Here is a 57,671-nt window from a genome sequence, read left to right as displayed (position 1 = left end):
GTGACTAAGATCATGGAGAGCCTTGGCCAGCAGTTCCTTGCCGGTTCCTGTTTCTCCGGTTATCAGTGTTGTCACATCTGTTGGGGCAACCTTTTCGAGGGTGCGGCAAATAGTCAGCATTTGTGGGCTGGCAGCAACAATTCCCTTGATGTTGGTTCCGTTGCCCTGCCGGGCCAGGTCTCGGTTCTCTTTTTCAAGCTCAGCGAGACGGAAGGCACGATTGACAACAAAGGTAAGTATGTCGGCGTCCAACGGCTTCTGGTAGAAATCTGAGGCGCCCATACCAATTGCTTTTACAGCGTTCTCTTTGTCCTCACGGCCGGTCACGACGATCACTTTGGTCATGGGGGCAAGGCGCAGGATTTCTTCAAGCAGGCTGAAGCCTTCGGTCGCTCCTCCCGGATCCGGCGGAAGTCCAAGGTCCAAGGTAACGACGTCAGGCTCATCTCGCCTCAACGCTGTCAGCGCTGAATCCCGGTCAGAGGCGACTGCTACTTCGAGGTCTTCGCTGAAACACCAGCGCATCTGGCTTTGTAGGCCTGGATCATCCTCTACGATCAAGAGTCGTCTAGTCACAACAGCACTAAGTCCTTTTTTAAAGTGTTTCCATATTCGTGATTCTTAACTGATCATTGACACTTTGCAATGTCGGTTTGCATTGATCAACAGGTGCGCCGGTTAATTGGCGCTCTCCTTCCGGTCAGTGGTGTCAGAAATTGACCGTACAGCCTGTTGTTTTGCCTCCATGGCAGAGGCGTCAGCAAGAGGAATTCTCACCGAAAAACATGAGCCGATGCCAGGCTCGCTGGTTACATCAATATTGCCGCCAAGTTTCTGAATATATTCCCGTGCCTGGTATGCTCCAATGCCCATTCCCGTAAGCCCTTTAGTGCTTTCGAAGGGCTTGAACAACTGGTCGCTAATAAAGTCTTCGGTCATACCGCTCCCGCTGTCCTGGATGAAAAGCACCACGTTGCCTTTAGCAGGCTTCAGAGTCAGGGTGATCTCTCCGTCTGGGGGGGTGGCGTCCTGGGCGTTCTGGATCAGGTGACTCAAAACACTGCGAAGCTGTTCGGTATCGGCCTTTACGACTACGTCAGGGAAGGCGCCGTCCAGACGGGGGGCGGGTGCACGATGCTGATGGTTCGCAACAAGCTTATGAATCAGCTCAGTTAGATTTATCGGTTTCATCAGGCCGACATTGTCTGTATCTGGCTTGCGAATATGGTCGACAAGGTTGGACATCTTCCGGACTGCATGATCGGTTGTGTTGATCATGTCATCAATGAAGGCCGGATTATTGCGATGTTTGGGGGCATTCTTCACCAGCAATGAAAGTTGCGCAATGACGGTTTTGAGGTCGTGAACCATGAATGCTGAGGCTTTGCTTACGGCCTCGAACTGCATGGCTCGCGACAGACGGTTCTGGGCATCGGCCTGCGCCAGCAGGTTACAGGTCTGCCGGGCGACTACCTTGATGAGGTCAAAGTTCTCCCAGTTCAGTTCCACTCGGGCATAGGGATTGCCGACCAGGGCTATTCCATACAGTTCATTACCCAGGTAAAGCGGAATAATGAGCCATCCGTCGGGTGTCTTGGCAATGGCATCCGGAATTTCAAGCAGATTGTAGCTCACGGGATCTGATTTATATTCGTGAAGGTCTACAATCCACTCGCGATCCCGAAAAAATCGAACAATCTCTGAATCGCTGTCTATCATGGTGTACTTCGGCATCGAGAGATTGACGGCCGCCTTCAACACATAGGCATCCTGCTCGCCAATGAGCCAAATTGCTCCAGCATTGCTCTCCACCAGTCCTGCCAGCATCCGGATAACCCGGTGGGGCAGAGGAGGGTCGTCACTCAGATCTGCCAGTTCCCGTGTCATTTTTAGCCATTCTTCCCGGTAGTCGTATTTATAATCGAAGAAGTTCTGGCTGATGAGCACCATGAGTTTGGAGCGAATGCGCCGGGACAACAGGAGTGTTGTCAGGAAAACCAGGGAGATGGTGAAGAACAGAACCTGAAGGGCGTCTCCCCAGTCGCCACCGAGTACACGTACGTAATATCCCCCAAGCGCCAGGAACAGCAGGTAGCCACCAGCAAACAAAAGTGTACCCGCGTGGAAAACGGCGGACCTGGACAGCTGAAAGTCCACGGGCTGTTTCCGTGTATTAATTACGTTGACGGCGAAAAGCGGCGTAAGCAGGGCATTGACAAAGCCGCGCGCGTTCCAGAAAGGGTCAGCAACGTGACCGAACAGCAGCGCGTCTGCATACATAAAGAAATCAAAAGCAAAAATGGTGGCTACACCAATACAGATATACTTTATGCTTGAGCGCCCAAAGCTTGGTGAATTGCGCCAGATCTGTTCTACCAGAGATAAGCCGAGGAGAGAGAGTCCTATCTGGCCAAGCAGCTTGACTTTGCCAGTAGCGACGTTAATTCCGGCGAAATTCTCGGCAAGTCCGATCCCCAGCAAAATCACCAGCAGCGTTGCCGCACCGGCGCCAAGAACCTGCTTCACCCTGCCCGTAAGCCTGTTTTCCCTGAGACCGTCTTTGAGTAACGCAAACAGCAGGTAGATCCAGGCTGCGTCCCGGATCAATTCGATAAGATACCGGATATTGAAGCCAGGGTATCCCCAGAGGCTTTGGCTGACGAGTGATGATGCCCAGATTGCGGTTACAGCAGCTGCAAGTGCCAGCGCCCGATCGACGCCGCGCCGAAGATATCGTGTTGCAACCAGTACCGCCAGGAGCCCGAACGTAATCGCTGCCAACGAGTAGCTGAGTACGTCCATGTTGCTGAACATGCTTCAATGCCCCAAAAAAATGAAAGTTCCCTGCCAAGAATAGCTTTGTTTGAAAGTCAGGGTAACTCATTTGTAAAAAAGCCAGCGGGTTTTAAGCGCTGGCTTATATTGCTTTATGGTCAGTGTCAGCTCTTGCGTCTGCGCGCGATCCCAAGCCCAGCCAAGCCAAGCCCCAGAAGCGCGAGGGTTCCGGGCTCGGGCACCTTGGCAACAACGGAAACGTTATCGAGGAAATTTCCGAGGGTTTCAGTATCCGGGTTGATTGAGGTGAACATCAGTCTGGTAGATTCGCTAGATGCGGTGAACATGCCCGAAAACAGGGTCCAGACGCCGGTGTCGAAGTTGATTATATCCATATCGAGATCGGCAACCGTAACGTTGAACGACTCCTGACCAACCCTCGCCCTGTAGGCAAAAGTCAGGTGGTAATTCTCGTTCGCGACTGTGTCAAAATCCTGAAACAGCGTAAATGCGTTTCCGGTCGTATTCGGGTGAGCGTTCAGCTCTGCAAAGCGGGTACCGTCCTGAGCATCAACGTCATTGTAGCCGGAGTTCCAGATCTCGATGTCGTTGGTGTCGCTTGACCATCCGTCGACATCGCTTGGGTCAAAATAGCCCCATCCTCCGCCGTCCTGATTCAGAGTCAGGGCCTGCTCAAAACTGCCGTTTTCAAGCAAGTTCGCTGAGGCGATGGGAGAAACCACCAACGCTGCCAGCCCGAGAGCGGTTCCAATACGTCTTATCTTGGACATGATCCATACCTGCCTTTCTGGTTTGTCAAATGAACACATAGGGCTAAGCACGTACCATTCCAGATTCCCTAACCTCCTGTTTAGAAATAGAACAATTCCGACCGCATTGATGATGTGTAAAGAAAGGTGACGCTCATCATTGTGTGATGTATCGAAAATTGAACAGTTTGATCAAACCGGCCTCTTATTCTCCCGATAAAACCGGAAAATCTCCTTCAGCGGCCGCTTGGGCTCAAAACCGAACTCATTAACAAACGCCCGCCCGTCAATCACCACCGGGTACTTGAAGAACGCCATCAGATAGGACGGAAAACTCTTCAACTTCAAGGTGCCAAGTATCATCTTCGGAATCATCGGTGGGATGGAGGGCACCTGAATTCTTTTGCAGCCGCAAAGCTTGAGCGCGTGTTGGTACGCCACCCAGTCCTGCGGCGCCACGTTGTACACGCCACGTGTCGGTTTTTTATACGCCAGTACAATGGCATCGGCCATATCGTCGATATGGATAAACTGCATCATCGGCGAAAAGCCCGCCAGCACCGGCGCGCGTTCGCTGGCCAGCAGGGTACTGATGGTGTTGCGCACGCCCGGGCCCACGATATTGCAGGGGCGCAGAATGGTGATGTTCAGCTCCGGGTAGCGCCACAGGTAAATGTTGGCCAGGTTTTCCAGCTCCACGGAATCAATGAGGTCGGCACTAAGTCCGGCGCTCTTGAGCGGCGCCGCTTCATCAATGAGCGCGGGGTTGTAGGCTACGGCACCGTATACGTGAAACGTTGAGAGCACCACCACACGCTTGATGCCGTACTTGTGGCTCAGGTCCAGCAGTTTCTGGGTGCCCAGCACATTGGCGTTGTAGCGCCGCATACGGGTGAGCTGGCTGGACATGATCCGGCCCATGTGGATTACGCCATCAAACTGGTAGCGCCGGAACAGGTCCTCGAATACCCGCTTGTTGAAATCGATGCAGTAGCTTGGGATGTCGTCGCCCAGGTAGACCTGTTCCCGGAAATCCACGGCGACCAGGTCGCAGGTATCCCTGAGCTGTTCGATGACCTGTTGGGCGAGGGCGCCAGCGGCGCCGGTAATCAGAATGTGCGGTCTGCGTTGTTCGGTCATCAGAAAAGCCTTTTCCTTTCGCTCAGTCCCTTGTCGATCAGCCGGCTGATCTCGGCCTTTACCTTCTCCACTCGATCGGTGACCTGTTCTTCGGGGATTTCCAGATCGTCAAAGTACATCGGGGCTCCGAAGTTCAGGTGTACCTTTGCCGGCAGCACCACGGGCATGGCAACCGGAGCGTAGGGGATGCCCAGGGCCTTTGCCAGGGGCTTGATGTTGGCGATGGCCGGGATGGTTTCTTCGCAGCCCACCACACCCACGGGCACGATTGGCGCCTTGTACTTCATGGCCAGGTGCATGAAGCCGTTACCAAACCGCTTTAGCTGGTAACGGTCCTGGTAGAGTTTGCCGGATCCTCGCACGCCCTCTGGGAACACAATGACGGCTTCGTTGTTGGCGAGCATCTTGGCGCAGTTGACCGGGTCGCCCAGCACAGCGCCCACTTCATTCAACAGGTTGCCCAGCCAGGGCACGGTCGGAAAAAAGCGTTCAATCATCGCCCTTGGAATACGGGCATCCTTTTCCCGGGAGGCCAGGGCATAGCCAATCAGCAGACCGTCGATCGGTAGCTGCCCACTGTGATTGGCTATAATCAGCACTGGCCCATCCGCGGGGATGTTCTCGACGCCGTGCGCCTGTACCCGGAAATACTTCTCGTAAATCTGTTTGGTGAGCGAAAGCCCGTATTTCATGGCTTCGTTGTTGTAGCCCCACGGATCGTAGCCCAGGCTCCCGATGGGTTTGCGGATGCGGTTGATGTGCTGGTCCAGTTCGGCGGGAACCAGTCGGGTTTTGAGAAACGATGCCAGGCTCATGATTTCCTTCCGATGAATACGCCCAATGTGTGGCTTTGCCCATTATTTAGCACCCGGTAATCGCTGGCGGCATTGGCGGTTTCGACGCACAGCATGGACTGCCAGGCCGTATCGGGAAAATCCGACAGTTTTGCCGCTTTCGCAGGGCCCGGGTTCCAGACGACGGTTGAGTCGCTGCCCACCGCGGAAAGTTTGCGGCCAGTTCGGGGTGTCACGATGGTCAGGGTCTCGCCGCTCTCGTAGATCCGGTCAGTTTCGCCCTCGAAGTACACCGGCCCCTCCTGGTTGCGGTATTCCCAGTTATCCAGGGTGTCGATGTACTGGCTGTTGCCCAGGCCCAGTACTCGAGTGCGGGTTATGTCGCTGGTGGGTAAATAGGTATGGAGCGCCTGGGTAAAGGCCAGGGGATCGTTGCCCAGATTTGTGGTGGTCAGCGCCAGCTGGCAGCCCCGGATGGAAAAGCTGAAGGTGAGCAGGGCGAGTGCGTGGCCGGCCCAGACATCACTGAAATCCTCATTGGCATCCAGGGACAGGCTGATTTCTACCTCGTGGGCGTTCTCCCGGACATCTTCCAGTTTCCAGAGCGCGGTGCGGGCAAACCCGTGGGCTTTGTCGGTATGGATGCGCTTGCGAACTTCCGGCGCATTGCGGGCCGGATCACCGAACCAGGGCCAGCAGACCGGAATGCCTCCACGAATGGCACGGCCAGGCTCGTAGCGGGCGGTTGGGCTCATCCACAGCCAGTCAGATTCGTCCTGGGGCTTGAAGCTTGCCAGGTGGGCGCCCTGTAAAAACAGGGTGGCCTGGAACAAAGGGTGGTGTACCTCAAGGGCTTCCAGTTGCCCGATCGTTTTCCAGCGCGTGAAGGACCATTGGCCCGGAGAGAGTGAGAGCGGTGGCCTGTTACTGCTTTCTGACATGGTTATCTGCTAAGTGAAACCGGTTAAGTGTATTTCCCTACACAGAGAGTAAATTAAAACTGCCGCTCCGGCGAGAATTGCGCCTAAAATACGCTCAAATTTTGCGCGAGACCCGCCGATGGAAACGCCGGTAATCATTCCGATCCATGATCCCCTTATCACCCCTTTGCAGAGCGCCGAGGATGCGGTGGCAGGTAGTGATGTCCAGCTGATGGACCCTGCGCCGGATCAACGTGCGGCCTTGCCTGATGACTGGCTGGATGAGCTGGCTTCGGGGCTGAGTGAGCAGGGTTGGATGTCGCTGGATGTGCGATCACAGCTGGGGGCCAACCTGCTGGCGGCACTGAAACAGGAAGTGCAGATTCTGGATCGTACCGATGCCATGAAAAAAGCCGGCATTGGCCGCGGCAATGATCTGGTGCGTGACCGTTCGGTACGCCGCGACAAGATCGCCTGGCTGCAGGGTGTTACTGCGCCTCAGGCAGCATTGTTCGAATTCTTTGAGATGATTCGTCAGGGTCTGAACCAGAGGCTGTTTCTGGGCCTGAAGCGGTTCGAAACGCATTACGCTACCTACCACTGCGGTGACTTTTACAAGCAGCACCTGGACAGCTTTAAGGGCAGGGCGTCTCGAGTGGTGAGCCTGGTGCTTTACCTCAACGAAGACTGGCAGGCAGCCGACGGCGGCGCCCTTCAGGTGTTCAATCGCGATAACGACCTTGAGGTGTGCGGAACCGTGTTGCCCGAGGCAGGGCGCATGGCGTTGTTCATGAGCGAAGAAATCCCACACGAGGTGTTGCCGGCAAACCGAACCCGTTACAGTCTGGCCTGCTGGTTCCGCCAGGATGAGGTGCCACTGCCTTTGTAAGGCGGATACTGGCGGGCGTGCTGATTTGTCATTGTAGTGTGCAAACCCTTTTGCTAATATGCGCGCCGCTTTCAGGGAATTGTCCTGAAACGCCGTTATGGTGGCTCCATTGGTGCCTCCGCAACATGAAACCGTGAACCCGGTCAGGCCCGGAAGGGAGCAGCCGCAGCGGTGGAATTGTGTGCCGGGGTGTCGCTGATGGAGTCACCCCCAGTTTTCTCCCCTCGCTTGTTTTTACTTCTGATTATCCTTGATAGCCATGAACTTATGTGCGGCACTTGTGCGTGCGTTTCCGGGATCAAGTCTGCTTCTTATAGATCTTTGTCCGTGCTAAGGTTAGAGCCGTTTTTAACTGCAGTTGGCGGAACATGAGCTACCAGGTACTTGCCCGTAAATGGCGCCCACGCACCTTCGAGGATATGGTGGGCCAGGAACACGTGCTCCAGGCGTTGATTCACGCCCTGGAAAGCCAGCGTCTTCATCACGCCTATCTGTTCACGGGGACCCGTGGGGTAGGCAAGACCACCATTGGCCGGCTTCTCGCCCGCTGCCTGAACTGCGAAACCGGCGTTACGCCCAATCCCTGCGGCGAATGCTCCAGCTGCCAGGAGATCCAGGAAGGCCGGTTCGTGGATCTGATCGAGATTGACGCCGCGTCCCGCACCGGCGTGGATGATATGCGTGAACTGACCGATAACGTCCAGTACGCGCCAACCCGTGGCCGCTACAAGGTGTACCTCATTGACGAGGTGCACATGCTGACCAATCAGTCGTTCAATGCCTTCCTGAAGACTCTTGAAGAGCCGCCGGAACACGTCAAGTTCCTGCTGGCCACCACCGACCCCCAGAAGTTGCCGGTCACCGTGCTGTCACGGTGTCTGCAGTTCAATCTCAAACGCATGACTCCGGAACACATCGCTGGCCACCTCCGCCATGTGCTGGGTGCCGAGGAGATTCCGTTCGAGGAACCGGCCCTGTGGCTCCTGGCCCGGGCTGCTGATGGGAGTATGCGAGATGCGTTGAGCCTGACCGATCAGGCGATCGCCTTTGGCAACCAGAAGCTGTCGGCTAGTGATGTCAGCAATATGCTGGGCACCATTGACCAGCGGGATATTGAGCGCATCGTGAATGCACTCGTTGAAGGCGACGGCCCCGGCTTGCTGGCGGAGATCAGCCGGATTTCGGACTTTGCGCCGGATTACAGTGTCATCCTTGCCGATCTGCTGTCGCTCTTTCACCGGGTCACCATGGAGCAGGTGGTTCCGGGCAGTGCCGATAACGCCCTGGGCGATGCCGAGCAGGTCCAGGCCCTGGCCCGTAAGCTCAGTGCCGAAGACGCCCAGCTTTTCTATCAGTCTGCGCTGATCGGCCGGAAAGACCTCACCATTACGCCCGATGCCCGGATGGGTTTCGAAATGACGTTGCTCCGGATGCTGGCCTTTCGCCCCGGGGCTGACCGGCGGGAGCCGCCCGCCATAAGCTCCGGCGGTCAGTCTGCGGCCTCTGAGCCACGGGATGAGCCCGACCCGGCGCCGACTCCGCAAATAGAGCAAAAGCAGCCGGAACCTCAGTCGCCACGTTCTGAGCCGGCGACGGAAGTGGCCGCGAAGCCGGCCCAAGAGGCCAGCGAAGTTCCTGCACAGCCAGCGCCCGAACCCGAGCCCACACCTGAGCCGGAGCCCGAGATGCCGGCTGCCCCGCCTGTTGCGGAGGAGGATGCATCCTGGCTTGCCAGTCTGGATGCCCAGGCCGAGGCGGCTGGAGATTATGAAGAGAGCTATCCTTTGAGTGATGAGGCTTCTGTTACAGAAGAACCAGCACCTGAAGTTGCCGCCGAGCCAGCTGCTCAGCCTGCCCCGGCTCCGGAACCCGCTTTTGCAGAGCCTCAACCAGAGCCTGAGCCAGCGGCCGAAGCTGCCCCTGAAGCTGAGGGGGAGTTCGTTTGGCACCGGGATTTCCGGAGTCTTGGCATTGTTGGTATGCCCGGTAACCTCGCCAGTCACGGCGCCATGTCGCGGGATGGCGATGTGATTACCCTGACCATTGATGAGGGCCACGCCAGGCTGTTGAACAGCCGGCACGAGGAAAAGATTCTCGCTGCCTTGAGAAACCGTTTTGGCGACTCCATTCAGTTACGTACAGAACAGGGCAATCCGGGGCCTCATACCCCGGCGGCTTATGAGGAACGCCAGCGAAAGGCGCGTCAGGAAGCCGCAGAGGCGTCCATTCACCAGGATCCGGTCGTAAAGTCTATCGTTGAACGATTCGAGGCGCGGGTAGTCGAAGAGAGTATCCGGCCGGCCGAGACGAGGCCAGAGACAAGCAGGAGATAAGATATGATGAACAATATGGGCGACATGATGAAAAAAGCCCAGAAAATGCAGGAAGAGATGCAGAAGGCCCAGGAAGAGATCGCCAAGGCAGAAGTGACTGGCGAAGCCGGTGCCGGGCTGGTCAAAGTCACCATGAATGGCCGCCACGACGTTCGTAAAGTGGACATCGACTCATCTCTGATGTCTGAGGAAAAGGACATCCTGGAAGACCTTCTGGCCGCTGCGGTAAACGATGCCGTTCGGCGTGTTGAGGAAAATCAGAAGGAGAAGATGTCCGGTATGATGTCGGGCATGGGTCTGCCGCCCGGTTTCAAGATGCCGTTCTGAATTTCATCCTGCAGTCGTTTGAGGACCTTTCATGGCGTTCAGCCCGCTGGTTGATGAGCTTGTAGAATCCCTTCGTTGCCTGCCTGGAGTTGGCCAGAAAACTGCCCAGCGCATGGCTTTCCATTTGCTGGAGCGTGGCCGTTCCGGCGGCACCCGGCTTTCCGACGCATTAAGCCAGGCCATGAACGGTGTCAGGCGCTGCGAAAGCTGCCAGAACTTTGCCGACACCGAAATCTGCGGCATCTGTGACAATCCCCAGCGGCGCACCGGTACCCTGTGTGTGGTGGAAAGTCCCTCGGATCTTCTGGCGATTGAGCAGGCTGGTGATTACCGGGGTGGCTATTTCGTCTTGATGGGGCACCTGTCACCCATTGATGGCGTGGGGCCGGAAGAAATCGGCATCGAACGCCTGCTGAAGCGGATCCGCGACGAAGGCGTTACGGAACTGATCCTGGCGACCAACCCGACCGTGGAAGGCGAGGCTACCGCCCACTACATAGCTGACCGTCTTGATGGCCATGGGATCCTGATTACCCGGCTGGCCCATGGCATTCCGGTTGGTGGCGAGCTGGGCTATGTTGACGGCTTTACCCTGACTCACGCATTCCGCGGCCGCAAGCCGCTCTCCGATTGAACCAGACCGAATAACCCTACCAGGCACGTTTATGGATATTTCTGCCCAGGCCGCTGCGGCTGTTGACGTTCCCCCGGCTCCGGCCAGCATTCATTGGGTCCGGGAGCCGGAGGCGCTGGACCAATGGCTGGATCGCGCGCCGGGCAGGCCTCTGGCTCTGGACACCGAATTCGAGCGGGTAAACACCTTTTACCCGATACCGGGCCTGGTTCAGCTGGGTCTCGACGGCGAGTTCTGCCTGGTGGACCCTTCCGTCGCCGAACAATCCCGGCGTTTCCGGGAGATCCTGGCGGATCCCAATACCCCAAAGCTCCTGTACGCCATGAGCGAAGACCTGGAACTGTTTCGCAAGTGGCTCAACATTGAGCCTGCCGGTGTGATTGATCTTCAAATCGGTGCCGCGATGGCTGGCGCCGGGTTTTCCCTGGGTTACGCGAGGCTGGTGGAAACCCTGTTCGGCGAGACGCTGGACAAGTCCGCCACACGTTCTGACTGGCTGGCGAGACCGCTAAGCGATGCCCAGCAACGCTACGCCATTGAAGATATCCGTTTTCTGGAGCCGATGTACCAGTGGGTCAGCACATTGCTGCGCGATCGCGGACTGAAGGCGGCCCTGGTTGAGGAATCCGCTCGCTTTGCCGATGAGCTGGCGGGGCAGGAGGATCCGGATAACCACTACCTGAAACTGCGAGGTGGCTGGACGCTCTCGGCTCAGCAGCAGGGGGTGCTCAGGGAACTGGTTCGTTGGCGTGAACTGGAATGTCAGCGGCGTGACCGGCCCAGGAACCGGGTGCTGGCGGATGCGCTATTGATTGCCATTGCGGAACGGCTACCAGGCTCCCTCAAGGAGCTTTCCAACGTTCAGGGTGTACCCTCGGGCGCAGTTCGTCGGTACGGCGATACTCTCATTGAACTTGTTAGCCGGGGATCGACCGCGGATAATTCGTCCCTTGAGAGGATCGCGCCACCCTTGTCCCGGGATCAGCAGGGATTCTTCAAGCAGTTAAAGCGCCTTTTCAGAAAAGCGGCGGAAGATGCTGATATTCCGATGGAATTGCTGGCGCCAAGAAAGCGTCTTGAGAAGGTGGTGCAGCACCCCGATCTGGCGCAACACGAATTTTTCCAGGGTTGGCGGGCGCAGATTCTCGCGCCGGTTCGCGCTGATATCGAGGAATTACTGAAGTCATGAAAGAGCGTGAATTTGTCTCTGTTTTCCGGAGCAGCAAGAAGAACGACACCTACCTTTTTGTTCGCCGCGGGCAGAAATGGGAGGAGCTTCCCGAGAGCCTCCGGGGTATCTTCGGGCAGCCGGTCCATTCCATGGATCTGGTGCTGACACCGGACCGCAAGCTGGCAAGAACCACCGGCAAGCAGGTTCTGGAAGCGATCGGCGAGAAGGACTTCTTTCTCCAGATGCCGGAAGAGCAGGAGGGCTACGTGGTGGACTTCAAACGTAAGCTGGACCAGCGCAATCCATGATTGCCCAGGTGCCGTTCTGGCAGCGTAAACGCCTGCATGAGATGACGCCTGAGGAATGGGAGTCCCTCTGCGACGGTTGCGGTAAATGTTGCCTGAACAAACTGGAAGACGAAGACACTGGTGAGGTTTACCACACCGACCTGGTTTGTCGTTATATGGACGAGGAAACCTGCCAATGCACCGTCTATGAAGAACGGCTGCAGAAAGTGCCGGGCTGCACAGTGCTGACACCGGATACCGTCAGCGACTACCATTGGTTGCCGTATACCTGCGCCTACCGGACGTTGGCTGAAGACCGGCCACTGGCCGACTGGCATCCTCTTCGAAGTGGGGATCCGGATTCGGTGCACGAAGCCGGCGTTTCGATCCGTCACAAGGTGATGTCAGAGGACCGCGTGCCGGAAGAAGACTGGGAAGAACACATCATTCACTGGATCCTGTAATGATTGATACTGATGCACAACTGGCCTACGGGATTTTCTGGGCCGCCTACGCCATTGCCTTTGTCGTGTTCTTTTACATGATGAAGAGCCTGGTCCGTTTCCTTCCATTTTACGGGGTGCGGACGCTGATTCTTGCAGCCCTGGTGGCTTTGCTGCTTACCCCGGTTGAATCGCCGGACCTGGCCGGTTGGTGGATTCCGGCCTGGCTGTTTGGCGGTTACGAAATGATTCTCGGCGACGCCGATGCTTCAGGCCGGGCCCTGTTCAATCTTGGTCTGGCCGGATTGGTGATGCTGCTGGTCTGGGTCCTGGATCTGGTTCGCTACCGTCTTGTTCGCAAGTAACGCAGAAAAACAAAAGAAGAAAAGGGTGGATGCCTTGAGAGAGATGACATCGAGATGGCTTGGTCTGTTTGCGGTTTTCCTCGCGCTCAGCCTGCCTGTCGGGCTTTACGCCCAGGAAAGTGATGACGTTCAGCTGCCAGCGCAGTCGGACGTGCGGATCATTGTCGATATCTCGGGTTCCATGAAAGACACCGACCCGGAAAACCTCCGTCAGCCTGCCGTTCGGCTGCTTGCCCGGCTATTGCCAGAGGGTGCCACCGCCGGTGTCTGGACCTTTGGGCAGTACGTCAACATGCTGGTGCCGCATCGGGAAGTGACCGACGCGTGGCGCGACATGGCCGTTCAGCGCTCGGCGCAGATCAATTCGGTCGCCCTCAGGACTAACCTTGGAGCGGCGATCGAGACGGCAAGCGATGACTATTTCACTGACGGCGATCTGAGCAGTACCCACTTTATCCTGCTGACTGACGGCAAGGTCGATATCTCCGACGATCCGGCGGCCAATACAGCAGAGGAAAACCGGATACTGGACACCATTGTTGCGGACCTCATAGAGCGGGGCGCCACGTTCCACCCGGTAGCCCTGTCAGAGGCTGCCGATACTGACTTTCTGAAAGCCCTGGCGACGGAATCCGGCGGCCGGTTCCAGGTGGCCGATACGGCGGATGCACTGAATTTGGCGTTCCTGCAGGCCCTGAACACGGCGGTGCCCCAGGAGCAGATTCCGATTGAGGGCAACGGTTTCACCGTAGATAAAGGCGTTCGTGAATTTACCGCCCTGATTTTCTGGGGAGAGTCGGAGACCTCGGTAACACGGGAGCTTGCACTGGTTCGCCCGGACGAACAGACCGTGAATCTCTCCGAATTCCCCGATAATGTACGGTGGGCAAGGGAAGCCGGCTACGACCTGATCACGGTCAATGAGCCGTTGGCCGGACAGTGGCGTATCAATGGCGAACTGGGCGAGGGCAGCCGGGTAACGGTGGTCAGCGATCTCAGGATGGTGGTTAATCCACTTCCACCGTCGTTTACCGCGGACGACCCACTCAACATCCGGGTTGGCTTTTTCGAAGAAGGGGAGAAACTCACCAATTCTGATTTTCTGAGTGTGATTGAAGTCAGCCTCAGTATCACTTCGGAAGATGGCAGAAGCGGAACCAAAGTATTGAGTGGTGAGCAGCCGCCGGAAGATGGCACCTATCGGGATACTGTGAGTCAGTTGCCAGCCGCGGGCCTCTACACCGTTGATGTGGTTGCCGACGGCCAGACCTTCAGCCGCAAGTTCAGCGCTACCGTCGGGTTCACGGTTCCTGAAGGTGAAGGGGCAGAGCCTGCCGATCAGCCGGCCGAACTGCTGAAGCCTGAGGTAACGGAACCAGCGCCTGCAACCGAGCAGCCTGAGCCGGAGCCGCCAGTATCCGAGCCGGAACAGTCCGAGCCCGAACCGGCGATTGCATCGCCCATCGACGTGAGCCAGGCCGAGGAACCAGAGCCGACTGCCGAAGAGCCCGCACCGGCACCGGAGGAACAGGAAAAAGCTGAAACTGCCTTTGCCGTACCTTTGTGGATGATCGGTGCAGCAGGCGGTGGTCTGGTGGTGATTGGTGGCCTCGTGTGGTTTGCCCTTCGCCAGCGCAAGCAACGCCAGCAGGAGCAAGAGAAGGCCGCCGCTGAGCGCGAAACGCTCGAGGATCTGCAGGAGGAGCCGGAACCAGAGCCGGCCCCGGCGCCTGTCGTCGAGCCGGAGGAAACCGCGGAGCCCGAACCGGATGAGATTCCGGAGGTCACCGAGGAAGCACCAGAGGACGATATGTCCGAACTGGAATCCGTGATCGATGAGCATGAGGCCACTTTGAAGGCGGAAGATGAAGCGCTTTCGGAACCCGAGGTGGAATCGGCCGAAGAGCCGGAAGAGGACATCCCGGTAGCGGATACGCCGGTGGAGGAAGAGCCTGCGGATATGGACGAGGATATCCCGGAGCTGGAAGATGTCGCCGATGCCTCCGACGCCGACACGCCGGAAGATGATGACGAGGAAGAGTTCGGGCTGGAAGATTTCGATCTGTCCGAATTTGACGATTTACCCGATTATGATCAGGACGAGTCCGGATTACCCGAAGATGATTCGAAAAAGAAGCCTGATCAAAAAGACCAGAAAAAGTAACCAACAGGAACCAGAGCATGAAGTTTACCGGTACCGAGAAGTACGTAGCCACCGATGACCTGCAAATGGCCGTCAACGCAGCAATTGCGCTTCAGCGCCCGCTGTTGATCAAGGGCGAGCCGGGCACCGGGAAAACCCTGCTGGCGGAGGAAATGGCCGCCGGTCTGGGTATGAGGCTGATTCCGTGGCACATCAAGTCCACCACCAAGGCCCAGCAGGGGCTTTATGAATACGATGCGGTGTCCCGTCTGAGGGACTCCCAGTTGGGTGATGAAAAGGTCAAGGACATCGGCAACTACATCGTAAAGGGCAAGCTCTGGGAGGCCTTCGAGGCGGACGAGCAGGTGGTTCTGCTGATCGATGAGATCGACAAGGCGGATATCGAATTCCCCAACGACCTTTTGCTGGAACTCGACCGGATGGAGTTCTTTGTCTACGAGACCCAGAAGTTGGTTAAGGCAAAGAAACGCCCGATAGTGGTGATCACCAGTAACAACGAGAAGGAACTGCCGGATGCGTTCCTGCGTCGCTGTTTCTTCCACTACATCAGCTTCCCGGATCATGACACCATGCAGAATATCGTAGATGTGCATTTCCCGGGCTTACAGCAGCAAATCGTTCGCGATGCCCTGGAAGTCTTCTTCGATGTGCGCAAGGTCCCGGGCCTGAAGAAGAAGCCGTCCACCTCGGAGCTGATTGACTGGCTGAAACTGCTGATGGCCGACGAGCTGTCGGCGAAAATGTTGCAGGAGAAAGATACCAGCTCGGCGTTGCCGCCTTTGTACGGTGCCCTGGTAAAGAACGAGCAGGACGTGCACCTGTTGCAAAAGCTCGCCTTCATGGCCCGTCGCCGCAGCTGATTCTCGGCAAGATCATTGGCAAGAGTCACGTTTTATGTTGATTGATTTTTTTCTTGAAGTCCGGCGCGCACGGGTGCCTGCCAGTCTGAGGGAGTTTCTGGATCTTCTGGAAGCCCTGCAGAAGCGGCTCGCCTTTGCGGATATGGAGGAATTCTATTACCTGTCCCGTCTTTGCCTGGTGAAGGACGAGCGCCACTTCGATAAGTTTGACCGTGCCTTCCAGGCCTATTTTGAAGGAATCGAGAATCTCGACGACCTGCTGGAAGCCCTGATTCCGGACGACTGGTTGCGGGCGGAATTCGAGAAGCACCTGTCGGAGGAAGAGAAGGCGAAGATCGATTCTCTGGGCGGCCTGGAGGAGCTGATCGAAACCTTCAAGAAACGGATGGAAGAGCAGGAGGAGCGCCACGCCGGCGGCAACAAGTGGATCGGCACTGGCGGCACCTCGCCATTCGGGGCCAACGGCTACAACCCGGAAGGCTTCCGGATTGGCCAGAAAAAAGGCCGCCACGGCAGGGCCGTGAAAGTCTGGGAAAAGCGCGAGTTCAAGGATCTGGACGACAGCGTGACCCTCGGCATCCGCAACATCAAGGTGGCGCTGCGCCGCCTGCGGAAGTTTGCCCGCCAGGGCGCGGCGGACCAACTGGACATGGACGACACGATCCGTTCCACGGCTCGCAATGCCGGATACCTGGACCTGAAGATGGTGCCCGAACGGCATAACGCGGTAAAAGTGCTGATCTTCTTCGATGTGGGCGGGTCCATGGACCCTCACGTTCGTGTCTGCGAGGAGCTGTTCTCGGCCGCCCGGCTTGAGTTCAAGCACATGGAATATTTTTACTTCCACAATTTCATTTATGAGAGTGTCTGGAAGAACAATATCCGGCGGATGAACGAAACCACCAGCACCTGGGATATTCTTCACAAGTACACGCCCGACTACAAAGTGATCTTTGTCGGCGACGCGACCATGGCGCCCTATGAGATCTCCCATCCCGGTGGCTCGATTGAGCACTGGAACGAGGAAGCAGGCGCCACCTGGTTCCAGCGCATCACCGAGCACTTCCGTAAGGTTGTATGGATCAATCCACTTCCCGAGAGTTACTGGGGTAATGGCGGTTCGTTGGGCATGACCAAGCAACTCGTTAACGATCACATGTACCCTTTGACCGTTGAAGGCCTCGAGTCGGCCATGAAGCAACTGAGTAAATAAAAAAAAGCCGATGCGGTTGAGAGCATCGGCAAAGCTCGGCATATCAAGCGGGTTTGCCTGAAGGCACTCCCGCCGCTTTCCAGTGAGCAAATACAGGGCCACTTGACTTAAAAGCTGCTAAAACAGTCGTTTAAAATTCAACTTATCCGCTGAGCCTCCCTGACGCCCCGATATCCCTCCTGACTCTGTCAAATAACTCGACACTCTTCCCATTCTTCCGACCGCTTAAGCTTTCGCTGTGCGTTTTCCATTTGGTGATCTGTATACCGTTCTTGGCGGTTACCAAGTGTTACGCTTTCTGCCGATCTGTTACAGAAGTTTGCATGAGTTACAGAGGCTACAAAGGCAGGAGGCTTATGTTCGGCTCACAACAATCACAAAGGCGCCGGATAGAACACCAAAGGTTGGTGCGCATCGGGGCACTGGTTCTGGCATTGCTGGCCGCCTCGGCTGCAGCCGCCGATGGCCTTGATAAGGAGCTTGAACGCCTGAATGCTGAAATCGCCAGTCATTCCGAGCGCGTATTCGCCCTTGAGCAGAAGGTCCTGCATCCAGCCAATACCCGACTGGCAGTTTTTCTGACACTTCAGAGCCGGGATGCCCTCGATCTTGATTCCGTCGAACTGTTCGTCAATGGCCAGCCTGTGGCTTCCCACCTGTATTCCGATAGAGAGCGGGCCTCGCTTGAGCGCGGCGGCATCCAGCAGTTGTTCACCGGGAACCTGGAAAACGGCGAGCATGAGTTGAAAGCGGTGATTACTGCCCGCTCTGCCGATGATGATTTCGTACGGCGGGAATCCACCCATCGGTTCAGAAAACGCCCCGGTGTGCTCCGTTTAGAGATGAGCCTTGAGGCCCGGGCGCCCGATTACGAACCCAGGATTTCTTTCATGGAGTGGGAGTAGGGCGCCATGATATTCCGGGTCCTGCTGTTTGTGTTGCTTCTGACTGTTTCCGGTTTTTCCGTGGCGGCCACTCCGGCAATGCCAGACGACGTCCTTTCTGGTCTCAAGCAATTCCGGCAAGCCGGAGAAGTCGGCGTGGATCTTGGGGATGGACGACAGCAAGCACTCTATGAAGATGCTGAGAAGGCACGAACCGCGGGCCGTACTGATGAGGCCGGGCGAATCCTGGGCGGCATGAAAGAAGGTTACTGGGCGGCTCTGGGTTACCTCAATCTTGCCAGCGATTACGCGAAAACCGATCTCAACCCGGCCAGGGCGCTGGTTGCGCTGCGGGTGGCGTTAGCCATGTCGGACGGTGATGCCAATTCCGAGCGCAGCCAGCACCTGAAAAATAATCTGCTGGTCCGCGCGGGCTACCTTGCTTACCAGCACGGCGAGTTCGATAAAGCGATCAGCTTTCTGGAGAAGGTCGATCTCGATAGTTTCAGCACGCCAAGGGCCCTTTACCTCCATGGACTGGCCCTGGCAGAAAAGGGTAATCACCGGGCCGCCATGCAGAGCTGGCATCGGGCCAGGAAATATCCCCTGGCATACCCCGGGGTTGCCGATGCCTGGATTGGCATGGGGCGCGGTTACGATCTTTCCGGCTATCTCGGGCAGGCCGGAGAAGCCTACCTTGCCGCCAACGCCGCGTTCGAGAGTGAACGGGTGACCCTTCGCAAACTGGCCGGAAAGATTCGGGAACAGGGGGCCTATAAAACCCTGGTGGACGATGCCCGGGAAACCGGGGTCGACTGGTTTCTGGCCGACAGCCGTACACTGACCCAGCCGCGCATGGCCTATCTTCTTGCGTTCATGGAGGACCCTGACGTCCAGAGGGCCGCAGGGCGAGTGGCAGCCCTTCGTTCGATGGCGGTAAAACTTGAACGCCATGGTCACGATCTTGAGGTGTTTCAGGGCGCTCTGAGAGAACAGCTGGTCGGCATCCATCAGCAGGAATCCAGGCAAAGCACCGCTGATCTTAATGCTCGGGGGGAAGAGCTCGGTGCACGGCTGCAGCGCCTCGCGGATAGCGCCGGGCCCGGCCAGCAACCTCGCATCCAGGCTCTTCGGAAAACCCTGTCGGATGCCCAGACCCGATTGAGTCAGGTCCGGAGCAAGGCATCGGGGCAACCGGAAATCCTGGAACAGTTACGTCGCTCAGCCGCAGCACTGACAGAGCGCAACGAAGCGCTGTTACTGTCTGTTCGTCAGTTGCTTGAAGCATCTGAAACGGCGTTGAACGACCTGGCGCTCGACTTCGTCGAAGCCAGGGACCAGCAGATGGCCTTCGCACTGGACAAAACCGAACAGCAGATAGCTCACCTGTATGAATACCTCGCCCTTCAGAACCTGGAGGAGACCCAACTATGATCCGGCCGTTTCAGAGCCTCTGCCTTTCCTTACTGCTGGCAGCGCCGGCTGTAGCCCAGGAATCTTTTCGTGTGGAGCTGGGCCGGGACGGCGAGACCATCGGGGATATGCGTCCGGTGTTCCTGACCTTTGAAAGCCGGCCGATGCCGGCGATCTCGCCTTCGGAAGTTGCTCGCCGTTACCATCGCCTTTTCCAGACTTCGGACGAACCAGAGGTCCGGATTGATGCCCTTAACCGCCTGAGCAATATCCGGGACCGTTCAGGTGAAGATATAGGGTTCTCTCCGGCTGAAGAGGAAAGGGTCTACAGCGAAGCGATCAGCAGTTACGAGTCCATTCTGGCGCGCGGCTCCTACGGTGGGCGACTGGACGAACTGCTTTACCAGATGGCCAAGGCCCATGCCCTGACAGGACAGCAGGATGCGTCGATCCAGAGGCTGAAACAGCTGGTCGGGCTCTATCCGGATTCCTCTCTGGTACCGGAGGCCCGGTTCCGGTTGGCGGAATCCGCCTTTGCAGCTGGCCATTATGCTGAGGCAGAAACCGGCTACCGGCAATTGATTGAATCCGGCGACAGCAAAGAGTTCAGCACCAAGGCCAGATACATGCTTGGCTGGAGCCAGTTCAAACAGGGCCCGTCTGCATGGAACAGGGCCGCAGCCACCTTTGTCGAGGTTCTGGACGAGTTTCTGCCGCAGGAACAGAGTCTTGAGTCGGTCAGTGAATCCGTTGTGGACACCATCGATGATACCTTCAGGGTGCTGGCACTGATGGCAGCCCGAAAAGGTGGGCCGGACACCCTCATTGCGTGGCTGGACAAGGACCAGCCGCGCCCCTGGGAACACCTGTTGTTCGACCGGCTCGCGGACTACTACGCCATCCAGGGAGAGACCAGCGCCAGTGTTGCCGCTAACCGGGCGTTCATCGAGTATTCCCCCAATCACCGTTCCGTTCCCGCCTTTCGGTTGCAGGTGGTGGATGTCTGGCAAGCGGCGGGTGACGCGGACCGGGTTCGTACGGCCCGGGCCCGATTCGTCGACAGCTATAGCGTGAATTCCGCCTACGCCGAGCTGAAAGGGGGCCAGCAGGACAAGTGGCGGAGCTACAGCAGACGGCTGGCGGACTATCACTATGATTTGGGCGCCCGCTCGGCGGAACAGTGGCAGGTCGCAAACTCTGAGTCTGCCTTTGCACAGGCCGCCACTTACTATGAAGGACTGGCGCCCCGGGTGGGCCAGAGCGGCGAGGTCTTGCGACTTGCCGGGGATGCCCGACTGCAGGCGGGGCATTTTCCGAGAGCGCTGGATAACTTTCGCAAGGCTGCCTACGAAGCACCCGGTTACAGTGAGGCGGCTGATGCTGCCTGGGCCGCCGTCACCCTGTTGAGAGACGGCGTCGACCAGCAGTACGAGGCTGCCGCATTCAGACCCGGTCTGGAGGATCTTTCAGACGAAGCCAATCGTTTTAACGAGCGATTCGCGGGTGATAACCGGGGTTCCGGCCTGATGGCGGATCTGGCTGCCCGCTGGCTTGCTGCCGGCAACCATGAGCGGGGATTACACTATGCTTCGCTGGTTCTTACCGCCCTAGGGGCATCGCCGGCAGAGCGATACGCGACCTGGCAGGTGACGGCCCGGATCCGCCAGAAAGAAGGTGATTTCGGACTGGCGGAACGGGCCTGGAATCAGGCGCTGGATCTTGCCGAGAGCGATCAGCTCAAGGATGTGACCGGCGACCAGTTGGCGGCCATTCGCAGGCAACTGGCGACGGCTGTTTATCGCCAGGGGGAAGTGGCTGCTTCCCAGGGCCGGCTCGGAGAGGCTGTGGGTCATTTCCGGCGGGTTGATTCAGTGTTGCCCGGCTCGGAAATCGCCATCCGGGCCCGTTACGACGCCGCCAATACCTTGCTCAAGGCATCAGACTGGACAGCCGCTGTTGTCGACCTGCAGAAGTTCCGTAACGACCACCCGCAACATGAGCTGGCTGCGGGTATCAGTGAAAAGCTGGTACACGCCTGGATTCAGTCCGATAAACCCACCCAGGCAGCATCCGAATTGCTGCAGGCCGCTGAAAATCATGCCAACCCCTGGCAATTGCGGCTGCGGGCCGCGGAATTGCTGAATGAAGCCGGCAATGTAGCGGAGCGGAATGCCCTGTACAGGGACTATCTTGCGACCGGCCCGAAGGCTGGCGACGGATCTGAACATGAGCGGCTCCAGACCTTCCGTTATCGCCTGGTAGAAACCGGTGACGATCCGGATGACTGGCGGGAAGCACTGGTCCGGTCAGAGCTGGACAGCGCCTGGCACAGTGCCGACACCCTTGAGTGGGCATCCCGGTCTTCTCTGGTGCTTGGCGCCCGTGCGGCTGCCGCGTTTACCAGCATCAGCCTGAGTCAGCCTCTGGAGCACTCTCTCGCGCGCAAGCAGAAGGCATTGGAAACTGCTCGACAGCGATTCCTGGATGCCGAAGCTCTCGGCGGGGAGCGCGTTCTGTCTGAGTCGTTGTTCCGCCGCGCGGAGCTCTACCGGGGCCTGGCCAAAGACCTGATGACATCCGCAGTACCTTCGGATCTGAATGAGCTTGAGGCCATGCAGTACCAGATGCTGCTTGAAGAAGAGGCGTATCCCTTCGAAGAGAAGGCCATTCAACTGCACACTGAAAACCACCGCCGGATTACATCAGAGGGCTATGACGCCTGGATAGGTCGCAGCCTTGGCGTTCTTGCGGAACTGCACCCGGGACGTTACGAGCGGAGTGTCAAGTGGCTCAGCTGGAACATGGAGTCTAACGATGGGGTGTAATCCGTTGCGTAAGGCAGGGCTGCGTTGGGCATTCCTGCTGCTGGTGTTTCTCGCCGGTTGTGCCGGTCAGGAAGTCCGGCAGCCAGAGGAGCCGGTCAAAGCCGATCCGGAATTGGCGGCAAGCTTTGAAAAGGAAGGGCGCAAGGCCTTCGAGGAAGGTCGCAAAGGTGCGGCCGTGGACGCCTGGCAGAAAGCCGTGGAATTGGACCCCACCAATGCGGTGACCGTGAACAATCTGGCGCTGGTCCTGAAGGATCAGTACCGGTTCGCCGAAGCCGTCAAATTGCTGGAAACAGGCATTGCCCATTCGCCGGATGTGGCGGAGCTGCATTTCAATCTGGCGGTGATTGCCGAACTCTATCTGCTCGATCTGAAAACAGCCCTCACGCACTACAACCGGTACCGGGAACTGACGAAAGCAGACGACCAGGAGGTGGCCGGGTGGATTGCGGACCTGGAAAGGAGGCTGGAATAAATGGTTGGTAGCCGGAAAACCTCTAAAAACCTTTTTACTGCGCTGCTGTTGTCCGGCCTTCAGGTGCTGTTCCTCAACCAGGCGCAGGCGGATCAGGATGACACTGTCAGGCTCAGTGTTGAGGGCCTGTCTGCAAGTCTTGGCGAAGACGAGCCCCGGGTACTTTACATATTGCCCTGGCAGGCGCCGAGCCTGCCAAGACGGCCAAGGGCAGATCTCAATGACGAGGCGCCGGAACTGGTCCGTCCGGCTGATCCGGTCGCCCTGGAGCGGCACCGTCTGTTTCGCGAAAACCTCAACCCTCTGATCCTGAGTCCCCTCGGAGACTCAGCAGTGACTGCGCAGTAATAACGGGAGAACAAGAATGCTGGACACCATCGTACGTTTTTTCCAGGAAGGCGGGCCCTTCATGTACCCCATTGCCATCGTACTGGCGTTGGGGCTGGCCATCACTCTTGAGCGGTTCTTTTATCTGTCGGCGGTGCGGCGGCGTAACCGGGTTGCCTTTGAGCGCGGCATCCTGCCGCTGCTGAGAAAACGGGATTATCAGCGGGCCATGAAAGCTGCCACCAACTCCGACAGTGCCATTGCCTCGATCATGGGGGCCGGTATTGGCCGGTTGCTCAGCAACAGCCGGCGAGAGGATATCGAGTACGCCATGGAAGAGGGCCTGATGGAAGTGCTGCCGCGCCTGGAAAAGCGCACCCAGTACCTGGCGACCCTGGCCAATATCGCCACGCTTCTCGGCCTTTTGGGAACCATTATCGGTCTTATTGCGGCGTTTACCGCCGTGGCGGCGGCAGATCCTTCCCAGAAGGCCAGCCTGCTGTCGGAAAGTATTTCCGTAGCCATGAACACCACGGCCTTTGGCCTGATGTCGGCGATCCCGTTGCTTATGTTCCATGCGGTGCTCCAAACCCGCACCAACGAGATTGTCGACAGTTTCGAAATGGCCGGGGTGAAGTTGCTGAACATTGTGTCTGAACCATGAGACGCCGTCACCGCAGGTTAAGTAGTTCGCCGGAGCTGGATATCACCGCGTTTCTCAATCTCATGATTGTGCTGGTACCCGTCCTGTTGCTTGGCATGGTGTTCAGTCAGGTCCGGATGATCGAGCTGAACTTTCCGGGTATGGAAGCCGGGCAGGCGCCGGAGCCTGAGGAATTGCGGCTCGTGGTTACTTTGATTCCGCAAGGTATCGAGATCGCCGACAGTGACCGCGGCCTGATCCGGGTGCTGCCCGTGGGCCAGGAGGGGCAGGATTTTGCGAACCTTCGTAAGGTACTTCGGCAGATAAAAACCCGTGTGCCGGATAAAACCGACGTGGTGTTGGAAGTCGGACCGGACGTCGATTACCAGACGCTAGTCACGGCCATGGATACCGTCCGCTCTTATCCGGCCGTGGTTGCTGCCAGCGTGGTTGAGGGGGAGCTGTTTCCTGATGTCTCTCTGATGGATGCGCCTGAGGACAGACAGCTTGCCGTAAACGCCAGTGCCGAATCAGGGGAGGGCGCATGAGAACGTCCCGAAAGGCGAAAAGAATTCGTCGGCATTACGGCCGGATGCACAAGCCCGGGGGCCTGAACCTGGTGTCGCTGATGGACATCTTCACCATCCTGGTCTTTTTCTTGATGGTGAATTCCTCGGATGTGAAGGTGATGCAGAACACTGCAGACGTGCCTTTGCCAAAGTCCACGGCTCAACAGGAGGCGGTTGAGAGCCTGACAGTTCAGGTAACGGGCAATGCCATTCTGGTCCAGGGCAGCGAAGTGGCAAGACTGGATGGCATTGAGACCAGTGACACCTTTATCGCCGGTCTGTCGGAAGAACTTACCTGGCGCCGCAACCGCTGGTCTGAAATTCCCGAGGAGGGGCTCGAGGTAACCATAATGGCGGGTCGGGATACCGATTACCGATTGCTTCGCAAGGTCATGCAGACCTGTGTTGATGAACAATATCGACAGGTGCGCCTCGCTGTGGAAGGGGAGGTCCGCAATGGCTGATAACGGATATTCCCCAACAGAGCGTTCGGGGCTGCCATGGAGTCGTGATCTCAACGAGAGTCGAAGATTTACGGGTATTGTATTGTTGATGCTGGCGCTGTTTTTGCCGCCGGCGTTCCTGATCCCGATGCTGGATGTACCGGAGGTTGAGCGCAGTGAGGCCGAGAAGGTTCCTCCCCGGCTGGCGCGGCTGGTGGAGAAGCCGAAGCCGTTGGTCACACCGGAGCCCGCCCAGCCCGAGCCAGAACCTGAGCCAGAGCCGGAAGTGAAGAAAGAGAAACCAAGGCAGCCGGAACCGAAAGTGGCCAAGGTTGAACCCGACCCTGCGCCTGCCCCGAAACCAGAACCCGAACCTAAGGCCGTATCCGAGCCGAAGCAGACCACCGAGCAGGCCCGGGAAAAAGCGTCCCGTTCCGGTCTGCTGGCTATGAGAGACAAGCTGGCTTCACTCAGGGCGCCCGAACCCACACCAGCCCGTGAGTTTGCGGTCAATACCCAGCCGGCAGCGGCCGAAGCAACGAAATCGCCCAGGGATTCTCAGCAAGTCCTCAGTGGAAGCGGTGGTGTTGAAGATGCTCCGGCGCCGAAAACCACCGTCGCTGTGGCTGAGCATGAGGTCAGAACGGTTGATGTTCCCGAGGAGGAATCCCGAAAAGTGGCCGCCAAGCCGGCAAAGGCCGAATCATCGGTTGGCGAGCGGGCAATGAGTAATATCCGGCAAGTATTCGATGCCCAGAAAACGGCGCTCTATTCCATGTACCGGCGGGAGCTGCGGCAGGACCCGACCCTCGAGGGTAAGGTGTTGTTGGAGCTGGTCATAGAGCCGGATGGCTCGGTGTCCGCCTGTGAGGTGGTCAGCTCAGAGCTCCAGCACCCCACGCTGGAACAGCGGATTGCCATGCGGGTGCGGCTGTTCAATTTCGGGGCTGACAATGTTGAGGCCCGGAAGGTCAGATTTCCGATTGACTTCCTGCCCGGCTGATAAGGCAATCGGGCAGCCAGCGGGGGGACTGCCCGATACGGGGAGCTCAGTTCTCGATGGTGATTTTCGGCAACCGGGGTTTGTGCAGCGACACTTTCTCTGATGGTGCGATGACCTTCGCTTCCCCAATAACCACCTTCTGATCGTTCTGATTGCGTACGTCGCACTCGACAACGACACGGCCTTTCGGTTCCTTGCGCAGGATTTTCAACTGAACGGTGAGAGTGTCGTCCAGTTTCACCGGACGCTTGAAGGACAGGCTCTGGTCCAGGTAGATGGTACCGGGGCCGGGCATTACGGTTGCCAGCGCCGCCGAGATCAGGGAGCCGCTCCACATACCATGGGCAATTCGCTCCTTGAACATGGAGCCGGCTGCAAATTCGGAGTCCAGGTGTACCGGGTTTACATCACCGGAGACCGCTGCAAACAGCACCAGTTCGTCCTCGGTGAGGGTGCGCGTAAAGGTGGCGGTGTCGCCCTCGTTCAGCTCGTCGTAGGTGATATTTTCCAGGGTATCAAGGGTATCGCTCATCGCGTGCTCCGCACTGTTGTCATTTGAGTACAGGTGTTCGGGTAAGAGTCTCGAAAACTACCTCATCGGTTACAAAACTGCTATTCTCTCCCCACTTTTTTGAGGCTGATACTTTTGTAGGGTTGATTTTTTGAACAACCTGACATTGGTAAATCATTACAATCAAAAGCGCCAAACAGGAGATGGTGATGGATTTTGAGCAGTTCTATCAGGATAAATACCCCGCCGGCGTGCCCCGCGAGGTCGACCTGAACAAGTACAAAAGCATGGTGGATGTGTTCGAGCAGTCAGTGAAAAAATATGCTGATCGTCCCGCATTCAGTGCTGTTGGCGCAACTCTCACTTACCGTGACCTCGACACCCAGAGCCGCAACTTTGCAGCGTGGCTCCAGAACAAGACAGATCTGAAGCCTGGCGACCGTATCGCTGTGCAAATGCCTAACGTCAGTCAGTACCCGGTTGTTGTGTTTGGCGCCATGCGGGCTGGCCTGATTGTGGTGAATACCAACCCGCTTTATACCACGCGGGAGATGGAGCACCAGTTCAACGATTCAGGCGCCAAGGCCCTGGTGGTTCTTGCCAACATGGCCGAGAACGCCGAGAAGGTGCTGCCACATACCGGCATTGAGCACGTGATTGTTACCGAAATCGCGGACATGCATTCGCCGATCAAGCGCACCCTGATGAATGCCGTGGTCAAGCACGTCAAGAAGATGGTGCCGCCGTTCAATATCCCCCAGGCGCACAAGCTTCCGGCAGTCCTCAGTGCAGGCGCCCGTGAGAAATTCACCCCCGTAGAGTGCAAGCAGGACGACATTGCCGTGCTCCAGTACACCGGTGGTACCACTGGTGTGGCGAAAGGCGCAATGCTCACCCACGGTAACCTGGTAGCCAACCTGCTGCAGACCCGCCCGATGATGGAAGACATGGTGGTTGAGGGACAGGAAGTGGTGATTGCGCCCCTGCCGCTCTACCACATTTATTCCTTTACCCTGAACTGCGGCATCATGCTCGAGGCCGGCGCCCACAACGTGCTGATTCCGAACCCGCGGGATATTCCGGGCTTCGTGAAGGAACTGAAGAACCACAAGTTCACCGCCTTCCTCGGCCTGAACACCCTGTTTGTTGCGCTTTGCAACAACGAAGAATTCCAGGATTTGGACTTCAGCAGTCTGAAGCTGACATCGTCCGGCGGTATGGCGCTGACCAGCGACACCGCCAAAATGTGGGAGCGGGTCACCGGTTGTGAAATTTGCGAAGGCTTCGGGATGACCGAAACTTCACCGGTGGTCACATTTAATCCGCATAGCGCCATTCAGATTGGCACCATTGGTCTGCCGATTCCGTCCACGCAGGTCATAACCATCGATGAAGAGGGCAATGAGACGCCCCTGGGCGAGCCTGGCGAGCTGTGTGTGAAAGGCCCGCAGGTCATGCGCGGTTACTGGCAGCGCCCGGAAGATACCCAGAAATCCTTCACCGAGGACGGCTACCTGCGTACCGGTGATATCGCCCTGATCCAGGAAGATGGCTACATCCGCATCGTCGATCGGAAGAAAGACATGATCATCGTTTCGGGTTTCAACGTATTCCCGAACGAGATTGAGGATGTGGTAAGCAGCCATCCGAAGGTGGTCGAGTGTGCCGCCGTTGGCGTACCCGATAGCAAGAGTGGCGAGGCGGTCAAGGTTTACCTGGTGCCCACGGCTGAAGGCGTGACAGAAAACGAACTCAAGGAATTCTGTCGCGAGCGGCTCACCGCCTACAAGGTACCCAAGCAGTTTGAGTTCCGTGACGAACTGCCCAAGACCAACGTAGGCAAAATTCTGCGCCGTGAACTGCGGGACGAGGCGAACAACAAGTAAGCCTGTCTGGCAGTTGATCAAGGAAAACCCTGCTTCGGCGGGGTTTTTCCGTTTTTAAGAAGCCGACTTTCCCGATAGACTGTCGCCCAATCGAATCCGAGTGAGCGCTATTCCGGCAATTCAATGACAGACACCCGTTCCGAAACTCCGAGCACACCGACACCCAAACCCGATGGCGAAGCGGCCGTCAAAGCGATGATGGAGCAGCTGGATGCCTGCAATCAGCAGGAAGCCGCCCGCATCGTGAAAACCGTTGCCCGTACCAAGGGAAAGCCGGGCCAGAAGGACCTGGAGAAAATGGCGAATTGGCTGGAACGAGGGCTGGAAAAGGTTCAGCAACGTCATGCCCTGCATAAGCCAGCCAGCTTCCCGGAGGGCTTGCCGGTTTCCGAACGGGTTGACGACATCCGGGAGGCCATCGAAAACCACCAGGTGGTGATCATTGCCGGCGAAACCGGTTCCGGTAAGACCACACAGATCCCGAAAATCTGCATGAACAGTGGCCGGGGTATCCGGGGCCTGATTGGTCATACCCAGCCCCGTCGTATCGCTGCACGCAGTGTGGCGGCCCGGATTGCCGAGGAAATCGGGGAGCAGACCGGCCAGCAGATCGGGTATCAGGTCCGTTTTACCGACAACACCTCGGAGCAGTCCCGGGTGAAGGTGATGACCGACGGTATCCTGCTGGCCGAGGTTCAGCACGACCGGTTTCTCGACCGCTACGATACGATCATCATCGATGAAGCCCACGAGCGCAGTCTCAACATCGATTTCTTGCTCGGCTATCTTCGGCAGCTCTTGCCCAAACGCCCGGATCTGAAGGTTATCATTACCTCGGCAACCATCGAGGTTGAACGATTCAGCGAATTCTTCGACAAGGCGCCGGTGATTGAGGTGAGTGGCCGCACCTATCCGGTGGATGTGCGTTACCGGCCGCTGACCGGCGATGAAGACGATCGGGACCAGGGCTGGACGGACGGCGTTCTCGGCGCCCTGGATGAAATCGAGCAGCACGAACGCATCGAGAAACAGCCACCGGGGGATGTGCTGGTGTTCCTGCCCGGGGAGCGGGAGATCCGCAATCTCAGCAAGGTTCTGCGCCATGTGGACCTGCGGCACACCGAAGTGTTGCCGCTTTATTCCCGGTTGAGCAATGCCGAGCAGAACCGGGTGTTCCAGTCCCACAAGGGCCGACGGATCGTGCTTTCCACGAACGTGGCGGAAACCTCGCTAACGGTGCCGGGCATCCGCTACGTGATCGATACCGGGGTTGCCCGGATCAGCCGCTACAGTGTGCGCTCGAAGATCCAGCGCTTACCGGTGGAACCGATTTCTCAGGCGAGCGCCAACCAGCGGGCAGGACGTTGTGGCCGGGTGGCCCCGGGTATCTGTTTCCGGCTGTACGATGAGACGGATTTTATCAACCGCCCGGAATACACCGATCCGGAAATACTGCGCACCAACCTGGCGTCGGTCATTCTACAAATGGCGACGTCGGGGCTTGGTGAAATTCGGCAGTTCCCGTTCCTGGAGGCGCCGGATAAGCGTCAGGTCAACGACGGCTACAAGCTGCTGGAAGAATTGGGTGCAGTGGATGACAAGCGCCGCGTTACCCGGCTTGGTCGAACCATGTCGCGGCTGCCCCTCGATCCACGCCTGGCCAGGATGCTGGTCACCGCGGCGGAGCTTGGCAGTCTGGCGGAAACCTTGGTCATCATTGCCGGGTTGAGTATTCAGGACCCGCGGGAGCGGCCCCAGGACAAACAGCAGGCTGCGGATCAGGCCCACGCTCCGTTCAATGACAAGGAATCGGATTTCGTCACCCTGCTGAACGTGTGGAATTTCTATGAAGAACAACGCCAGGAAATGTCCCAGAATCAGCTCAAGAAGGTCTGCCAGAAGAGCTTCCTGAGCTGGATGCGAATGCGGGAATGGCGTGATATCCATCGCCAGCTGACGTTGATCTGTCGTGAACAGAAGCTGGCGGTCAACAAGGATGCCGCCAGTTACGAAGCGCTGCACAAGGCGATACTGGCCGGTCTTCTGGGCCAGGTAGCCGTGAAGGTAGAAAAGAAGGAATACCTGGCGACACGGAACCGGAAGGTGCTGATCTTTCCCGGCTCCAAGGTAGCCAAGACCGGTCCGAAATGGATCGTTGCCACCGAGATTGTGGAGACCAGTCGGGTATTTGCCCGGGTGGTGGCGTCCATTCAACCGGAATGGATTGAGCCTCTCGCCGGTCATATCGTCAAACACCATTATTTTGAGCCCCATTGGGAGCAGAAGCGGTCCCAGGTGATGGGCTACGAAAAGGTCACCCTTTACGGGCTGGATATTGTCGCCAAGCGTCGTATTCCCTACGCCAAAGTGGATCCGGCGGAATGCCGAAACCTGTTTATCCGGCGAGCGCTGGTGGAGGGGGATTATCGGTCAAAGGCGCCCTTTATAGCCCGTAACCGGGAGATGCTCGACACGGTTGAGAATCTTGAGAAGAAGACCCGGCGGCGTGATCTGCTCGTTGACGATGAAGTGCTCGTGGCCTTCTACGATGAACGTTTGCCTGCAGACATCATCAGTGGCCGGCATTTCGAGACCTGGTGGAAGGGGCTCTCAGCGGAGCAACTGAAAGAACTGGAGCTCACCGAAGCCGACATTCTCCAGCGGCCGGTGGATGCCCAGGCCGCGGACCTGTACCCCGATTATCTGGAGTGGCAGGGTGTTCGCTACCCGCTGAGCTACGAGTTCGAACCCACCAGTGAAAAAGACGGCGTCACGCTGCAGGTTCCCCTGATGGCCCTCAAACAGATTCCGTCTCGTCGTCTGGAATGGCTGGTGCCGGGATTGTTGAGAGAGAAATGCATTGCCCTGGTGAAGTCTCTGCCCAAGGCGTTGCGCCGTAACTTTGTGCCTGTGCCTGATTTTGTGGACGCAGCCCTTGAGAACCTGCAGCCGTCCAACGAACCGTTAACGCTTCAACTGGGCGAGCAGTTGCGACGAATGACCGGCGTACAGATTGATCCAGAGGCCTGGTCGGAATCGGAGTTACCAAAGCACCTCCGGATGAATCTGCGGGTCATGGGCGACGGGGGGCGCACCATCGCAGAGAGTCGCGACACGTCTGACCTGCAGCACCAACTTGAGGGGCAGGCCGAGCAGGCGCTTGAGTCGGCGACAAAAGATGATTCGGCGGCGGAGCCGAGCGGCGAGTACACCGAATGGCGGTTCGGAGCATTGCCCGAACAGGTCCAGACGGAAAAGGGCGGCATGCAGGTGACCGTCTATCCCGCGCTGGAAGATCTGGGCAAGCAAGTGCGCCAGATACGCTGTCTGGACCGGCTGACTGCTGAAGATACTACCCGGAAGGCAATCGCCCGGCTGATTCTGAACCGGTTCGGCAGGACGCTCGATGACCTGGAGCGGAAACTTCCGCGTTTCAAGCAGTCTGCGCTTATGTTTGCTCCGGTGGGCCAGTCGAAAGTCTTGCTGGATGATCTGTTGCTGGCAACGGCCATGCAGCACTTTCTCGCGGAGGGTGTTCCGAGAACAGCAGAGGACTTCGACCGTGTGTTTGACGCTCACCGGGGTGACTTCATCCCGGCTCTGGAGCAGGCAGACGAGCGGTTGTATCAGGCGATGTCCGGTTATCAGAAAGTGGCGAAGCAGTTGAAAGGCAAAATCAATCTGGCGCTCGCCAACAGCATGGCCGATCTTAAATTTCAGTTACAGAACCTGGTCTATCCCGGATTTCTGGTGGAAACACCGCCTGAGTGGCTAGCGGAGTTCGGGCGTTATTTTGAGGCGGCGCTGATTCGTCTTGAAAAGATGCCTCGGGAAATGGGCCGGGAGCGGGAGTTTCTTCACACTATCGAGCCGCTCTGGTCTCGCTACGCGGTAAAGCGGGACGAACAGCAGCGGCAGGGGATTCGGGATCCTGAATTGGTGTTGTACCGGTGGATGCTCGAGGAGTTCCGGGTGTCGTTCTTTGCCCAGCAATTGGGCACGGTGATGACCGTGTCGGTGAAACGTCTGGACCGGCAGTGGGAAAAGACCAGAGTCTGAGGAAGGCAGGCTGCACCAATCCGGTGCTACTGACTGATAGCCGACGGGCAAAACCCCGATACTGTGTTAGTATTTCTGGCAGTAGGTCAATGAACGAATCAGACGGGACGCCAGTCATCCCGTTTTCACAATCATGACGTGGGGTTAGCGTGATTAAAGCCGTTATTAGCGGGACCGGTCTCTACACACCGCCAGCAACCATTGATAATGACGAACTGGTCGAAGCCTTCAACCAGTACGTTGAACTGTTCAACGCCGAGAACGCAGATGCCATCGCCAGTGGCGATGTGACGCCGCTGCAGCCATCGTCCTCCTCGTTTATCGAGAAAGCCTCCGGCATCAAGCGCCGCCATGTTATCAACAAGGACGGCATTCTCGATCCAAAACGCATGAAGCCCTATATTCCCGATCGCAGCAACGAGGAGCCCTCGGTGCAATGCGAAATGGCTGTGACTGCTTGCCGTGAGGCCCTCGAGCAGGCGGGTAAGTCGACACAGGATGTCGATGCCGTGATCGTTGCCTGTTCCAACCTGCAACGGGCCTATCCGGCAGTTTCTATCGAAGTTCAGGAAGCGCTCGGTATCGACGGGTTTGCCTACGATATGAACGTGGCGTGCAGCTCCGCTACGTTCGGCCTTCAGGCGGCTGTCAATTCTGTCGAGAACGGCACTGCCCGTTCTGTTCTGGTCGTCAGCCCGGAAATCTGTTCCGGCCACCTGAACTTCCGGGACCGGGACAGTCACTTCATCTTTGGTGACGCCTGCACAGCCATTCTGGTAGAGCGCGAAGAAGATACCCGTGAGGGGCAGGGGTTCGAGATTCTCGGTACCAGCCTGAAAACCAAGTTTTCCAATAACATCCGGAACAATTTCGGGTTTCTGAACCGTGCCGATGATTCCGGTGTTGGTAAACCCGACAAGCTCTTCGTTCAACAGGGTCGCAAGGTGTTCAAGGAGGTGTCGCCGCTGGTTGCCGAGACCATCCAGAAACAGCTGCAAAGCCTGTCTCTGGCGCCGGATGATCTCCGTCGCATGTGGTTGCACCAGGCTAACCTGAATATGAATCAGCTGATTGCCCGCAAGGTGCTGGGTCGCGATGCCACTGAGGAAGAGGCACCGGTGATTCTGGATGAGTACGCCAACACCAGCTCCGCCGGTTCGATCATCGCCTTCCACAAGCACAAGGATGACTTTGTCAGTGGCGATCTCGGGGTAATCTGTTCGTTCGGGGCAGGTTATTCCATCGGCAGCGTGGTGGTACGCCGCCGGTAGGAGTCTTCCGGTTCAGGTCGTTGCCAGGGCCCGGAGGGTGTCTGGCAGCGGGGCCGAGGAACGTGTTTCCCGGTCGAACCACACGATTTTCGCATAGCCTTCCGCATAAACAGCGCCGGTGTCGACATCTGTCAGCAAATGATAGGTGTCGAGGCTGGTGTTACCCGCCTTGTCGGCGTATGTTTTCACCTCAACCGTTGCCGGGTGGTTCAATTCCTTTAGAAAGGTGGCACTGGTCTTTATAATAACCGGGCCGGTCGGCTCTTCGGGGCCGCCCAGCTCCAGTGAGGCCAGCCAGACAATGCGCGCTTCCTCAAAGAATCGGAAGTAGACTGTATTGTTGGCATGGCCGTATGCATCCATGTCTCCCCAGCGGAGCGGCATGGTAATCGTGCTTACAAGATTTCCCGGTACTGACATCGGTTTCTCCGGAACAACGGTTTAATAATAAAAAAGTAGCGCCGGTATTTTCGACGAATTGAAACGAATTAAACAACCCAAGAGCAGATGATGAAACACATTTTTATCCGGCGCCGGCTGTTTACGCTCACCATGTTGGTGTCCCTGGCCATATTCCTGCCAGTGGGCCAGGCCTTCGCGCAGAATATGCAGCAGCCCGCCCCCGAAGGGTCTGTTCCGGTTGACCCGAAAGATCCCTGGGAAAACTGGAACCGCAAGGTATATACCTTCAACGAGACCATCGACCGCTGGTTCCTGAAGCCGGTCGCGCAGGCCTACAGGACGTTTACCCCGCAGATTGTTGACCGTGGTATTACCAACTTTTTCAATAACCTGACTGAGCTCCGGAACTTCACCAACAGTGTGCTGCAGTTGAAAGGGGAGTCTGCGGTGGTGGCTGTCGGCCGCTTTACCTACAACACCACCTTCGGCCTGGGCGGTCTGATTGATGTGGCAACCGCCTTTGATCTCCCGGAGCGGCCCGAGGACTTTGGCCAGACCCTGGGATACTGGGGCGCGGGATCCGGGCCCTACCTTATGCTGCCGTTTCTCGGCCCGTCCACGCCAAGGCACTTTACCGGGTTTGCAACTGACGGCTTTGCGCTGCCATCAGCGTGGGATACTGTGGACAGTCCGGAAGTTTATTACGCTCGGGCCGTGCAGGTAGTTGATAAGCGCGCGGATTTGATTCCCGCGGAAAGCTTCATATCCGGCGACAGCTACGTATTTGTCCGAAACGCCTTCCTGCAGCGTCGGGAATTCCTGATCAATGATGGGAAAGTGGTCAACGATCCGTTTGCCAGCGGTGATGATGAGGATCTGATGCTCGATGATTTCTGAGCGTCATCGGGATTGATAGGAGGTCAGCGGTGCTGAAGGATCCAAGATTAGCCAAATTCCGGAAAATGCTGGCCGAGGCGCCGAACTACGAAGTCTGGAAGGCCGCAGCGTTGGAACTGGACTTTCTGGAAGGTAACGCCGAGTGGAAAGAGGATTTCGCCTCCGACCTCTATCACTATGAACTGATTTACGACCGCCTGAGCAATCTTAAGCAGTATCGCCAGCAGAATGATGTGGAACGTCTGAAACGGGCCCTCCGGGAAGGACTGCACCATGACCTGGGGAATATGGGCAACCCGGTGCTCTACACGCGGTCGCGAGTTGGCACCAAACACCTGATTGAAGAATACATCACCCAGGTTTGCGAAGCGCTGGATTATCTCTGTGATCAACCGGTGCCCGGTTTTCCCGTTGCGGACAAGCTTCAGTTTTTCCGCGATACCCTTACCAGCTACGGTCGACCAGCACTTTTGCTCAGCGGCGGTGCGACCCTTGGTGTGTTCCACTTCGGGGTAATCAAGGCCCTCTGGGAAAAGGGGCTTCTGCCTCAGGTCATTGCCGGCTCAAGTATTGGCGCCATTATCGCGGGTATTCTTGGTGTACACACCGACGCAGAAATCCCCGAAATGCTGGTGCCGGAGAACCATAATCTGAAAGCCTGGAAGTGGCGTGGCCTGCTCAGCGCGGTGCGCGGAGACGGGCTCATGGATCAGGAAGAGCTTCGAAATTGCCTGCGTGGCAATATCGGTGAATACACCTTTGAAGAGGCTTACCAGCGTACTGGCCGTTCGATCAATGTGAGTGTCTCACCGGTTCAGGCCCACCAGAAGGCTCGCTTGCTGTGCGGATACACCTCGCCTTACCTGATGGTCTGGAGTGCAGTGTTGGCCAGCGCCGCGGTTCCCGGTATTTTCCCGCCGGTTACCCTGATGAAAAAGGACATTCAGGGCACCACGCTACCCTATATGCCGCGCCTGAAGTTTGTGGATGGCTCGGTTGTGAGCGACCTGCCAATTGAACGGTTGATGCACCTGTACGATGTGAATTACACCATCGTGAGCCAGACCAATCCCCACGTGGTGCCGTTCCTGAGCCAGCGGGGGCGGGATGAAAAGTTGTCCCTTGGCAACCTGCCCATGCACTTGTTGAAATCCGAAATCCAGTTTCATGGCCAGGGGGTGTTCGACTACCTGCGCAAACGCCTCAGGCCGGAACTTCTGCGGCAGATGTCCGGTCAGCTGTACACTATCATGGCCCAGCGCTATTCGGGAGACGTTACCATTGCGCCCTCATATTCGTTCAAGGATTACAGCAGGATGCTGGCAAATCCAGATCCTGCCTACGTGCGGCAGATGATTCTGGCCGGCGAACGGGCCACCTGGCCGAAGATCTCCATGATCCGTTCCCATGCCCGTATCTCGAAAACCCTGGAGCGGTGTGTCCGGCGGCTCAAGCAACAGAACCGGCGCACCGCCGAGCTCAGACTGATCAGCAACGCGGATTCCGGTACGTCCTGATATGTATTACGACTTTTTCGGCTTTCGCGAACCGCCGTTTTCCATTGCTCCAGACCCTCGTTACCTATATCTGAGCGATCGCCACAAGGAGGCGCTGGCGCACCTGATGTATGGGGTTCAGGGGCAGGGCGGCTTCATCGTGATCACCGGTGAAGTGGGAACCGGGAAAACGACAGTTTCCCGCTGCTTCATCGAGAACGTTCCGGATAACGTAGATATCGCGCTGATCCTTAACCCAAGGCTCTCTGCGCGGGAATTGCTGTCCTCCATCTGCGATGAGCTGGAAATACCCCACGAGATCAGTGCCACCATCAAGGAACTGGTGGATCTGATTAACCAGGACTTGCTCAAGGCCCATGCGGCCGGGCGACACAAGGTTCTGATGATCGATGAGGCCCAGAATCTGTCGGCCGAGGTACTGGAACAGCTGCGGCTTCTGACCAACCTGGAAACGGCAGAGAAAAAACTGCTGCAGATTGTTTTGCTGGGCCAGCCCGAATTGCAGGAAATGCTGGCGCTTCCGGAGCTGCGCCAACTGAACCAGCGCGTAACCGCGCGGTACCATCTGGATGCCATCGGCCGGGAAGAATTGCCCGCCTACCTTCGCTACCGGCTCAGCGTCGCCGGTATGCGAGGCGATATTTTTTCGCAGCGGGCGGTGAATCGTCTTTACCGCGAAAGCCAGGGCATTCCCCGCCTTATCAACCTGATCAGTGACCGGGCCCTGTTGGGAGCTTACGCGGAAGGCGAGCATGAAATTACGGTTGATCACATCCGCCACGCGGCAAAGGAAGTGCGAGGACACTCGATTGGTCCTGCGCCTTCACGATCAGGCCGGTCGCCGGACAGGTCACAGTACCTGGTTGTTGCCGCTTCGATTCTGGTGGCCATCATTGGAACCGCCTGGCTGTTTGAGCGGTGGTCCCCCGACAGTTCAGCTTCGACGGGGCACTCGTCGGCAGAACCTCTTGAAGGCGCGGTTGAACGGTTGGAAGAGCAGGAGCGAGAACAGGAAAGAGTGGTTGAGGGGTCTGGAAATTTGCCAGAAGAGCCGTCGGGGCCAGGCGAACTGGCCGTTCCGGATCAACTTCTGGATTCGGTGTCGGCGTTTCAGGTACTTTTCGGAATCTGGGGGCGGAGCTATCAGCCGGCGGAAGCACCCGTGGCCTGCGACTGGGCCAGAGAAAATGGGCTGGGTTGCCTTAACCGTCAGGGCAGCCGCCGAAGCCTGGAGTTTCTTGATCGCCCGGCAATGCTTCAGCTCCAGGATGAGGCAGGTAACACCGGATTCGTCGTCCTCCGCCATCTGAATGGCGATACGGCAGAAGTTGCCATGCCCTCTGGCAATCAGACCGTGTCCTTTGCCAGTATCGAGCGATACTGGTTCGGAGAATATCGGGTATTGTGGCGCTTGCCGGAATACCTTACAGGGGACGGTTTTTACAGCAATGGTGGTGGCGAACAACTCTGGATTGGCGCCCGAATGATGGATCTGGCAGACCGGCACAGTAAATCCCGTGCAGAGAGCGACCGCGTTAAACGTATGAACGCGGAAGAGCAGGTTCGCTGGTATCAGGCATTACGGGGGCTCACTGTGGATGGCATTGCCGGCGCTATGACCATCATCCAGATCAATAATGATCTGGAAGCCTCCATCCCTCGCCTGAAGCCCCTGAAGCCGGAAGGTCGAGAGTAGTCATGTCTTACATTCTTGACGCATTGCGAAAATCCGAAACCGAGCGGCGGCAGGGTCGCGTTCCGGACCTCGGCCAACAGGTGCAGTTGATTCACCGGCCGAAGAAAAAGAGGGTGTCACCAGCTCTCTGGGTGTCGCTGGCACTGTTGCTGAACGCCGCAGTCCTGGCCTTTGTGTTCTGGCCGGGAACGCCGTTGCCCTGGGTTGTTGAGTCACAATCAGAGGCTCCAGCAGCCCCGGATAAAGCTACGGTCCCTGAACCTGTGCCGGTACCGACCGCGACTGAAGCAGAACCGACATCGGAAGATCCCGTCGCGGAGACGGGGGCAATCCCGGAGCCCGATCCTGTTCAGGCAACGCCGTCGCCGATCGCCTCGGAACCTCCGGTAGCTGAGAGCAGGGATCGGGCGACGGTTATTGTTCCATCATCCGCAATATCCGAAACCGCGGTGCCGATGGTGGAACAGGAGCAGGCGGGCCGAGTACCTCATCTGGTAGAGTTGCCGCTTTCATTCCAGAAGAGCGTTCCCGACTTGACCTTTAACAGCCATATCTACTCTTCCTCGCCTGCATCGCGCCGGGTGATGATCAACGACACCTACCTTCGGGTGGGCGATACCTTTGAAGGCCTGCGGGTGGACGACATCACCGAAGAGGGTGTGGTTCTGAGCCGTGACGGTCGCCGCTTCCGGGTTGGTGTGGTGCGGGACTGGGTGAGCCCCCGCTGATGGCTCTCACCGACGACATCAAGCAATCCATCCAGCAAGGCTATCGCGATGTGCTTGCCGGCAAGGACATTCGGGCGCGCTATGGTCAGCGTCTGATGATTGCCGAAATTGCCAAGTACATGGGTGATATCACAGAGAACGATGGCCAGAGAACCTCTCCGGCTGCGGCCTGTGTTGTGGAGGCGGGTACAGGTACCGGCAAGACCCTTGCTTACCTGATCGCCGCCATTCCGGTGGCTAAAGCCCTGGGCAAAACGCTGGTTATATCCACCGCGACCGTCGCCTTACAGGACCAGATCGTGCTCAAGGACCTCCCGGACCTGAAGAAGCACAGCAAGATGGACTTCAACTGGACGCTCGCTAAAGGCCGTGGCCGCTACCTGTGCATGTCCCGACTGGAAGCACGTTTGCACGATGAGGGAAACACCGACAGTGACACCATGCCTCTGTTCCTGCTGGATGGCCCCAAAAACGAAGAACCTGGTACCCGGGCGTTCTTTGAAGAGATGCTGGCAAGTTATGGTTCACGGGAATGGGACGGTGACCGGGACCATTGGCCGGAGCAGATTCCGGACGATGTCTGGCGACAGGTGACCACGGACCACCGCCAGTGCACCAACCGCCATTGCAGCTACTTTGACAGCTGCGCGTTTTTCGATGCCCGTAAAGATCTCGACGATGCTGATATCGTGGTAGCCAACCACGACCTGGTGCTGGCCGATCTGGCCTTGGGCGGCGGGGCGATTTTGCCGGAGCCGGAGAATGCCCTGTATATCTTTGATGAGGCTCATCATCTTCCGGACAAAGCGCTGAACCACTTTGCGGCGTCGCTCCCGCTTAACGCCACCCGGCAATGGCTGAAACAGCTTTCCCAGGCGCTTGTTAAAATGCAGCCTTATCTGGCAGCCGGCACCCAGGCCGCCAAGTCCCTGGATCGCGTCAGTTCTGCCTCAAGGGAAGTGGATCTCGTGCTGAACCGGGTTTACGAGGAAGCCGAGCAGAATACCGGGTGGGAGTTCAACGAGGAGCGCCGGACGGCCCAATGGCGTTATCCGGAGGGTGAACTGCCGGAAGCCATGGCAGATCTATCAGCCGAGAGCCGCATTGCGACCGCCAATATGGTCCGCCAGCTTGGCGTTCTTGCAGACGAACTGCAGGGAGCATTCGACGAGCGCAAGGAACATGAGATTGACCGGGAAACCGCAGAAGCATGGTACCCGGTGATTGGCTCTTTCCACGCAAGGGCCGAGGACCAGTTGAGACTCTGGACCGCCTGGTGCGAGCAGGGCAATGCAAAACCCGCCAGCGAGTCAGAAACGGATTCTGAAGCGGGTGAAGAGAAGGAATCCAGGCCGCCAGTGCAGAAAAGCCCGCCACCGGCCCGCTGGGCTGTGCGTCAACGCTGGGACCATGCCGAAGACATTACGCTTTACAGTTCACCGGTACTGGCGGACAACCTCCTTTACTCCCGGCTATGGTCCCGGGCCTACGGCGCCGTGCTCACCAGTGCCACCCTGACCGCCCTGGGCAGGTTTGATCGCCTGAACGCCCGGGCGGGATTACCCCAGGGCAGCCGCTTCCTGGTTGTTCCCAGCTCATTCCGCTATGGCGAGATGGCGACGGTCGAGGTGCCGGCGATGTCCGCCATGCCGACGGACGACGGTTTTGCTGATGAGCTTGTTAAACGACTGCCGGACCTGTGGGCCGGCGAGAAAGCGACGTTGGTATTGTTCACTTCCCGGCGCCAGATGCAGCAGGTTCGGGACGCTCTTGCCCCTGATTACCCGGAGCTGATCATCACCCAGGACGATATGGCCAAGGGCGAGGTGCTCAGGCAGCATTGCAGCCGGGTGGATGAGGGACGGCCCAGTGTCCTGTTTGGCGTTGCCAGCTTTGCCGAGGGCATCGATTTGCCCGGAAAGTACCTGCACCACGTTGTGATCACCCGTCTGCCGTTTTCAGTGCCCGATGACCCTATTGAGGCGAGCCTGGCAGAGTGGGTAACCCAACGAGGCGGTAATCCCTTTATGGAAATCACCGTTCCGGATGCTTCGATCAAACTGGTCCAGGCGGTGGGCCGGCTACTTAGAACCGAACAGGATACTGGCAGGGTGACCATTCTGGATCGCAGGATCATTGCCCGGCGGTATGGTCAGCTGCTGCTGGATGCCTTGCCGCCTTTCCGCCGAATTATCGAACGTTAGATCTCATCGACAAACCATTCAGCCATAAAAAAAGAGCCGCCCCCGGAGGGTTGGCTCTCATCAAATGGGTTCTTTCGAACCCGGGCGTCGAAACAACGCGGAACAAGAAATCTGAAGGCCTGAAGTTTCAGAATTCCTGGTGAGGTTTCCCTCACCGTTGGAATAATAGTAGGGGATTAGAGGGCGTAGACGGATCGTCCAAAGGGCGTAGCGGGCTTAGATAGTTGAAGCAAAATGTGATGCTCATCACATTTAGGCTCCCTTGGGTGTCAGCCTTCCAGTAGCCCCAGATCCCGGGCCCGAGCCAGTGCCTCGGTCCTGCGGCCGACGCCCAGTTTGCCGTAGAGGTTGCGAATATGAGCTTTTACGGTAGCCGGCGCGACCTTCATTTTTGAGGCAATATCCTTATTGGCATGCCCCTCGTGAATCAACTCCAGCACTTCCAGCTCTCTTTGGCTGAGTGGTTCCGGTAGTGCTTCCGGATCAATTGCCGGACGTTCAGGCACACTGGCCCCTGAGCTTATGCTGCTTTTGAGGTGTATCTGACCAGACTCTCTTTGATCAACAAGCATCTTCCTGACGTTGGCGTTCCAGCTGCCAGGTGCGTTCAGCGCGGGCAGATCCAGCAGTAGGGTACGAAGATCCGGACTCTCTTCGGCAAACAGCCGCATGAACCCGGCCTCGGAAGCCAGGGTTACAGCACGGGTCAGCATCTGTTCCGATTCGTCTTTCCGCTCCTGTTGTGCAAGGGCCTCGCCGTAGACCAACAGTATCTCCACCAGGTGACGGTTGTGGGCATTGCGTTCAGCCGGTTTCAGTAAGGCGCTGAGTATTTCCTGGGCACGCTCTGGCTGGTTAAGTGCCACCAGCACACGAGCTTCGCTGATCCGGCTTTGTTCGAGGTGAAGCGGGTTCGTGAATTCGGTGTCGGGCCTGGAATCCAGGCTGGCACGTGCCTTTTCCGGGTGACCGGCGGCAAGATAGCACCGGGCAAGAAGAGCGGTGCTGGCAGGCGGCTCGAAAACAATCTGCTCGCGGCGCTTTCGGCCTGTCTGGGAAGCATCTTCCAGGGCCTCAATTGCGTCCTCAAGTTTGCCCTCGCTGAAGGCAAGGTGACCACGAACGTATTGAATGATTACGTGCTGCCCCGGCTCCGTGCCCCGTTCAACATGCTCCAGCAGAGGCTGGAGGTGCGTGGTGGCGAGCTGGGGATGATTTCGCTCCCGGTGGATTTCACACAGGGTGCTGTTCTGCCAGCAGGAGATGAGTCTTGGTTGGCTGGGGTCTGAGTAGTGTCGGTCTACCCATTGCCGGATGTCGGTGCAGGTTTCCAGCGCCAGATCGATATCACCCCGGTTGTACTGAATCCACGCCAACAGGCCGCCGCTGGAGAGCACGGTGCTGGGCTTATGTTCCACCTGTCCATAACGAACGGCAGACTGGAGCGCGTCTTCGGCCTCGGTAAGCTCACCCTTGCCGTAGTAATCAAGGCCCAGCCCGTAATAGGTTACGGACTTCAAAGGGATACGGGTGTGGTCTATCTCCCTGAGCACCTGTCGGGTGAGGTCGGCGGCGCTTTTGTCGTCACTCCGGGTTCGGGCTAAATACGAGCGCATCAGCGAGATCTCGCTTTGCAACCCCAGGGCCCCTTCGGCATCCGGATGGGAATCAGCTACCTGCCGGTCCAGCAGATCCTCAAGTGCCGACAGTAGAGGCTCGAGCGTGTCCACCCGATTCGCAAAGAACAGTCCCCAGATCCGGAGCATCTGGAGCTGCGGATGATCGGTTACCAGTTCCTTTGGCAGGGCATCGAGCCAGTCCAGCACGGGAAGGTGATAACCACTATGGATCAGATTGTTGCCATGTTCCGCCAGTACCCGGGCCAGCCACGACCAGTCCTCCTGACGGACAATCTGGGCAATGGCCTCCTGAACATGACCGTGGGCCAATAACCATTCCACAGTGCGTTGCCAGAGGTACGTTGCCTTCTCCGGTTCTGTGTGACTGATCCTTAGCAACAGCGCATCCCGGAACAGGTCGTGGTATCGGAACCATTCGTTCCGGGTATCCAGCGGAATCAGGAACAGGTTCTGGCTCAGGAGCTTTTCGAGCATCTCCTGGCTGTCGTCCGACTCACGGATTGAGTCACAAAGAGACGCACAGAGCCTGGGGCAGCAGGCGGTTTCAAGCAGGAAATCGGCTATATCCCGGGGTTGCTGTTCCAGCACTTCGCTGAGGACATAATCGCTTATATAGCGCTCATCCAGATTGATCTGGTTTCCGGATTTGGCTGCGTCCTTCCAGGAAAACGTCGAAGAAAGCGCGGATAGCTGCATGGCGGCCACCCAGCCTTCGGTTTTGCGGACAATGGCATGGACATCCTCGTCAGTGATATCAAGCCCCATGGTATCGCGGAAAAACTGCCGGCATTCGTCTTCAGAAAAGGCCAACAGGCCAGGGTGGATGTCCTGGATCCATCGGCGGACGCGCCAGCGTGCCAACGGCAAGGGTGGCTCCGTTCGGGACGCCAGGGTAATCAGGATCTCCGGCGGTAAATAATCGATGAAATAGCCAAACTGCCTGTGGATGGCCGGGTTTCCGATAAAGTGGAAATCGTCCAGCACCAACGACCAGGCGCTGCCATCCTGAGCCAGAGTATTGATCAGGCCAGTAATGGTCTCGGTGAATGTTTCATCGGTTTGATGGGTGAGCTGTTTACGCAACTCGGCTGCACCGGCCAGTCCGGCCTGTTCGAAGGCGCCGATGACGTACTGCCAGAATCGCCGGGGTTCATCATCGTGTTCATCCAGGGAAAGCCAGGCCGTCGGTGAGGAAACCCGCGAGCACCACTGGGCCACCAGTGTGGTCTTTCCAAAGCCGGCCGGCGCAATCACCAGATTCAGCCGTTTGGGGCTTTGGGGCTCAAGCAGGGCGCTCAACCGGTCACGCTTGACCGCGCGCGAGTCTGACGTTGGCCTGAGAAACTTGGTGGTAAGCAGCATGGATTCCCTGAAAACTGGAGTGTTGAATTGCCTTGGCAGGGCATAAAGGATTGTGTCCTTTGTAATCACCAAGTCAAGGGCCATGAAGCCACTTTAATCGCGCCAGGGTTTTATCAGAGGCTGCGTAAATGCAATTTTGGTCTAAACTGTGTGAAAGTAGTTGCCTATATTAAAAAAGAATGAAAACCTGTATTTTTATGCGTATTCTTCAACAAGGTCCTTCGATCTCCAGGGAGCAGCAGATTCAATGAAACTACAACAGTTGCGCTATATCTGGGAAGTTGCGCATCACGATCTGAATGTGTCAGCAACCGCTCAAAGCCTGTTTACATCCCAGCCGGGTATCTCCAAACAGATCCGGCTGCTGGAGGACGAACTGGGGCTGGAAGTGTTTGCCCGCAGCGGCAAGCATCTCACCCGCATTACACCGGGCGGTGAAATCATTATCCGGGAAGCGGGAGAGATCCTGCGGCGGGTTGAGGGCATCAAGAAAATCGCCCAGGAATTCAGCAACCAGCGCAAGGGCGATCTGAGTATCGCCACGACTCATACTCAGGCGCGGTATGCGTTGCCACCGATTATCAGCGGTTTCATTGAAGAATACCCGGACGTATCCCTGCATATGCACCAGGGTACGCCCATGCAGATCTCCGAGATGGCGGCCAGCGGAGCGGTGGACTTTGCTATCGCGACCGAAGGCATGGAGCTGTTTAACGATCTGATCATGATGCCCTGTTACAAATGGAACCGGAGCGTCATCGTGCCTAAGGATCATCCTCTGGCCAAATTACCGGAATTGACGCTACCAGAGCTGGCAGAGTACCCACTGGTGACCTATGTGTTCGGTTTCACCGGCCGATCCAAGCTTGATGAGGCGTTCCAGTCCCAGGGGCTCACACCCAAGGTGGTATTCACCGCAGCGGATGCGGATGTCATCAAAACCTACGTAAGGCTGGGTCTTGGCGTCGGAATTGTTGCCAGTATGGCATTCGATCCCAAAACCGACACCGATTTGGTCGCGCTTGATGCCCGCAAGCTGTTCCGTCCCAGTGTCACGCGAATCGGCTTCCGGAAGGGGACTTTCCTGAGGGGCTATATGTATGACTTCATTCACCGCTTTGCGCCCCACCTTACCAAGGAAAAGGTGGACGAAGCCGTGTCCCATCAGGGTAGCCGGTCTGAAATCGAGGAACTGTTCAGGGATGTTGAGCTACCCACTCACTAGAAGGTGAGCGGGTAGTATGTGCCCGGGTTATTCCCGGGCGATAAGGTTGCCGGCGTGAAGGCCACATTCTTTCTGGGTAGCTTCTTCCCACCACCAGCGACCCTCCCGCTCGTGCTGCCCGGGCAGTACCGGACGGGTGCAGGGCTGGCAGCCGATACTTACGAAGCCTCTCTCGTGCAGCTCGTTATAGGGCGCCTCGGACATCCGGATGTAATCCCACACCTCTTTTGACGTCCAGTTTGCCAGCGGATTGAACTTGATCAGTGTCTTATCATCGGTTGAGAAGGCAGTGTCCTCCTGAACAACCGGTACATCGTTGCGTGTGCCCGGGCTCTGATCCTTGCGCTGCCCGGTAATCCAGGCGTCCACGGTTGCCAGCTTGCGGCGCAGGGGATTGACCTTGCGAATGCCGCAGCATTCACTGTGTCCATCCTCGTAGAAGCTGAACAGACCTTTCTTGTCCACCAGGTCCTGAACTTCCTGAGCATCCGGAAACAGAACCTCGATCTCGATGCCGTAGTGCTTGCGCACCCGCTCCACAAACTCGTAGGTTTCCGGGTGAAGACGGGCTGTATCCAGGGTAAAAACCTTCAGGTTGTCGGTCAGTTTGTGTGCCATTTCAATCAGCACTACATCCTCCGCGCCACTGAAGGAGATGGCTATGTTGTCGTACTGTTTGAGGGCGGCTTTGAGAATCGAGCGGGGGCTCTGGTCTTCGAGCTCTTCCCGCAGGGTCTGAATATCGGTCATGGCCCGGCATTGCCTTATCTGAGAGTGCAAGAGGATCTAACTGATCGAAAAGGCTACCATTAAATGCCTCATACCCTGAAGGAATGACAATCTATATGGTTATTCCGCGCTTAAGAGCCCGGGTTTACACTTCTACGATGCAATCCCGCCCGGTTTTTCTTATCATACGCTCCGAATAGCGGCACACGGACAAACCGACGTTGCCCTTAACCAATTGAAGCAGGAGATCGTTGTGGAACTGGCATGCCTTGACCTTGAAGGAGTATTGATCCCGGAAATCTGGATCGCGTTCGCCGAAAAGACCGGCATTGAAGAGCTCAAGGCAACCACCCGCGATATTCCGGATTACGACGTGCTGATGAAGCAGCGTCTGAAGCTGCTGGACCAGCACGGCTACGGGTTGCCCCAGATCCAGGAAGTAATCGGGGAACTGGACCCGCTGCCCGGCGCCCGGGAATTTCTGGATTGGCTGCGGGAGCGTTTTCAGGTGGTGATTCTGTCTGACACCTTCTACGAATTCGCCATGCCCCTGATGAAGAAACTGGGTTACCCGGCGTTGCTTTGTCATAAGCTGGAAGTCGCAGACGACGGCCAGATTACCAACTACCTGCTGCGCCAACGTGATCCCAAGCGCCAGTCGGTAAGGGCATTCCAGTTGCTGAATTACCGCGTGATTGCTGCCGGTGATTCCTACAACGACACCACCATGCTGGGGCAGGCCGAAGCCGGCATCCTGTTCCATGCTCCGCAGAATGTGATTGACGAGTTTCCGCATTTCCCAGCGGTACATAACTTTGACGATCTCAAGCAGGAGTTCCTTAAGGCCAGCGCGATCCACAGCGCCTGAGCAGGTTAAATCGGGGTCAGATGAAAAATTCATCTGACCCCATGTTCGCGTCACTCAATAACCAACTCTTCCAGAAACCGCATCAAAGGCCCGACTTTCGCGAGCGTCTCCTGATACTCAGCTTCGGGGTCTGAATCCGCAACAATACCGCCACCACCCCAGCAGCGAATAGTGCCTTGGCCGTCACAGAGCATGGTTCGAATCGCGATATTGCTGTCCAGCGTGCCATCCAGTCCGCGATAGAATATCGAGCCGCAGTAAGGGCCACGCCAATGGGGTTCAAGCTCGCGGATGATCTCCATCGCCCTGATCTTGGGCGCGCCAGTGATTGATCCGCCCGGGAAAGCATCAAACAGGGCTTTCATGGGCGTGACACCCTCGGCCAGCTCGGCGCGGATGTGGCTGACCAGATGATGGACGTTGCGGTAGGACTCCAGGGCAAACAGTTTGTCGACTTTCACGCTGCCCGGTTTTGCGTTCAGGCTGAGATCGTTGCGAAGTAAGTCGACGATCATCAGGTTTTCGGCCAGGTCCTTTTCAGAGCCTTCCAGTTCAGTGGCATAGGCTGAATCGCTCTCCGGAGTGCCGCCCCTCGGCCTGGTGCCCTTGATGGGGCTGGTGGTGACCGTTCGGTCGTGTATCTCAAGAAAACGCTCGGGGGAGACCGACAGGATGGATGCCTCTCCGGCGCGGATGAAACCGCTGTAGGGCGTAGGGTTGGCATCCGAAAGCTCCTGGAATGCTTGCCAGGGATCCCCCATGAAATGACCTGAGAATTCCTGTGAGAGATTCGCCTGGTAGCAATCACCGGCTTCAATGTATTGGCGAATCCTTTCCACGCTTGCCCTGAAGGCATCCGGTGTTTGCCTGGGCTGAAAATGGGAACCCATAGCCCATCCAGTGGTGGCCGCTGGTTCGTCCGAGCGCAGCCACTGCTCCAGTAGATTCCGTGTCTCGCCAGGGCACTCCGGATGAATCCAGAGCCAATATTGATCTGTCTTGCGATTGTGAGTGGCCGTCCAAAGATAGAAACCTGAAGACATAAGGGGGGTATCCACAGATGGGCACAGCGCTTTGAGACGGCTTTCCCTGACATACCCGAGCTCATAGCTCAGGAAACCAATCCACCCTCCCGACAGGCATTTCGGGTTTGGTTCCTGGTCGATCTGGAACTGACGGACAAGGCTTTCCATGCTGTGGGCAAGCTGATCGGAGCAGAAATCCGCAGGCACAGGGTGTTGGAGTACTTCGGTGGCAAAAGCTCTGGCAGTAAATCCGCTGAAAACTCCTCGGGCCGGGCCGTTACCGACACTCCCGATATAGGCGAAATCCGTTTCCCGGCAAGCATAGCTTAGCAGGCGATGGTAGGCCTCCTGGGTGAGTTTACGCATGGTTGCCGGGTTCAAGGTCCCTCCGGATTCTTCGAGAAATGATAAACAGTACACAAAACGGGCGTTGTCGCGTTTGCTGAGCCGCTGCTCTAATGAGGGGCTGTTCCAGTTGGGGCGCCAATTAGGAACGCCGGTCGGTATTCTAACTGAGTTTCGCGGCCATTCTTAATACAAAAACAAATCAGGATGTGCCGGTTAAGCCAAAGAGTGGCGCATCTGAGAAAAGGACGGAGATTGTTGATGAGAAATCCTATGTATTTCGTAAAGGAGATTCTGGCACTGTTCACGATTCTGGCTATTACTCCTTGTTTCGCAGCCGCCCAAGGCTCTGAGCAGTCAGACAAGGAGGTTAAACAAATGATTCAGACACAGTTTGAAAGAATGTACGAGAGGGGAATTGAAAATCTTTCAGATCGTATCGTACTCACGGGAGGAGTGAAGCCCTTTGCGGTGGTTTCAGACACGGGAGATAACGTAAAAGCTATTCGCATCCGGCAGGCCGAAGCAATGCCTCCCGAGATGGCGCTTGAAGTTCTCCGGCGTTCTCTCATTGCGTTAGTCAAAAAAGGGAAGATTGGAGCCACCGCGATTTTCTATACGGCTGACAACCCAAACAAGAATTCCAACGCTGACAAAGTCCTGGTAGTGGAGATGGAACATATTTTTGGCCCGACGTTGGCGCAGCTCGTCCCATTTACCATCAATGACGGCAAGGCAACCTATGGAGAGCAGGTTGTCGTTGACATGGAAAAACAGATTTTCAATATCAAGGTTGGCGAAGAAGCCGCAGAATGACCTGCTATGTGTCGGACAATCTAATTATTGTTTACTGTGAAGGTGGTCACGGAACATTCTGTTACCTCTGACGTACTCTGTAGCCGTGCAGATACAAAAGTAAACCAAATAGTCTGCACGCATGGAAATAACAACAATCTTTTTCCGTAAGGAGAACGTTATGAAAGGCCTGAAGAAACTCGCACTGGCAACTGCCGTTGCTGCAGCTCCGTTTGCAGCTCACGCTGACCTGAAGGCACTGGATGACAGTGCCATGGGCAACGTAACCGGTCAGGCTGGTGTATCCATCGAACTGGAAACTGAAGTAAGCATCGGCGAATTCCGCTACACCGATGAAGGTTATCTGTCAGTTAACGACATCTACATTGGTGGCGGAACAGTTGAGCGTGATGGAAGCGGGAACGTGACCGGCGTTTCTGGTCTGCTGGACGATCTGTTGATCGACATTGATGTACAGGCTGATGGTGATGCCTACATCGATGTTCACAGCATTTCTGGTGCTCCGATTGACTTCGCTGTCGGTGTTGGTTCTGCGTCACTGAACGCTACCGACGGCAGTGGCGACTCCACTCTGCTCGCCAGCAACATTGGTATTGAAGGTGGCCTGGCGCAACTCAATATTCGCGTTGATACTGCGACTGACGACCTGATCATGAACGTAGGTTTCAACGTGACTGATATGGATATGGATGTTGACTTCCTGGGCGTGAATATCCGTGACATGCGCGTTATGGGTGCAAATTTCCTCGAAACCGGCGGTGCTGGTGTCGATCCTTCCGACCCATCGACTCTTGCCAACGCCTACGCCTTCGCCACTATCACTGTGGGTAAAGGTACCTCCGCTGCGACTGGTGGTGATGCGCTGGAAATCGCTATTCCCGACTTCCAGGCAGACATTATCGTAGGTGCTGTTGAAATCGGTGGTGCATCCATCGGTTCATTCCAGATGGACAACCTTGCGGTAACCAACACCAACATGAAGGTATATGGTCACTAATCTGACCTAACACCAAAGTTGGTGAGACGCCCCGCTCTGCGGGGCGTTTTTATTGGTCATAGGAAAACTCAGGCCAATAAAAAAACGGCAGCCAATCCTGGCTGCCGTTTTCAAATTGAATAAACGAATTCTGCGTTACTGATCCGGCACCGCAATAGAAAGATCAAACCCACCACCAGGCCGCGGCGTCAACGTAATCGGCCCTTCATTGATAGCCTGTGGAACCTGGATCTGGTCAATCCCCGGCGGGTTACCAATACTGAAGTTCAGATTCTGGCCATCAAAGCCAATCCCCAGTTGATCGTTAAGAAACGTCTGTGTAAAAGGCTCTTCCGGAATCTCTGCCTGCTGCCCAAAGATTATTGGAGGAATTGTCGGGGTAAACTCTGCTGGCGGCTGTGCCCGCGCCAGTTCTTCCTGGGGCAGCAGCAGGGCGCGGCGGAGGAATTCCTCTTCTGCGTTTTCCAGGGCATCGGTCTTGCCTTCATCAACGTATCGTTGCAGGGCGTCCCGGTAGGCTTCCTCTTCCGCTTCAGTCAGCACCGGTTCGCCGGGGGAAATGGTCAGGGAGCGCAGGATGCGTTGCCGGTCTGCGTCGGATTTCTTCCGCTCTTTGGGCACAACAATAACGGCGGAATCCTTCACATAGGTTTCCACCATTTCGTCCGAGGTCATGGTCTGAACGCCACCAAAGGCAGGTAAAGCAACAACCAGACCGCTGATGGCGGTGGTGAGCAGGTGTCGGCGTTTCATAATCTGGCCCTTTTGGTTAAAAAATACGCTCCCTGAGTCGAGTATTCGGTTTGTAGGACAGGAATTCAAGCTGGAAGATCCGGGATTGTGATCAGAATCTTTGATTTTTCGGTACTGTTACTAATCAAAGCAAAATCATGATCGAATACCATGAACTTTTTGGGCATCGCAGGGCCTCAGTGACACTATGAAAAATCCGTTCAGAAACCGATTCAGTCGCTGGATTAACCGACGGATTCCGCGGTCCGATCTACAGACGTTCAATCAGAAAAATATCTTTATTCTGCCGACTGGTGCCGGCGTGGTATTCGGGCTGTTGCTGGTGATTATGCTACTAACCGGCATCAACTATCAGAACAGTCTTATCTATCTGAGCACGTTTTTGCTGGGCGCCGTATTTGTTGGAGCCATGCACCAAACCCACCGAAACCTGTCTGGCCTTGAGCTTGCACTGGTTCAACCGGGGGAGGGCTTCGCCGGCGATGATATTCCTTTCCGATTTCGTCTGAAGGCGGGACGTGATGACGGAATCGCCATCCTGCTCTCTTGCGAGGAATCCGGTCTCGCGCCGGTGCACGTTCATTCAGGGCGGTCCGAGGATGTCACTTTGCCGGTTCATTCTGCTCATCGGGGTTATTTGCGCCCCGACCGGGTTCGTATTGAGACTCGTTTTCCGTTCGGTCTTTTGAAGGCCTGGTCCTGGCTTCGGCCAGTGTCAGCCGGTGTTGTGTTTCCAAGGCCTGTTCCTGCGCCGGAGGCTTTCAGCACTGTCGAGGATGGTGAGGAGTCTGCAGAAGCACGGTCTGTTGAAGGTAACGATCATGCCGATATCCGGCCCTGGCGGGAAGGCGATCTGAGCCAGAGGGTGCTTTGGAAGCGGTTTGCCCGAACCGGGCAGATGGTGGTTGCTGACTGGGAGGGTGAGCAGGGTAGTCCCTATTGGCTGGATTTTAATGCCTATCCGGGAGCGGATCATGAATTGCGGCTGAGTTACCTGGCGTATCTGGTGAACGAACGTGGCCGGAGTGGTGTGCGTTTTGGATTGAATCTTCCCGGACAGATAATCGAGCCTGATTCCGGTCCGGCCCATGCGGCCCGGTGCCTCCGGGTATTGGCAACCTGGGGTGAGGAGCGGCCGCGGGATGCGATGGCTGAGCCCCATGGAACGAGAAAGAAACAAAGAGAGACAACATCCCAGTGGGTTGCGGAGGGGCAGGCTTGAGTTTTCTGGACCGCCTGAGAGGCAATGAGTCGCACGAAGGGACAACGACCAATCTGCCCTCCAGGGCCTTGCTCTGGCTGATTGCCAGTTTTGCCCTTTTGCTGTCGCCCCAGTGGGACCGTCTGCCCCTGTGGCTGATCGCCGCCTGTGCAGTGTTGGCCGCATGGCGATGGCTGTCGCAATACGGGCGGGTAAGGCTTCCCGGCCGCTTGTTACGCACCGGGATAATGCTGGTCCTGATTGGTGTTTATGTCGCAACGGTTCAGGGGCGGTTTACGGTGGACACGGCCGCCTCGTTCTTTGTGTTGGCGGTGGGGCTGAAATGGCTGGAGACCCGGTCAGTCCGGGACTTCTATGTCCTGTTTTTTATCCTGGTCTATCTGGCCACCGTGAATTTCCTGTTCCATCAGGAGATTCTCTGGGCACTGGTGAACTTTACCGGGATAGCTCTGCTCCTGGTTGGGTTACAGGTGCTGAATGCGCCTGAGCTGCCGGGGGGTATGACCTCGGGCTGGCGCAGGCTGGGTGGGATGTTCCTCAAGACATTACCGATTGTTGTTCTCTTATTCGTGTTTTTCCCACGGATGTCGCCTCTCTGGAGCGTACCGCTGGTTTCAGGTGAGGCTCGCACGGGCATCAGCGACACCATGCGACCCGGCGATATTTCCAATCTTGCCCAGAGCAGCGAGCGGGCTTTCCGGGTAACGTTCGGAGGCGAAATGCCTGCCTATCGCGACCGGTACTGGCGAGGCCTTATTCTCGACTACCTGGATGGCGAGACCTGGCGCCAGGGCCAGCGAGAGGGTTTTCGCCCGCTGGGCCGGGTCGCGGTTGACGGGGGCATAGGAGAGCTTGAGGCGAACCAGTATGACGTCCTTCTGGAGCCGACCGATCAGCGCTGGGCGTTTGCCCTGGAAAATTCACGTGCGATCTCGGACAACGTCTTTGAGGACAGTGCGGATCTTTTCCGGTTCCGCCGACCGGCTGACAGCCCCGTCCGGTACCGGCTAGCGCTGGAGGAAGAGGTCTCAGCAACTGAAGCACAAAGCTCCGCCGAATTGCGGCGGTACCTCCAGTTGCCCGGGGAAGGCAACCGCAGAGCCCGGGAATTGGCTCGGGAGCTTCGCCGCGCCATGGGTGACGAACAGATAATTCGGAGTCTGTTAGAGCGATTCCGCGAGCAGGAATATTTCTACACACTCAGGCCACCTGCCATGCCCGATGACGGCATTGATTCCTTGTTGTTTGACGAAAAACGCGGTTTCTGCGCCCACTACGCTGGCGCAACCACCTTCGTGTTGCGCGCTGCCGGTATTCCCTCGCGGGTTGTCGTTGGCTACCAGGGTGGAGAAAGCGGCGCTGGAGGTAACTACCTGATCGTACGCCAGTACGACGCCCATGCGTGGGTTGAAGCCTATTTGGATGGGCGAGGTTGGGTGAGGATCGATCCCACTGCAGCCATCGCACCCGACCGGATTGAATCCGGTCTCAGAGACGCCGTTGCCGAGGAAGGATCCTTTCTGGAAAACAACTGGGCCTCGCCCCAGCGTTATGCAGATGTTGCTCTGGTGCAATGGGCGAGCCTTCAGCTGGATCGCATTAACTACCAGTGGCAGCGCTGGGTCGTCGGTTACCAGGGCCAGAGCCAGATGGATCTCATGTCCAGGCTACCGGGTGGTTTCGGCATGCGCGAACTGGGGTATATGACGGCGGGTATCGTTGGCGCGGGCTTGCTGATTGCCGGACTGATCTCTGCATTGCAGATGCGCCGCGGCGAACGGCGTGACGCGTTTCGGAGGGTGGTGGATACCTGGCATCGGCTATGTGCCAGTGCGGGCGTGCCTGTCCGTCACGGTGAAACGCCGTCGGTTCTTGCATCAAGACTGGCAAAAGCCGAGCCGGCAGCGGCAGATTCGGCCAGGCTTTTTGCCCGTATGGTGAACAGCCATTACTATAGCGCGGGTAAAGACGACGAAGGCGGTGAACAGCTGAAGCGCATGCGCCGCTTGCTTGCTACCATGAAGCGCCAACTCCGCAGATCCAGAACTCGCACAGGAAAACCCAGTGACTGACATTGCCCAAGACATGCCCTGGCTGCGCCGCGCCTGGCAAACGGTCCAGAGCCGGGTAGCAGAAGACCGCCTACCCCACGCCCTTATCCTTGCGGGTGAGCGCGGTGTGGGTAAGCGGGCCTGGGCAGAAGCTGTCGGCGGATTGTTGTTGTGTGAAAAGACTCTGCACAGGGAGTCTGGACAGCCAATTGCCTGTGGCCATTGTAAGCAGTGTGAACTCCTGGCCGCTGCCAGTCACCCCGATATCCGGGTTTATGCGCCAGAAAAATCCCGCATGGTGAAGGTTGATCAGGTGAGGGCGCTGTCGTCGTTTGCGGTTGCGTCTCCACAGGTGGCACACCACAAGGTGGCAATCATTGATCGTGCGGATCAATTGAATATCAATGCGGCGAATGCGCTGCTCAAAACCCTGGAAGAGCCGTTGCCGGATGTAACCCTGATCCTGTTACAGGAAAGCGGGCGTCCGGTCCTGCCTACCATTCGGTCTCGCTGCCAGACATTGACTGTTCCGGTGCCCGCCAACAACGAGGCCAATCAGTGGCTCGCGAAACGTGTTCGGGATCTTCCCGAAGACGCGCAACCGTCTGCAGATGTTCTGGCCAAAGCCTTGATGTTGGCAGGGAACGCGCCGAGGCTGGCTCTCGACTACGCAACCGGCGACTTTATCGGTCTGCGTGATACGGCGCTGGAGCGCTTCAAGGAATTCATGAAATCCAGAATTCCGGTGGGTGACGCCGCCAAGGCGTTCAAGGCGATAGGCCTGGAAGACACCCTTTGGTTATTTGAAACCTGGGCTGCAGATCTGGCCCGCCTGATAGCGGGCGGCATTGCCCAGGACACCGAAGCCGCGGATATGCTCGGTTTCCTGGCCAGAACCACACCTGCCTGGCGAGCCCATGAACTGCTCGATATGGTAAAGGATTCAAGGGCTGCGGGTGTTTATAACGCCAGTCCGGAGCTGGAGGCGAGTCGGCTTCTTATCGCCTGGCAAAAGCTGATGCCAGTCAAACGTCCGGCGGCATAGGTGGCCGTTGCCCGCGGGATTGCGCCTTTGGTGCCAACAGCTGCTATGATTCCGGAATGAAAGGGATTTTTGTATCCCGAAAAACGTTCAAAACGATCTACAAGAAAGGTGTCAGTTATGGGGCCAGGATTTGGTGCGCGCAGTGGCATACTCACCCTGACAATCAAGGACAAAGCAGTGCTCTACGCTGCATACATGCCTTATATCCGCCAGGGTGGCCTGTTCATCCCGACGCAGAAACAGTACCAACTGGGCGACGAGGTTTTCCTGCTTCTTAACCTGATGGACGAACCGGAGAAGATACCGGTTGCCGGTAAGGTGATATGGATAACTCCCAAGGGTGCCCAGGGCAACCGCGCAGCGGGAATCGGTGTCCAGTTTAATGGTGACGACGAAACCGCCCGCACCAAGATTGAATCCTATCTGGCAGGCTCGCTGAGTTCCGATCGCCCAACCCACACAATGTAAAGGCGGGAACTGGATGAACGATATGGCGATTCCCACGGAGGCTTCCGGCAGCCAACCGGAGGGCAGCGGCATCCGGGAAACCGCCCCGGCATTCCGGGAGTCCGAATGGAAGCTCCGGCACATCACCCTGGCCGGCCTCAGTTGGCCTTCGACACCTGAAGCCCACGACAATACTCCGATCATCATGCTGCACGGCTGGCTCGACAACAGTCTCACCTTTGTCAAGCTGGCACCGGAACTGACAGCTCTCGGGCCTGTTTACGCCCTGGACTTCGCCGGACATGGCCATTCCGGACACCGCCCGGAAGGCCAGAGTTACCTGCTGATGGACTATGTGGCGGATCTGGCGGAACTGGTTGAGCGCTATTTCCAGGAAACACCGGATGGCAGGATCAACCTTGTTGGTCACTCTCTTGGTGGTATCGTCGGCGCTCTCTACGCGGCTGCTTTCCCTGAACGGATTCGGAATCTGGTGATGATCGACAGCCTGGGCGCTCTCAGTCGTCCGGTTAAAGAGACCATTCCCCAGCTCCGAAAGGCGATCAAGAAACGCATTGCCGGATCCGGAAAGCAGGTTGTCTACCCGGATATCGCCACTGCAGCCAAAGCCCGGGAGGGCGGACTGAGTCCGCTCAGCCCTGAAGCTGCGCTGACGCTTATTCCACGTAATATGAAGCCCCAGGGAGACGGCTACGTCTGGCAGACCGATCCCCGGCTGCGGCACCCCTCGCCACTGATGATGACCGAAGAGCAGGTGCTGGCCTCGCTGGCAGCGATAGAAACCCGGGTGCTTTTTGTCAGAGCCGATCAGGGTCTTCTGTCGTACAGAAAAGATCTGGATAAACGTGCGGAAGCAATTGCGCACCTCCAGATTGCGAAAGCACCCGGGGGTCACCACTGCCACCTTGATGGTGATACCGGCCCGGTTGTAACAGCCATCAGACAATTTCTGGATAATGAGTAATCGCTTGCTGAAATCACTGTTTAGCCGTTTTGCTATCGTAGCCGTCTGTTCGCTGGTTCTGCCTTCCATCGGTATGTCCGCCCCGGAAGATGTGCCGGCGCCGTTCCCGCAATCGACGCTCGAGAATACCGTGAGGATCGAATCGTCGGGCCATTTGATATTGTTCAGTCCGCTTCGTGAGGTTAATAACGAAATCCGCTCCGAAACCATGGCCAGACTGCCGGTTTCCGGTGAAGGAAGGCTGTACCAGATTGCGCGGGATTCCAGTCGGGAACAGGCTCGGGATCATTACCTGCGGATTCTGCGACAAAGAAATGCACAGATTCTTTTTGACTGCGAAGGTATCCGTTGCGGGCGGAGCAACGTTTGGGCCAACCAGGTGTTTGGCCAGGCTGTGTTGTTGGGGCGGGATGCCACGCAGGATTATCTGGTGGCTGGCACCGTCGCAGAGGACGGTAGCCGTTGGTTGACTCTGATCTACACGGTTACACGGGGTAATCTTCGGGAATACGTCTGGGTGGAGCACCTTCGGGTTGAGGCCGGTGCGACTGTCCCGGGCTTTGGCAGTGTGAGCAGGCGCGTTGAGGGCCCGATTATCGTGCCTTGGCAGGGTGGCGTCACCTATCGTTTCAATTGGCAAGCGACTGATCGCAGGCTGGTAACGGATCTCGCACGGGAGGAAGGCGCGGTCGTCGCTCTGGTGGGCTATTCTGTGTTGGAGGAAAACGAAACTTTCTCCGAGGCCATGGACCGCGCGCGCCAGGCCACCGAGTCCCTGTCTGAAGTGTTATCAAAAACCGGAGTACCCAAAAGTCAGCAAGAGATGATCATCGTGGGTCCTGCGGTAGTTTTTAGTGGTCCGGATCGACAGGGTGACCGGGTAGAAGTGGTAGTCATTTCGAGGTAGAGATCATGGGCTCATCAAAGGACGACGACCAGGATCGCAAGGACAAATCCCCGGTGGGTCAAGCCGGGGATGATGTGTCCAAGGTGCTGCAAAGCTCTGACGTTTCGGCGACCCACGCGCCGGCCAACCCTGCAAAAGGCAGTGCTTCTGAAAAGCCGGGAAAAACCGTTGCCCTGACTCTTGGGAGTGGTGGGGCAAGGGGATATGCCCATATTGGCGCAATTGAGGTTCTGGTCGAGAGGGGCTACGACATCGTTGCCATCTCAGGTTGCTCCATGGGAGCACTGATTGGCGGCATGTTCGGCGCCGGCAAGATGCAGGACTACAAGGACTGGGTCACGGGCCTGGGCCAGTTTGATGTCCTGAAACTGCTGTGTAACCATCCCCTAAAATCGGTGCATGCGTAATTAGAGTTC

The 57,671-nt window shown here is 57.1% G+C and carries 50 protein-coding genes, 1 other RNA gene and 1 pseudogene (1 of these 52 running past the window's edge); 40 read left to right on the top strand and 12 right to left on the bottom strand.

The genetic code is table 11. From position 1 onward, the window contains the following. The 6 genes from prsR to A8B84_RS04835 form a co-directional block, all read right to left on the bottom strand. On the bottom strand, positions 1–576 hold the beginning of the coding sequence (prsR, locus tag A8B84_RS04860; RefSeq protein ID WP_082905077.1) for a PEP-CTERM-box response regulator transcription factor. The gene continues 798 nt to the left of window position 1, outside the view; 576 of the gene's 1,374 nt are visible here — the first part of the coding sequence; it begins with the start codon at positions 574–576; its stop codon lies beyond the left edge, outside the window. A 102-nt stretch (positions 577–678) separates the two neighbouring features. Continuing rightward, complete coding sequence (prsK, locus tag A8B84_RS04855) at positions 679–2,814, bottom strand: XrtA/PEP-CTERM system histidine kinase PrsK (protein ID WP_064226975.1); 2,136 nt, start codon at positions 2,812–2,814, stop codon at positions 679–681. Between the two features lie 125 nt (positions 2,815–2,939). Next, positions 2,940–3,566: a PEP-CTERM sorting domain-containing protein gene (locus A8B84_RS04850; protein ID WP_064226986.1), complete on the bottom strand. Its 627-nt coding sequence runs from the start codon at positions 3,564–3,566 to the stop codon at positions 2,940–2,942. A gap of 171 nt (positions 3,567–3,737) precedes the next feature. Beyond that, positions 3,738–4,685: an SDR family oxidoreductase gene (locus A8B84_RS04845; protein WP_064226974.1), complete on the bottom strand. Its 948-nt coding sequence runs from the start codon at positions 4,683–4,685 to the stop codon at positions 3,738–3,740. Next, the gene (locus tag A8B84_RS04840) at positions 4,685–5,500 is read right to left on the bottom strand and encodes a lysophospholipid acyltransferase family protein (RefSeq protein ID WP_064226973.1); all 816 of its coding nucleotides are present in this window, start codon (positions 5,498–5,500) and stop codon (positions 4,685–4,687) included. Before A8B84_RS04840 ends, A8B84_RS04845 begins: the two co-directional genes overlap by 1 nt. Then, a complete protein-coding gene (locus A8B84_RS04835) occupies positions 5,497–6,420 on the bottom strand; it encodes a D-hexose-6-phosphate mutarotase (protein ID WP_064226972.1) in 924 nt (307 codons plus the stop codon). Before A8B84_RS04835 ends, A8B84_RS04840 begins: the two co-directional genes overlap by 4 nt. 118 nt (positions 6,421–6,538) lie before the next feature. Between A8B84_RS04835 and A8B84_RS04830 the strand changes: the two genes are divergently transcribed. The 21 genes from A8B84_RS04830 to A8B84_RS04730 all read left to right on the top strand — a co-directional run bounded on the left by A8B84_RS04830 (position 6,539) and on the right by A8B84_RS04730 (position 25,667). Further along, complete coding sequence (locus A8B84_RS04830) at positions 6,539–7,288, top strand: 2OG-Fe(II) oxygenase (protein ID WP_064226971.1); 750 nt, start codon at positions 6,539–6,541, stop codon at positions 7,286–7,288. 107 nt (positions 7,289–7,395) lie between these two features. Further along, positions 7,396–7,492, top strand: an RNA gene (gene ffs / locus A8B84_RS04825) — signal recognition particle sRNA small type. A gap of 164 nt (positions 7,493–7,656) precedes the next feature. Beyond that, positions 7,657–9,621 (top strand): DNA polymerase III subunit gamma/tau, encoded by a 1,965-nt coding sequence (dnaX, locus tag A8B84_RS04820; protein ID WP_064226970.1) that lies wholly within the window; start codon positions 7,657–7,659, stop codon positions 9,619–9,621. A 3-nt stretch (positions 9,622–9,624) separates the two neighbouring features. Further along, positions 9,625–9,948, top strand: a complete 324-nt coding sequence (locus A8B84_RS04815) for a YbaB/EbfC family nucleoid-associated protein (protein ID WP_053115401.1) — start codon at positions 9,625–9,627, stop codon at positions 9,946–9,948. Between the two features lie 31 nt (positions 9,949–9,979). Next, positions 9,980–10,582: a recombination mediator RecR gene (gene recR / locus A8B84_RS04810; RefSeq protein ID WP_064226969.1), complete on the top strand. Its 603-nt coding sequence runs from the start codon at positions 9,980–9,982 to the stop codon at positions 10,580–10,582. A 31-nt stretch (positions 10,583–10,613) separates the two neighbouring features. Beyond that, positions 10,614–11,771 carry a ribonuclease D gene (locus tag A8B84_RS04805; RefSeq protein WP_064226968.1) on the top strand — a complete coding sequence of 386 codons (1,158 nt, stop codon included), beginning with the start codon at positions 10,614–10,616 and terminating at the stop codon, positions 11,769–11,771. Then, positions 11,768–12,061, top strand: coding sequence for a YcgL domain-containing protein (locus A8B84_RS04800; protein WP_064226967.1), 294 nt, complete (start codon positions 11,768–11,770; stop codon positions 12,059–12,061). The genes A8B84_RS04805 and A8B84_RS04800 overlap by 4 nt, the downstream gene beginning before the upstream one ends. Continuing rightward, the gene (locus A8B84_RS04795) at positions 12,058–12,504 is read left to right on the top strand and encodes a YcgN family cysteine cluster protein (protein ID WP_064226966.1); all 447 of its coding nucleotides are present in this window, start codon (positions 12,058–12,060) and stop codon (positions 12,502–12,504) included. Before A8B84_RS04800 ends, A8B84_RS04795 begins: the two co-directional genes overlap by 4 nt. Then, on the top strand, positions 12,504–12,848 hold the full coding sequence (locus A8B84_RS04790; RefSeq protein ID WP_064226965.1) for a hypothetical protein: 345 nt from the start codon (positions 12,504–12,506) through the stop codon (positions 12,846–12,848). The genes A8B84_RS04795 and A8B84_RS04790 overlap by 1 nt, the downstream gene beginning before the upstream one ends. A 43-nt stretch (positions 12,849–12,891) precedes the next feature. Further along, the gene (locus A8B84_RS04785; protein ID WP_064226985.1) at positions 12,892–15,012 is read left to right on the top strand and encodes a VWA domain-containing protein; all 2,121 of its coding nucleotides are present in this window, start codon (positions 12,892–12,894) and stop codon (positions 15,010–15,012) included. 17 nt (positions 15,013–15,029) lie between these two features. Further along, positions 15,030–15,872, top strand: a complete 843-nt coding sequence (locus A8B84_RS04780) for an AAA family ATPase (RefSeq protein WP_064226964.1) — start codon at positions 15,030–15,032, stop codon at positions 15,870–15,872. A gap of 34 nt (positions 15,873–15,906) precedes the next feature. Continuing rightward, complete coding sequence (locus A8B84_RS04775) at positions 15,907–17,085, top strand: vWA domain-containing protein (RefSeq protein WP_064226963.1); 1,179 nt, start codon at positions 15,907–15,909, stop codon at positions 17,083–17,085. Between the two features lie 356 nt (positions 17,086–17,441). Next, the gene (locus A8B84_RS04770) at positions 17,442–17,990 is read left to right on the top strand and encodes a hypothetical protein (protein ID WP_227512620.1); all 549 of its coding nucleotides are present in this window, start codon (positions 17,442–17,444) and stop codon (positions 17,988–17,990) included. A gap of 6 nt (positions 17,991–17,996) precedes the next feature. Then, entirely contained in the window at positions 17,997–19,403 is a 1,407-nt protein-coding gene (locus tag A8B84_RS04765) for a hypothetical protein (RefSeq protein ID WP_064226962.1), read from the top strand. Further along, positions 19,400–22,207 (top strand): tetratricopeptide repeat protein, encoded by a 2,808-nt coding sequence (locus A8B84_RS04760; RefSeq protein ID WP_064226961.1) that lies wholly within the window; start codon positions 19,400–19,402, stop codon positions 22,205–22,207. The genes A8B84_RS04765 and A8B84_RS04760 overlap by 4 nt, the downstream gene beginning before the upstream one ends. Continuing rightward, complete coding sequence (locus A8B84_RS04755) at positions 22,197–22,682, top strand: tetratricopeptide repeat protein (RefSeq protein WP_064226960.1); 486 nt, start codon at positions 22,197–22,199, stop codon at positions 22,680–22,682. The genes A8B84_RS04760 and A8B84_RS04755 overlap by 11 nt, the downstream gene beginning before the upstream one ends. After that, positions 22,683–23,030: a hypothetical protein gene (locus A8B84_RS04750; RefSeq protein WP_064226959.1), complete on the top strand. Its 348-nt coding sequence runs from the start codon at positions 22,683–22,685 to the stop codon at positions 23,028–23,030. 16 nt (positions 23,031–23,046) lie between these two features. After that, positions 23,047–23,673 (top strand): MotA/TolQ/ExbB proton channel family protein, encoded by a 627-nt coding sequence (locus tag A8B84_RS04745; RefSeq protein ID WP_064226958.1) that lies wholly within the window; start codon positions 23,047–23,049, stop codon positions 23,671–23,673. Next, entirely contained in the window at positions 23,670–24,200 is a 531-nt protein-coding gene (locus A8B84_RS04740; protein WP_064226957.1) for a biopolymer transporter ExbD, read from the top strand. Before A8B84_RS04745 ends, A8B84_RS04740 begins: the two co-directional genes overlap by 4 nt. Then, on the top strand, positions 24,197–24,685 hold the full coding sequence (locus tag A8B84_RS04735; protein WP_064226956.1) for an ExbD/TolR family protein: 489 nt from the start codon (positions 24,197–24,199) through the stop codon (positions 24,683–24,685). Before A8B84_RS04740 ends, A8B84_RS04735 begins: the two co-directional genes overlap by 4 nt. Continuing rightward, the gene (locus A8B84_RS04730) at positions 24,678–25,667 is read left to right on the top strand and encodes an AgmX/PglI C-terminal domain-containing protein (protein WP_064226955.1); all 990 of its coding nucleotides are present in this window, start codon (positions 24,678–24,680) and stop codon (positions 25,665–25,667) included. The genes A8B84_RS04735 and A8B84_RS04730 overlap by 8 nt, the downstream gene beginning before the upstream one ends. Before the next feature lie 46 nt (positions 25,668–25,713). Here the strand turns inward: A8B84_RS04730 and A8B84_RS04725 are convergent, their stop codons facing one another. Then, positions 25,714–26,199 carry a MaoC/PaaZ C-terminal domain-containing protein gene (locus A8B84_RS04725; RefSeq protein ID WP_064226954.1) on the bottom strand — a complete coding sequence of 162 codons (486 nt, stop codon included), beginning with the start codon at positions 26,197–26,199 and terminating at the stop codon, positions 25,714–25,716. Positions 26,200–26,387: 188 nt separating this feature from the next. Between A8B84_RS04725 and A8B84_RS04720 the strand changes: the two genes are divergently transcribed. The 3 genes from A8B84_RS04720 to A8B84_RS04710 all read left to right on the top strand — a co-directional run bounded on the left by A8B84_RS04720 (position 26,388) and on the right by A8B84_RS04710 (position 33,394). Continuing rightward, positions 26,388–28,064: a long-chain fatty acid--CoA ligase gene (locus tag A8B84_RS04720; RefSeq protein WP_064226953.1), complete on the top strand. Its 1,677-nt coding sequence runs from the start codon at positions 26,388–26,390 to the stop codon at positions 28,062–28,064. Positions 28,065–28,187: 123 nt separating this feature from the next. Beyond that, positions 28,188–32,123, top strand: coding sequence for an ATP-dependent RNA helicase HrpA (gene hrpA, locus A8B84_RS04715; protein WP_227512619.1), 3,936 nt, complete (start codon positions 28,188–28,190; stop codon positions 32,121–32,123). Positions 32,124–32,272: 149 nt separating this feature from the next. Beyond that, complete coding sequence (locus A8B84_RS04710; RefSeq protein WP_064226952.1) at positions 32,273–33,394, top strand: beta-ketoacyl-ACP synthase III; 1,122 nt, start codon at positions 32,273–32,275, stop codon at positions 33,392–33,394. Positions 33,395–33,406: 12 nt separating this feature from the next. Here A8B84_RS04710 and A8B84_RS04705 read toward each other — a convergent pair whose 3' ends face one another. Then, a complete protein-coding gene (locus A8B84_RS04705; RefSeq protein ID WP_064226951.1) occupies positions 33,407–33,814 on the bottom strand; it encodes an acyl-CoA thioesterase in 408 nt (135 codons plus the stop codon). 90 nt (positions 33,815–33,904) lie between these two features. Between A8B84_RS04705 and A8B84_RS04700 the strand changes: the two genes are divergently transcribed. Genes A8B84_RS04700 through dinG form a run of 5 tightly spaced genes read left to right on the top strand, consistent with a single transcriptional unit; the run spans position 33,905 to position 40,838 of the window. Next, on the top strand, positions 33,905–34,693 hold the full coding sequence (locus A8B84_RS04700) for a VacJ family lipoprotein (protein WP_064226950.1): 789 nt from the start codon (positions 33,905–33,907) through the stop codon (positions 34,691–34,693). 29 nt (positions 34,694–34,722) lie between these two features. Then, entirely contained in the window at positions 34,723–36,210 is a 1,488-nt protein-coding gene (locus tag A8B84_RS04695) for a DUF3336 domain-containing protein (protein ID WP_064226949.1), read from the top strand. A 1-nt stretch (position 36,211) separates the two neighbouring features. Further along, complete coding sequence (locus A8B84_RS04690; RefSeq protein WP_064226948.1) at positions 36,212–37,906, top strand: AAA family ATPase; 1,695 nt, start codon at positions 36,212–36,214, stop codon at positions 37,904–37,906. Between the two features lie 2 nt (positions 37,907–37,908). After that, a complete protein-coding gene (locus A8B84_RS04685; protein WP_064226947.1) occupies positions 37,909–38,634 on the top strand; it encodes a general secretion pathway protein GspB in 726 nt (241 codons plus the stop codon). Then, entirely contained in the window at positions 38,634–40,838 is a 2,205-nt protein-coding gene (dinG, locus tag A8B84_RS04680; protein WP_064226946.1) for an ATP-dependent DNA helicase DinG, read from the top strand. Before A8B84_RS04685 ends, dinG begins: the two co-directional genes overlap by 1 nt. A 269-nt stretch (positions 40,839–41,107) precedes the next feature. On the opposite strand, the gene A8B84_RS04675 is transcribed toward dinG, so the two are convergent. Beyond that, entirely contained in the window at positions 41,108–43,840 is a 2,733-nt protein-coding gene (locus tag A8B84_RS04675) for a LuxR C-terminal-related transcriptional regulator (RefSeq protein ID WP_064226982.1), read from the bottom strand. Positions 43,841–44,087: 247 nt separating this feature from the next. Here A8B84_RS04675 and cysB point away from each other — a divergent pair, with 247 nt between their 5' ends. Beyond that, on the top strand, positions 44,088–45,065 hold the full coding sequence (gene cysB, locus A8B84_RS04670; RefSeq protein WP_064226945.1) for an HTH-type transcriptional regulator CysB: 978 nt from the start codon (positions 44,088–44,090) through the stop codon (positions 45,063–45,065). A 27-nt stretch (positions 45,066–45,092) separates the two neighbouring features. Here cysB and A8B84_RS04665 read toward each other — a convergent pair whose 3' ends face one another. Beyond that, entirely contained in the window at positions 45,093–45,833 is a 741-nt protein-coding gene (locus A8B84_RS04665) for a phosphoadenylyl-sulfate reductase (RefSeq protein WP_264753888.1), read from the bottom strand. A 214-nt stretch (positions 45,834–46,047) separates the two neighbouring features. Here A8B84_RS04665 and thrH point away from each other — a divergent pair, with 214 nt between their 5' ends. Next, a complete protein-coding gene (thrH, locus tag A8B84_RS04660; protein WP_064226943.1) occupies positions 46,048–46,662 on the top strand; it encodes a bifunctional phosphoserine phosphatase/homoserine phosphotransferase ThrH in 615 nt (204 codons plus the stop codon). Between the two features lie 50 nt (positions 46,663–46,712). On the opposite strand, the gene pabB is transcribed toward thrH, so the two are convergent. Next, positions 46,713–48,053 carry an aminodeoxychorismate synthase component I gene (gene pabB, locus A8B84_RS04655; protein WP_064226981.1) on the bottom strand — a complete coding sequence of 447 codons (1,341 nt, stop codon included), beginning with the start codon at positions 48,051–48,053 and terminating at the stop codon, positions 46,713–46,715. A gap of 240 nt (positions 48,054–48,293) precedes the next feature. On the opposite strand from pabB, the gene A8B84_RS04650 reads away from it, so the two are divergent. Next, a complete protein-coding gene (locus A8B84_RS04650; protein WP_227512617.1) occupies positions 48,294–48,848 on the top strand; it encodes a hypothetical protein in 555 nt (184 codons plus the stop codon). 160 nt (positions 48,849–49,008) lie between these two features. Continuing rightward, positions 49,009–49,845, top strand: a complete 837-nt coding sequence (locus tag A8B84_RS04645) for a DUF6160 family protein (protein WP_064226942.1) — start codon at positions 49,009–49,011, stop codon at positions 49,843–49,845. Between the two features lie 135 nt (positions 49,846–49,980). Here A8B84_RS04645 and A8B84_RS04640 read toward each other — a convergent pair whose 3' ends face one another. Then, on the bottom strand, positions 49,981–50,598 hold the full coding sequence (locus tag A8B84_RS04640) for a hypothetical protein (RefSeq protein WP_064226941.1): 618 nt from the start codon (positions 50,596–50,598) through the stop codon (positions 49,981–49,983). Between the two features lie 187 nt (positions 50,599–50,785). Between A8B84_RS04640 and A8B84_RS04635 the strand changes: the two genes are divergently transcribed. The 7 genes and pseudogenes from A8B84_RS04635 to A8B84_RS21975 form a co-directional block, all read left to right on the top strand. Beyond that, entirely contained in the window at positions 50,786–51,820 is a 1,035-nt protein-coding gene (locus A8B84_RS04635) for a DUF58 domain-containing protein (protein WP_064226940.1), read from the top strand. Beyond that, positions 51,817–53,892, top strand: coding sequence for a DUF3488 and DUF4129 domain-containing transglutaminase family protein (locus A8B84_RS04630; RefSeq protein ID WP_138103005.1), 2,076 nt, complete (start codon positions 51,817–51,819; stop codon positions 53,890–53,892). Before A8B84_RS04635 ends, A8B84_RS04630 begins: the two co-directional genes overlap by 4 nt. After that, positions 53,885–54,916: a DNA polymerase III subunit delta' gene (gene holB / locus A8B84_RS04625; protein WP_064226939.1), complete on the top strand. Its 1,032-nt coding sequence runs from the start codon at positions 53,885–53,887 to the stop codon at positions 54,914–54,916. Before A8B84_RS04630 ends, holB begins: the two co-directional genes overlap by 8 nt. 117 nt (positions 54,917–55,033) lie before the next feature. Further along, on the top strand, positions 55,034–55,384 hold the full coding sequence (locus A8B84_RS04620; RefSeq protein ID WP_008171779.1) for a PilZ domain-containing protein: 351 nt from the start codon (positions 55,034–55,036) through the stop codon (positions 55,382–55,384). Between the two features lie 13 nt (positions 55,385–55,397). Next, the gene (locus tag A8B84_RS04615; RefSeq protein WP_064226938.1) at positions 55,398–56,348 is read left to right on the top strand and encodes an alpha/beta fold hydrolase; all 951 of its coding nucleotides are present in this window, start codon (positions 55,398–55,400) and stop codon (positions 56,346–56,348) included. Then, positions 56,341–57,255 carry a DUF4892 domain-containing protein gene (locus tag A8B84_RS04610; protein ID WP_082905075.1) on the top strand — a complete coding sequence of 305 codons (915 nt, stop codon included), beginning with the start codon at positions 56,341–56,343 and terminating at the stop codon, positions 57,253–57,255. The genes A8B84_RS04615 and A8B84_RS04610 overlap by 8 nt, the downstream gene beginning before the upstream one ends. Positions 57,256–57,260: 5 nt before the next feature. Further along, positions 57,261–57,629, top strand: a pseudogene (locus tag A8B84_RS21975) (patatin-like phospholipase family protein); the annotation flags it as partial. Positions 57,630–57,671 lie beyond the last annotated feature (42 nt).

It is taken from the genome of Marinobacter sp. EhC06 (genome assembly GCF_001650915.1).
Classification (GTDB): domain Bacteria; phylum Pseudomonadota; class Gammaproteobacteria; order Pseudomonadales; family Oleiphilaceae; genus Marinobacter.
The sequence above is the reverse complement of the archived record's forward strand: the minus strand, read 5'-3'. Positions and strand labels throughout refer to the sequence as shown.

What these genes read in the sequence shown, in the direction of transcription:
- prsK (WP_064226975.1), bottom strand. Translation starts at nt 2,814, where the DNA reads ATGTTCAGCAACATGGACGTACTCAGCTACTCGTTGGCAGCGATTACG.
- A8B84_RS04850 (WP_064226986.1), bottom strand. Translation starts at nt 3,566, where the DNA reads ATGTCCAAGATAAGACGTATTGGAACCGCTCTCGGGCTGGCAGCGTTG.
- A8B84_RS04845 (WP_064226974.1), bottom strand. Translation starts at nt 4,685, where the DNA reads ATGACCGAACAACGCAGACCGCACATTCTGATTACCGGCGCCGCTGGC.
- A8B84_RS04840 (WP_064226973.1), bottom strand. Translation starts at nt 5,500, where the DNA reads ATGAGCCTGGCATCGTTTCTCAAAACCCGACTGGTTCCCGCCGAACTG.
- A8B84_RS04835 (WP_064226972.1), bottom strand. Translation starts at nt 6,420, where the DNA reads ATGTCAGAAAGCAGTAACAGGCCACCGCTCTCACTCTCTCCGGGCCAA.
- A8B84_RS04830 (WP_064226971.1), top strand. Translation starts at nt 6,539, where the DNA reads ATGGAAACGCCGGTAATCATTCCGATCCATGATCCCCTTATCACCCCT.
- dnaX (WP_064226970.1), top strand. Translation starts at nt 7,657, where the DNA reads ATGAGCTACCAGGTACTTGCCCGTAAATGGCGCCCACGCACCTTCGAG.
- A8B84_RS04815 (WP_053115401.1), top strand. Translation starts at nt 9,625, where the DNA reads ATGATGAACAATATGGGCGACATGATGAAAAAAGCCCAGAAAATGCAG.
- recR (WP_064226969.1), top strand. Translation starts at nt 9,980, where the DNA reads ATGGCGTTCAGCCCGCTGGTTGATGAGCTTGTAGAATCCCTTCGTTGC.
- A8B84_RS04805 (WP_064226968.1), top strand. Translation starts at nt 10,614, where the DNA reads ATGGATATTTCTGCCCAGGCCGCTGCGGCTGTTGACGTTCCCCCGGCT.
- A8B84_RS04800 (WP_064226967.1), top strand. Translation starts at nt 11,768, where the DNA reads ATGAAAGAGCGTGAATTTGTCTCTGTTTTCCGGAGCAGCAAGAAGAAC.
- A8B84_RS04795 (WP_064226966.1), top strand. Translation starts at nt 12,058, where the DNA reads ATGATTGCCCAGGTGCCGTTCTGGCAGCGTAAACGCCTGCATGAGATG.
- A8B84_RS04790 (WP_064226965.1), top strand. Translation starts at nt 12,504, where the DNA reads ATGATTGATACTGATGCACAACTGGCCTACGGGATTTTCTGGGCCGCC.
- A8B84_RS04785 (WP_064226985.1), top strand. Translation starts at nt 12,892, where the DNA reads ATGACATCGAGATGGCTTGGTCTGTTTGCGGTTTTCCTCGCGCTCAGC.
- A8B84_RS04780 (WP_064226964.1), top strand. Translation starts at nt 15,030, where the DNA reads ATGAAGTTTACCGGTACCGAGAAGTACGTAGCCACCGATGACCTGCAA.
- A8B84_RS04775 (WP_064226963.1), top strand. Translation starts at nt 15,907, where the DNA reads ATGTTGATTGATTTTTTTCTTGAAGTCCGGCGCGCACGGGTGCCTGCC.
- A8B84_RS04770 (WP_227512620.1), top strand. Translation starts at nt 17,442, where the DNA reads ATGTTCGGCTCACAACAATCACAAAGGCGCCGGATAGAACACCAAAGG.
- A8B84_RS04765 (WP_064226962.1), top strand. Translation starts at nt 17,997, where the DNA reads ATGATATTCCGGGTCCTGCTGTTTGTGTTGCTTCTGACTGTTTCCGGT.
- A8B84_RS04760 (WP_064226961.1), top strand. Translation starts at nt 19,400, where the DNA reads ATGATCCGGCCGTTTCAGAGCCTCTGCCTTTCCTTACTGCTGGCAGCG.
- A8B84_RS04755 (WP_064226960.1), top strand. Translation starts at nt 22,197, where the DNA reads ATGGGGTGTAATCCGTTGCGTAAGGCAGGGCTGCGTTGGGCATTCCTG.
- A8B84_RS04750 (WP_064226959.1), top strand. Translation starts at nt 22,683, where the DNA reads ATGGTTGGTAGCCGGAAAACCTCTAAAAACCTTTTTACTGCGCTGCTG.
- A8B84_RS04745 (WP_064226958.1), top strand. Translation starts at nt 23,047, where the DNA reads ATGCTGGACACCATCGTACGTTTTTTCCAGGAAGGCGGGCCCTTCATG.
- A8B84_RS04740 (WP_064226957.1), top strand. Translation starts at nt 23,670, where the DNA reads ATGAGACGCCGTCACCGCAGGTTAAGTAGTTCGCCGGAGCTGGATATC.
- A8B84_RS04735 (WP_064226956.1), top strand. Translation starts at nt 24,197, where the DNA reads ATGAGAACGTCCCGAAAGGCGAAAAGAATTCGTCGGCATTACGGCCGG.
- A8B84_RS04730 (WP_064226955.1), top strand. Translation starts at nt 24,678, where the DNA reads ATGGCTGATAACGGATATTCCCCAACAGAGCGTTCGGGGCTGCCATGG.
- A8B84_RS04725 (WP_064226954.1), bottom strand. Translation starts at nt 26,199, where the DNA reads ATGAGCGATACCCTTGATACCCTGGAAAATATCACCTACGACGAGCTG.
- A8B84_RS04720 (WP_064226953.1), top strand. Translation starts at nt 26,388, where the DNA reads ATGGATTTTGAGCAGTTCTATCAGGATAAATACCCCGCCGGCGTGCCC.
- hrpA (WP_227512619.1), top strand. Translation starts at nt 28,188, where the DNA reads ATGACAGACACCCGTTCCGAAACTCCGAGCACACCGACACCCAAACCC.
- A8B84_RS04705 (WP_064226951.1), bottom strand. Translation starts at nt 33,814, where the DNA reads ATGTCAGTACCGGGAAATCTTGTAAGCACGATTACCATGCCGCTCCGC.
- A8B84_RS04700 (WP_064226950.1), top strand. Translation starts at nt 33,905, where the DNA reads ATGAAACACATTTTTATCCGGCGCCGGCTGTTTACGCTCACCATGTTG.
- A8B84_RS04690 (WP_064226948.1), top strand. Translation starts at nt 36,212, where the DNA reads ATGTATTACGACTTTTTCGGCTTTCGCGAACCGCCGTTTTCCATTGCT.
- A8B84_RS04685 (WP_064226947.1), top strand. Translation starts at nt 37,909, where the DNA reads ATGTCTTACATTCTTGACGCATTGCGAAAATCCGAAACCGAGCGGCGG.
- dinG (WP_064226946.1), top strand. Translation starts at nt 38,634, where the DNA reads ATGGCTCTCACCGACGACATCAAGCAATCCATCCAGCAAGGCTATCGC.
- A8B84_RS04675 (WP_064226982.1), bottom strand. Translation starts at nt 43,840, where the DNA reads ATGCTGCTTACCACCAAGTTTCTCAGGCCAACGTCAGACTCGCGCGCG.
- cysB (WP_064226945.1), top strand. Translation starts at nt 44,088, where the DNA reads ATGAAACTACAACAGTTGCGCTATATCTGGGAAGTTGCGCATCACGAT.
- pabB (WP_064226981.1), bottom strand. Translation starts at nt 48,053, where the DNA reads ATGCGTAAACTCACCCAGGAGGCCTACCATCGCCTGCTAAGCTATGCT.
- A8B84_RS04650 (WP_227512617.1), top strand. Translation starts at nt 48,294, where the DNA reads ATGAGAAATCCTATGTATTTCGTAAAGGAGATTCTGGCACTGTTCACG.
- A8B84_RS04645 (WP_064226942.1), top strand. Translation starts at nt 49,009, where the DNA reads ATGAAAGGCCTGAAGAAACTCGCACTGGCAACTGCCGTTGCTGCAGCT.
- A8B84_RS04640 (WP_064226941.1), bottom strand. Translation starts at nt 50,598, where the DNA reads ATGAAACGCCGACACCTGCTCACCACCGCCATCAGCGGTCTGGTTGTT.
- A8B84_RS04635 (WP_064226940.1), top strand. Translation starts at nt 50,786, where the DNA reads ATGAAAAATCCGTTCAGAAACCGATTCAGTCGCTGGATTAACCGACGG.
- A8B84_RS04620 (WP_008171779.1), top strand. Translation starts at nt 55,034, where the DNA reads ATGGGGCCAGGATTTGGTGCGCGCAGTGGCATACTCACCCTGACAATC.
- A8B84_RS04615 (WP_064226938.1), top strand. Translation starts at nt 55,398, where the DNA reads ATGAACGATATGGCGATTCCCACGGAGGCTTCCGGCAGCCAACCGGAG.
- A8B84_RS04610 (WP_082905075.1), top strand. Translation starts at nt 56,341, where the DNA reads ATGAGTAATCGCTTGCTGAAATCACTGTTTAGCCGTTTTGCTATCGTA.